This is a genomic window from Lentzea fradiae (assembly GCF_900100955.1).
GTDB classification, from domain to species: Bacteria; Actinomycetota; Actinomycetes; order Mycobacteriales; family Pseudonocardiaceae; genus Lentzea; species Lentzea fradiae.
The window spans coordinates 279,477-333,861 of the sequence record NZ_FNCC01000002.1; the positions used below are offsets into that span (position 1 = coordinate 279,477).

Here is a 54,385-nt window from a genome sequence, read left to right on the forward strand (position 1 = left end):
CTGGGCTTCGGCGGTCTCGTCTACGGCCTCAGCCTGTTCGGCGAGGGCGAGGTCCGGCTCGGCCCCGCCATCGTCGTCGCCGGTGCGCTGACCATCGCGCTCTTCGTGGTCCGCCAGCTCAAGCTGCAACGCGTCGACGCGCCGTTGATGGACCTGCGGACCCTCAAGCACCGCACGTTCACCCTGTCGCTGGCGGTGCTGTGCATCGCGTTCCTGGCGATGATGGGCTCGATGATCCTGCTGCCCCTCTACCTGCAGAACCTGCGGGACCTGACGCCGTTGCAGACCGGCCTGCTGCTGATGCCGGGCGGCCTGGCGATGGGCCTGCTCGGCCCGTCCGTCGGCAGGATCTACGACCGCGTCGGCAGCCGCCCGCTGGTGATCCCCGGCTCGGTCGGCATCGTGGCGTCGCTCGCGGGCTTCACCCAGATCTCGACGTCCATGCCGTACTGGCAGATCCTGGGCCTGCACGCGCTGCTGATGATCAGCCTGGCCGCGACGTTCACCCCGCTCTTCACGCTCGGGATGGGCGCGCTGCCGGCGGACCTGTACCCGCACGGCAGCTCGATCCTCGGCACGCTGCAGCAGGTGGCGGCGGCCCTGGGCACCGCGCTGGTGGTGACGGTGATGTCCACCCGCACCGGCCAGCTGGTCGCGGAGGGCGCGGACAAGGCGGCGGCGCAGCTCAGCGGGATGAGGGTTGCCTTCGTGGTGGCCACGATCCTCGCCGCGGCGACGATCGTGGTGGCGGCACTGCTGCCCAACCGGACCGAGGGCTCGGCGGAGCCCGCGCACTTCTGATCCTTCTCCGACGAGACCCCGGGCCGCTGTGGTCCGGGGTCTCGCGCTGTCAGGCGCCGGTCCGCCAGCCCGCCAGCACCGTGCGGAGCGCCTGCTCGACGAGGTGCCGCGCGCGCTCGTTGCCGATGGTCCCGAGGAACCCGAGCGAGGCGATCCCGTACACGGTTCCCCAGATGATCTCGCAGGCGTCGTCGAAGTCGGCCAGCACGACGTCGTGCGTGCGCGACCAGACGCCGATCAGCTCGCGGAGGAGGTCGATGGCGGGCTGCGCCGCCCGCGTGCGCTCCTCGGCGTCCACCGCGGGGCTGTTCATGATCTGGTAGAGGTGCGGGTGCTCGCCCGCGAACCGCACGCACTCCGACCCGACCTTGACCATCCGCAGCTCGATGTCGGGCTCCTCGGCGGCGTGCCGGGCCGAGTCCAGCATGAGCCGGTACCCGTGCGCGACGAGCTCGACCACGAGCGCGTCCTTGTTCGCGAAGTGCTGGTAGACGATCGGCGCGGTGTACTCGACCTCGGTGGCGATGCGCCGCACCGTGAGCGCCGCCGTTCCCTCCGACTCGAGGACCGTCAGCGCGGCCTCGATGATGCGTTCGCGGATGCTCGCTCGTTCGCGGGCCCGCCTGGTGCTCGTCGCCATGTCAACCACTCGGTTCCGGTGCAGTTCTCCCGACCCTAGCCGCCTACTTGACGGCATCGGCACACGGCCATAGTCTAACAGCGTTAGAAAATCTAACGACGTTAGAAACGAGGGATGACATGATCTTCCACATCAACCGGGCCACCGTGAAGGCGAGCGCGACGCGGGAGCAGATCGAGGAAGTGCTGGAGTCCTGGCGCAACCAGGGCAGGTCGAACCCCGCCGTCAAGTCGTTCGTCGTCGGCCGCGACCACGGCGGCGAGTTCGAGTACAGCGCGGTCTTCGTCCTGGAGGACCTCGACGCCCTCTACGCGTACCTGACGCATCCGACCACCTACGAGACCGATCGCCTCGGCCTCGGCCTCGCGGAGCGCCTGGACATCTTCGACGTGACGGACGACGACGACCCGGAGTTCGGCGCGAAGGTCCAGGAACTGCACCGCCGCCGCAACGAGGACAACCCGGCGATCCTCGAGATGCTTGGCGACATCCCCGCCTTCAACGGCGCCGGCCTCAACTGACCCCGCGTCCTGGGCGCGGCTCATCCCGCGCCCAGGACTCCCTTGCCTGGAAAAGGAAACACGTCATGGCTCAGCACGTCATCATCGGCGCGGGCTCCATCGGCTCGAACGTCGCCCGCCTCCTCGCCGAGCGGGGCGAGACCTCCCTCGTCGTCACGCGCAGCGGTTCCGGCCCGAAGCACGACCTGATCGAACGAGTGGCCGCGGACGCGTCGGACCCCGTCCGCCTGACCGAGCTCTCCCGCGGCGCCAAAGCGATCTACCACTGCGCCAACCCACCGTCGTACACGTCGTGGCCACGCCTCCTACCGCCGTTGCAGAACTCCGTGATCGCGGCGGCCAAGGCCAACGACGCCGTCCTGGCCATCACCGGCAGCCTCTACGCGTACGGCCCGCAGCCCGGCGGCCACATGAACGAGCACACCCCCATGTCCGCCACCACCCGCAAAGGCGTGCTGCGCAGGGAGCTCTGGGAACAGACCCTCGCCTCCGGCGTCCGCACCTTCGAAGCCCGCGGCGCCGACTACATCGGCAAGGACTCCCTCAGCATCTACTCGCAGCTCTTCGAAACGCCGCTGAAGAAGGGCGCCACGGCGTACTTCCCCGGTGACCTCGACGCCCCGCACACCTTCACCTACAACGTCGACATGGCCACCACCCTGGTCACCCTCGCCGCGGACGAACGCGCCTGGGGCCGCGCCTGGCACGTCCCGTCCGCCCCCGCGATCACCGTCCGCGAACTGGTGAAGCGCTACGCCCGCGCCGCCGGCCGCCCGGTGATCAAGCTCGTCGCGTTGCCGCGCTTCGTGATGCGCACGGCGGGCGTGGCCGTCCCGATCGCCCGCGAGATGGCCGAGATGGACTACCAGTGGTACGCACCGTTCCACATGGACTCTTCGGAGACCCAGCGCACGTTCGGCCTTCGCGCCACGGACATCGACGTGGCGATCCGCGAACAGGTGAGCGGCATCAGGCTCGAACCCGCCCACGGCGCGAGGTAGTCGCCCCTGGGGTGAAACTTCCGAGCGGCCCTGGCATCGTCGCGCTCACGCGTGGCAGCAAGGGAAAGCCCCCTCCGTGACCGAGCCGGAGGGGGCGCCACCACTGCTCAGGCCGGCTCCAGCCCCGGCAGGTAGCCACCGGCGGGTCCGCGCACCGCGGCGTCGACGAGCTTCCTGATCTGGTCGGCGGGAACCGTGACGCCGGGGTTGTCGACGAACCAGTGACGGGCCTCCTCCGGCGTGAGGTCCTCGGGTCGTCCCTGGACCAGGTACGGCTGGACGTAGACCGGGTTGTTGGGCTCGCTGCGCCAGCTGTCCGCGAGGGAACCGATGTCCACGGCGTCATAGCCCAGGACGTCGAGCAGCGCGACCACCTCCGCCTTGGCGGTGTCGTCGTCGCCCGCGACGGGCAAGGCGCTGCGCTCGGGATGCCCGGACGGCCGCGCACGGGTGCCGAGGCTGAGGTAGACGATGCTGTTGATCGCCTTGACCACGTGGGAGCCGACCAGGTGCCGCTGCACCAGCTCGCTCGAGGTCAGCTCGTTCGAGTCGAGCTCCGCGATGTTGCCGTCGCGCTGCGGGTAGTAGTTCATCGCGTCGATCACCGTCTTGCCCGCCAACGCCTCCACCGGAAGCGACGGGAAGTGCTTGAGCGGGATGGCGACCACCACGAGATCACCCTCCCGCGCCGCGTCCTCCGCCGTGCCGGCGCGAGCGCGTTCGCCGAGTTCGGCAACGAGGTCCGCGAGGGTCTCGGGGCCTCGCGAGTTGCTCACCACGACGTCCAGCCCAGCGGCAACGGCCAAGCGCGCCAGCGTCGTTCCGATCATGCCCGCCCCGATCAGGCCCAGCGTCTTCGTCATCTGCGTCCTCCAGTCACGTTTGCCTACATCTGTAGGTTAGCCTACAGATGTAGGAAAGCTAGACTGGTCGACATGGCCACGACGAAAAGCGGCGCTCCCGCGGGCGATCGCCGGGTGCGGCGCACCCACGCGGCGTTGCAGTGCGCGCTGATCGACCTCGTCGAGGACCGCGACCTGGCGCAGATCAGCGTCGCCGACGTGGCCGAGCAGGCGGAGGTGAGCCGCTCGACCTTCTACGACCACTACCGCGACGTGCACGAACTGGCCGAGGCCGCCTGCACGGGCATGCTCGACAAGCTGATCGACCTGGTGACGGCCATCGGCAGCAGCCCGGACAACGGCGACCCGGTGGGGTCGCTGCAGACCTTCTTCGCCACCCTCGCCGAACACGCCGGCCTGTACCGCAGCCTGCTGGGGCCTCAGGGCAGCGCCCGCGTCATCGACCACATCCGGCGCCGCATCACAGCCGCCGCGCTCAAGACGTCGACCGGCAAGGCCACCACGACCGCCGACGACCCCGACAACGTGCATGCGGCCTTCGTCGCAGGCGCGCTCGTCGGAGTGGCCGCCGACTGGCTGCAACGCGACTGCGCCCACACGCCGTCGGAGATGGCCGCGCTCACCTGGCCGATCCTCTCCGGCTGTCAGCTCCGCCGCGGGTAGGTCAGTTCCCCCGTGCCTGCCTGAAGATTCCGGCGACCTCGGGTGTCGTCCAGTACCGCGCCCTCTTGCCGTCCGGGTAGTCCCACGACCAGAGCGGGATGCGCCCGAACTCCGTGCACAGCGCTCCAGGCCGCGAGAGAACGCTCTTCGTGCTTTGCCTGCCGTTGGCCAGGCCGAGTTCATGGGCCAGTTCGTCGCCGGTGAACTTCTGGCCGGGGTGGTCGATCAGGATCGAGAACAGCGCCTTGGCCGGCTCGGTGAGCTTTCCCCAGAGCGTCGCGGCGAGCTCGCGGTCCGCCTCGGTCCAGGCGGAGCGGTGGTCGTCCGGGATCTCGCTCATGCACCTTCTCCTGCCGGAAATGCGGGTGGGGCCCCGGACATGTCCAGTCCAGGGCCCCGGTTGGCCGCCCATTTGCGCACACCAGCGACGTTTAAGAGTCGGATCAGTCCTTAGGTCGCCGCGCTCTTCCGTTGAGCTACGGCCGCACGGGCAGAGCGGCCAGCAGGATTCGAACCTGCACCTCGGCGAGTCTTGTCCGGTCTCGGTTGATCTGGCGTTCGGCGGAAAATGCTGAACCTGGAGCGAGAGTCTGAGCTTGATCCCGGCTGCCTCTGCCCTTGGGCTACCCCGGCGTGCTGGTGCCGGGGGAGGGATTCGAACCCCCACTTGTGACCGGGTTGTTCAGGCTGACGTGTTCAGTTTCAGCTTTCGCGTTCCCTGCGAGGGAACGCACCCCCGCGCTCCAGCGGGGGAGTCTGTGACGTTAGCGGAACAGGTAGTCGAAGACGACCTCACCGACACGCTGGTCGGTGACCTCCAGGCCGTTGGCCTCCTCGCGGGCGAACTTCACCGCGTGCTGCAGCTTCTCCACCCGGTCGACCAACTCGTTGACCCGCCGGGCAGGCAGCGCGCCGGAGAACTTCACCGTGCTCCAGTACCCGACCGGGATGTCCTCGTAGTACACCTCGACCTGCGCCGGGTGCTTCTCCGTGGCCTCGGCCTTGACGTGGTTGCGCGGCACCTTCTTGGTGCGGATCGTCCGAACCTGCTCGGTGCGCCAGTAGTCGGCGGACTCGTCGAAGCTCCAGTCCTCGGCCGCGTCCAGCAGGGGCAGCTTCTTCACGAAGGTGTGCAGGTCGGTCAGCTGCTTCTCGAGGAACAGCAGGTACGACACGGGCACGTCACGCAGCAACGTCCGCCCGTCGACCACGACATCGGCCTTCGCGACGCAGTTGGCCCAGTCCTTCGTCGCCGTGACGTCGAAGAGCCGGGTCATCACGGTGGCGGTCTTCCGCAGCACGTCCTCGGCCTTCACCTGGACACGCGTGGACTCCGGCGGCAACACCTCGCCGTCCTCGTCCTTCGGCTGGTACGTCCGCGAGATACCGGCCAACAGCGCGGGCTTCTGCAGCCCGTGGTGCGCATCGGTGAGGTCCCGGAGCGTGCCCCCTTTGACGCTCTTCTCCACCGCGATGATCTGGTTCAGCTTCGTCACGCTGCTACCCCCTTCGGTGCCGCGCAGACTACTTCCCGGAAACCCGTGCGTGCATGCGGTTTTCGGGTTTCCGCCTCGCGCGACTGGCATCGACGTGGCTTCCGGGAGCAGCGAGACAGGCGGCCGGGCTCCACCGGGCCGGGCGCGTTGCCGTCAGCTGGTGCGCGGACGCCCGCAGCACTTCTTGTACTTGGTTCCTGAGCCGCACCAGCAGGGAGCGTTGCGGACCGGAGGCCAGCTGATTCCGCCGCCGCCCGCGAGGATCTCCTCCATGCAGGCCATGCGGGTGGTCTCGTCCGCTGCGTCACCGCCGGTCCTGGCGGAGAACTCGAGGAGCTTCTCCACCGACAACGGGACCATCGTGATCCGGGTCGTGCCTGCGTCCGACAGCTCCCGGTTGGCGGCCTCACGGTCAGCGACGACGGTGTCCACGTCAGCGTGCTGAACCAACTGCGGCCAGGTCTCGTGCGCGCGAGGAATCTCGTCTCGAGGCCAGAACAACACTCGCGCCTCACGGGGCGGCGCCTGCGGGATGAGCGCGCGGTCCAGGTTCTCCGCCTGCGCGGCCGGAGCGCCGACCGACTCGTCCAGCTCGTCCGGTGGGACCCCCAGCGCGTGACGCACGCGTCGCCGGCCGACCACGATGTTGTCGGCATAGGTGAGGAAGCCGAACTCCCCGTTCCTCTGAGCCATCTCCTCGTCGGTCAGCCGGGCGATGGCCATGTTGAACCAGGTCAACGCCTGCTGGAGCTCGCCACGCTCTTCCAGCAGCTCCGCGGCCAGGTGGTACGGAGCCGGGGACGACGGTCGCTCGCGCCGCAGCTCATCCAGCTGCGCGAAGGCGTCTTCGGCTTGATCAAGGTCGAACAGCACCTCGGCCAGTTCCACCCTGGCACAGCCGCCGTCTTCGCCACCCAGAGCAACGGCTTGGTTCAGCAGTTCGATGGCGCGGCCATCGTCACCCGCCTCACGCCACGCGTGGGCTGCCTCGCTGAGGATCTCTCCCCGCTCGTCGGGGTACAGCTCCAGTTCGGCTTCCAGCTCCGCGGCGATGTCCGCAGCAGTCTTCGCCCTCATCCTGCAAAGACTATTCTTTGCCTCAAACGGCCGTACGGCGGAGACCGGTCAAGCTCGAGGTCGTGGCGGAGCCGGAGAGCCTTCGTCCGGTCCTGAGTGACGCTCCCGGCGTCGGATCTCCAGGCTCCGCTCAGCCCTGCGTCAACGCCGGAAGCCGCCGGACTTCGTGGCCGCGAGGAACGCGGCCCACGCCGACGCCTCGACGGCGAAGGTGCCGCCGTTCGGGTCTTTGCTGTCTCGTACGCCGGTCTCGTGCCGGCCAACGGCCAGCTCGACACAGTTGTTGTCAGGTGCGGAGTAGCTGGACTTGCGCCACGTCTTGTCGGAGTTCATCTCGCTGGGATCCTCTTCTTGAAGTTCTCTGCCAGCTCGCGGATGACTTCGAGCGTCTCTTCGGGCGTGAAGGCTTGCTCGTCCGCGATCTCGTGGAACGACTTGCGGAACTTGTCTACGTCAACCTCATCTTCCACCCACTTTCCGCCTGCCCTGGTCTCCAGGTAGACGACGTCCGGGAAGTCCTCATCGTCGAACCCGAGGATCGTCACGCCGTAGATCGCGTAGGCGCCAGCGTCTTCACCGATCACCTGGATCGTGACGTGCGGAAGAGCCGCCACCGCCTGCAGGTGGAGCAGCTGCGCGTACATCACGGCCGGTCCGCCGACTGCGCGTTGAAGAGCGGCGACATCGATCAAGAAGTGCGCGCGGAGAGGATCATCGCCGTGCAGTCGCATCTGACGGCTCTGCCTTGCCGCGACAACACGGCTCGCGGGAATCTTCGGGTTCAGGAACAGGTGGTCTGCCTCGCGGCGAGCAAGCGTGTACTCCGGAACTTGCAGCATCCCGGGAATCAGCGCTGCTTCGACCTGCCTGATCCAAGCAGCGTCAGCCTCTGCGCGGGCGTATGAGCGAGCGACCCGGTTGTACGCGGCTGGATGCTGCACGCGGGTGCTGTCCTGCTTGGCGTCCTCCCAGAACTCCGTTGCCTTGCGGCGCCCGTCCTCGTCCGCTTCGACGAGATCGAGGAACAGTCCGAGGTCGGCCCAACCGAGGAGATTCGTACCGTTGAGGCACTTGGACAGATGTGCCTCGGTCTTCCGCAGTTCACGTGCGAGGAACTCCAAGTCCCTTCCCGCGTCCCTGCGAAGCTGATCAAGCAGGCGGCCCAGCTTGGACTTTCGGTAGGTCTTGTCGCTCGGCACTCAGCCGCCTCCTCGGGTTCCGACATGCGCGATCACCCTAGCTTCACCGCAGGTCAGGGCACATTCACTCGATCCGGGCATCGATCTTGGGTTAATTAATCCTTATCTTAACGTTAGTCGACGGGCCTCTTGGCCCCTCCAAGGGAGACCATCGGACGGGCGTGTCCGTATCGGTCAGCGCGCCACGCCCAGGAGGCCCGTCGGCCCAGCGCCTGCCCGGAAGGAACCGACACATGACACGCGGCGAGAACACCGTGCTGGTCGTCGTGCCCCTGACTCCGACGCAGGCCGCGGTACTGGCCAGAGCGGCCGTGGTGGTCACTTCGGCGCTCGACTGCAAGGACGCCAACGCGGCAGAGCACGGCCTGCTCCTGTTCCGCCAGGAGGTAGCCCGTGCCGTCTCGAACGGCACGGCACACGACGCGCGGAAGCGACCGGAGCCGATCAGCCGTCTCTGCCGCCGAGCCGGTCAGCCATCGGAAGGGTGTGCGTCATGAGCAATCTGGTCCTGTTTTCCGAGCTGCGCCAACGACTTCTCGACCATCTGGACCTCGTGTCACGAATCGCGGTAGACGGCGACGGCACCTCCGCGTTGTCCATGACCAGACAGGAGGTGCCGAGGTTGGTGGCGGCGTTGCGCGTGCTGGTCGACGAACACCAGCCCGACGAGCACGGACACTGCCGCAAATGCCGGCGCGGCCCGCTCTGGCGGAGGGTGTCGTCCCCCTGCCGTCTCCTGCTCAACGTGCACCTCGCCGCAGGAGCGTCCACCTCAACCACACGAGACCGCTTGTGCTGGCGGCCACGACGTCACCGGATCGGAGGGACCTGATGGCTCACCTGCCCCGCGCACTCGACGCTCTGCGCCCAGGAGGACTGGAGTTCAAGCTCCACATCCTGCGCCGTTTGCTCGACAACGACCCAAAACCCCTGTCCGCCAGCCAGATCAGGGAAGAAGGTCCAAACAGGACGGACGCTTCCACCTGGTACGCCTTGAAAGCACTTGAGCGCATCGGCGCCGTCGTCATCGTCCCAAGGACCAATGAGTGCTCCATCGCGCGCTATCGCCTGGCGGACGGTGCTCACGGCGCCGTCAGCAAGTTCCTGGCGGCCCGATCGCTGTGCGAGCCTGCGCCGCCTCTCTCCCCACTACCCGGAAGCCCGCAACACCAACAGGTCCTCACCGTTCTCTGCGCACACCCCGATACGTGGTTCACGGTGAACGACCTGACCACCAAACTCATCCGCCTGCGAAAGTGTGCCCGTCGGCCGACGATGGAGCTGTATGACGCCGGTTACCTGCTCCGCCGCATGTCCTACAGGGCACGACCAGGGCGAACCTCCTACCAGTACCGCCTGAACCCGGACGCCGCGCGGCACGCCCACGCACTGCTCGACACCCCGGCCCGGAGTACTAACTGGTGACGCGCGACGCCCACTCCGGCCAGTAGGACGCAGGAGCAGTTCGAGCAGGCGGCCGACGGGTCCCCCGCCTCATCTGCCCACGGTCATGCGCTGCCCTGCCCTGCCCCGCAACGCGGCTGGCGTCGGACTCAGGACACCTACCTCGCCCGGAAGGCACGGAGGCACTGGAACGGGCCTTCGATGAGCCTGAGCAGGGCCAAGCAGGAGGAATCGGAGTCGCGATTCAGCGAGCGAAGCGCCTCGACGGCGTGTTGGCGATCTTGAAAAGCGAAACCCCCAGGCTGCTGACCTGGGGGTTTGGTGGGCCGCCAGGGACTCGAACCCTGAACCCGAAGAGTAAGAGCCTTCGCTTGGCGTTGTTCGTCGATCTTCCTCGACAGTGCTCACTACCTGCGTGGATGCGCTCTTGATCTGAGCACTGTGGACAGTCGCTTATCGACGTTTATCGACGTTTTACGAGACTAAAGCGCATCATGATCTTGGTCCTTCTGGGCCGTCCACACCCCTGCCATCATCCCGATACTGAGCCTCGAATGCGGCCGGTGGCGCTGGGTCAAGGTACTCGTCCCAGCCTTGACGCGGCGCTGCCGGCCGTTGTCATGCTCGCGGCGTTGGGGTGGCTCGGCCTGGTGCTCGTTGGATGGTCGCGCGGCTTCGTCTGGTGCCTGATCGTTGGCAAGGCGGCGCAGCCGTCGCGGCAGTCGAGCGCCATGACCGGCAAGTCCGCGGTGACCCTGACGGCGCTCGTAGGGAGCTGCTGGCCGACATGGCTGTATGGGGCAGCTCGTCCGCTTGGGCAAGGCCGGAGGACGGCGCGCAGCGCCGCCCGGCCGACCGGCGCAGCGAAGCGGATGCCGGGAGTGCCGGGATGGAAGGTGTTCGCCGTACGCGCGGAGCGTGCCGCCAGCGGCGGCCTTGATCCTGTAGAGCGCAATTCCGCAATCGGACAACTAGGTGATTGCTCGTACGCCATGTTATCGAGTGGCAACGTGAACCCCTCGCAACCTGTGGCATCGAGAGGTTAGGGTGCCACTCCACCTGGCACCAGGATTGTGAGGCGGTCATGCGTGTATCACGCTCCGAGCTTGCGAAGCTGAACCTCGCGGAAGCCGTCCAGAACAGTCTCAAGTACGGGATTGAACACTTCCCTCCTCTGGCATCTGATGAATGTCTTAGCGATGCGATAAGTCTAGTTGCGGAACAACTTCGCGCTCGGCTGGAGCGAAACTATCCGTTGCCAGTCGAGACGATTGGATATCCTCGTAAGTTGTTTGGTATCCGCCCAGTCGCTGTGAGCTCGCTTGGTACGCGCGCGCTCTATAAGGCGTTGGCGGGCAAGATGATTCCCTACCTGCCTGATCCAAGCCGAAGTGATGGAGCATGGCCGGCGCATAAAGAGTTCGGCTTGAAGTCAAAAGCTTCACACGTAGTTGAGTTCGATATCGCATCTTGTTACGAGTATGTGGATCACAACTTGCTATTAGAGGAGCTTGTGGTTCGAACTGGGGATGCCGGGACCCCGCAGCTAATGGCGAGCTTTCTTACCGAGTTGCAAGGTAGGCAGCTTGGTCTGCCTCAGCTTTGGTACGAGAGCGACATTCTTGCTGACACATATCTTGACATCCTCGCAAGGGGTTTGAGCCGAAACATGTTCGCAGTCTCGCGATTTGCGGACGACTTCCGTGTGCTCGCCTCCTCGTTTGAGGAGGCGAGCGCCGTAATCGAGCAAGCTTCTGAACTCGCGAGAAGGATTGGTCTTGTTCTTTCCACTGAGAAGACCAAGATTTACACGCGAAAGACACTGGCGGCTCGTCACGAGACCGACGATGACATTCTGTCGAGATATTTCGCCGATGCAGAAGAAGCGATGGCGCAGGCGCGCGAGTTTATGATGAGCGGATACGACAGCGACGAAGATGATGATGAAGAAGAAATCGAACTCGACTTTGCCGTTTATCATATGATTTTGCAGGACTGGTTCAAGGCCGCCGATCCGGTAGAAGGCGACCCGTTCCTACTTGAAAGACTTCAGGGGCTTATACCCAGGATCCTTGCGGTATTGCGCCATGCGGAAGAGGCGGTAACTCCGGGACAACTTGCTGCGATTGCTAGTGATAACCAAGCGCGCGTCGAAGCCGTGGTGAAGTACATTGCCGCCAGGATGGAGCTAGAACGCGAACGGGTCAATCATGTTTCCTCCAATCCGTTCGCCGACGTAATTGATATTAGCGCTTTCAGTGCCCCACGTGTGTCAGAGAACTACTGGTTCACTATTAAGTCTATTGCCCTGAATAAGCGCCAGAATCCTTGGGTAAAGTTATGGGCAATCTATGCTGCCCGGATTCATGCCTCAGAGCCATTTGATGGCGATGAGTTGGAGGTGATGAAATGGCTTGACGAGCAGATTGATGACAGGCATGAATTGGTGCGTGCGGAAGCTGCATGGGCGCTTGTCAACGAAGGTCGAACCTCTGCGAGTGCAACCAAGATCGTGGAGCTGTATCAACGTGCTACAGATATGACTAGACCGCTCTTGGCTGCGGCTTTATCGAAGGTGAAGAGCTGCCCAGCGGGAGCGCTGAAGGCGGTGCAGAGTGACGGCCCGTTGATGAAGGAAGCCGTAGAATGGGCAAAAAAGAACTAAGTCTTCGTAATACCTCGCTAAGTGCAAATAGAACCTTGACGGACATCGCACGGTTGCAACTGGCGGACGAGGTTCCCGAGCGGACGATAGTCCACCTTGCCACCTTAGGTGAAACTTACATCGCTGAAATGTTGACGTCCCTAATTGCTCTCGAGGATGGCAACAGATCGAAAATGTACGAGGCCCTTCTGGGTGAGGTTCGCGAAGGGATGTTCAACTCTTGGCCTGCGATGTTTGAATGGCTACGCAGAGGGTTTGGTCTTAGCCTTCTCGGCGAGAAAGAGGTGCAGGACTTCACGTGTTGTGTAGACCTGCGAAACTCTATCGTGCACGGAAATAGTCGGCTCACGCGCATGCAGACGAAGCAGTTTGAAAAGTCCATCGACCTTCGCAAGAAGCTGGAAAGGACGATGCACGTGGCGATTCAGGGAAGTCGAATTATGGTCGATCGTGACTCGTCTCAGGCTGGCATAAAGGTATCTCGTTCGTTTATCTTCCGTGTTGACGATCTGATGATTCAGCAGTATCCGAGCCTCCTGGCGAGGTAGGCTCGTTGTGGCCCACTTGGCTATCCTACAACGTCACCGATAGGATCTGCCGCATGGATCTCTGGAGCCGGGCGTTCGAGGTTGCAGGTGTCTGCTTGGCAGACTCTCTGCCAATGCGCTGGAGTCATGTCCAGGGAGTCGCTCGACAGTCGGCGCAAATGTCGGTGATTCTAAGCAAATCTGACTCCGATCTGCTCCGCTCGGCGGCGATTCTTCACGATATTGGCTACAGTTCGACGCTTCGGAAGACTGGTTTTCATCCGCTTGATGGTGCTCGATACCTTGCCGAAATCGGCTTTCCCAATCGTCTGTGTGCCCTCGTCGCGCATCACTCTTGTGCATATAGGGAAGCCGAGTTGCGTGGGTTGTCGGCTGAATTGACAGCGTGGAAAGATGAAGGGACTTCATTGCGGGACGCTTTGTGGTGGGCTGATATGACGACGACGCCGAGTGGTGAGATCACGAATGTGGGTGATCGAATTGAAGAGATTGAGAAGCGCTACGGACCTGAAGATCTGGTCACTTTCTTCATTCGCCAAGCAGAGCCCGAGTTGATCGGCGCTGTTGAGCGCACTGAGGCACGGCTACGCGCGGCGGGAGTCGACTACACCGCGAAGTAGGGCGTCGAGCGGTCTTCGAATCCGTGCTCGATTCGGAGCCTGATGGATGGGTGGATGTTAAGCGCGTCGAGGTCTCCGCGGCTCACCCAGTGAACTTCGCTCGACTCGTTGCTCGTCCGCAACTCCCCGCCAATCAGTCGCGCCCGGAAGCAGATGGAGAACTGCTGCCGCACCTCGCCATCGGTGTAGGCGATGACGTGGGCGGGGTCGGAGTACACGCCGATGATGTCGACGGGTTCGACGTCGACCCCGGTCTCTTCCTTGACCTCGCGGATGACGGTGTGGCCGATGGTCTCGCCGACGTCCTGCGCTCCGCCGGGGATCGAGTACAGGTCGTTGTCGGTCCGCCGGATCATCAGTAGCCGGCCTTGCTCGTCCTGCACGAACGCCGTCACCGCTACGACGATGTTGGTCGCCTTCGGTGCGTTCGGGTCGTTGTAGTGATCAGTGCGAGCCATGTCTACCTGCCTACCACTTCGGCGGCTTCGCGCCATCCCAGACGCCCTGGAAGCTCTCGGCGTACGTCTCGAACAGGTCGCCCCCGGACAACCGCCGTAGGTGCAGGACTGGCGCGTGAGCTGCCATGAAGCCGTGCACGTGCGTGTTCACGAGCATCTCGTCATCGAAGCGGTAGATCGAGTTGTAGAGCGTCGTGCCGTGAAGTCGGATCTCCACGCCGGGCACCTCGGCCAGCGGCTTGTATATGGCCAGGGCGTTCCGGATCTTTGCGCCAAGCGTGGTCTTGCCGATGCCCTCTTCTTCGCTGCGGCGCGCGACCTCTCGGCTTGCCGGGTCTCCGAGCAGCAATCGGATCCGAACGCCATTCTCGGCCTTCTGGCGAAGCGTCTTGATCAGGGCTGGGTTGTCCACCAGGAACATGCCGGCGTAGACCAGGATCGAGATGCTGATCTTCGACTGCTCGATCAGATGCCCCCAGATGTCCTGCGGCACGGCGTGGCGGTGCGCGTACACCTGCACGACCTCGGACTCGTTGATCTCTTTCTTCTTCTCCGGCGCGACCGCGTCCGGCCAGAGGTAGGTCTCGGTCTCGCGGACCATCGCGGCTATGGCGTGCCGGTGGCGTGGGTACGGCGTCCGGTCCTGCGTGATCCACCGTTCGACGGTCTTCGGGTCTACGCCGGTTGCCTTGGCGACTTCATCAAAGCCCAAAGTGTTGCGCAGCAACGCATCCCGCAAGCGTTGGTTCGGCATGGCCCATCCTCCGTACAACTAGGGACGACTTCAATGTAGCCGAGACGTCTGTAGTTGTCCTGATGTGTGGTGTTGACGTCCTGCCGATTCGTCGAAAGTCGTAGGTGTCGAAACGTCGGGGACCAGCCCCGACCGGCACGAACGACAGGAGAACGACGATGGCGATCACAGGTGGGAGCAGGCTCCCGGCGGGTCACGACTTCGTGTTCCCGAGGGGCGCGCTCGTGATGGGCGTCGAGCCGGTGCTTAAGTTCCAGTCGGCGGAGGACCGCGCCAAGGGGCTCCCCGTCGAGCAGGAGGTCGACAAGGACAACGGGCAGCTCGTGTGGTCCGTCCTCGTCATCGACCAGGCGGCGGAGCGCAAGACGGACGCGGCGGTCACGGTCAAGATTTCCGCGTCTCACCGGCCCGTTCCGCCTGAGGCGATTCCCGGTACGGACATCCGTCCCGCCGTGTTCGAGGGGTTGACGGTCACGCCGTGGATCGATGACAAGGGCTGCCGTGGGGGCCACGTCGGTGAGCGTCACCGCTGCCGGGCGAAGCTGGGCTACAGCCTGCGCGCCACCGGCATGAAGGCGGCCGTCGCGTCCAAGCCCGCACCCAAGGCGGCGTGATCCGTGGCCGACTTGATGCGCCTGCACCTGACGGCGAACCTGCCGATCCGGGTGGAACCGCTCGTCTTCGCTGGACGGGTCGAGTTCCGGTTGGGCAACGCGTTTCCGGCCGTCCTGGTGGTTGACGCGGAAGCGCTACCCCGGCTTGCGGAGGCGGTCGCGGAGGGACAGACGGCCCTGGATGCGGCGCGGGGTGGTCAGTGATGGGGTTCAACGCCACCTGTACGCCCGGTCGAGACGCGGGCGCGGCCATGATCCGGATGACGCCCGAGGTCCCGGCGCTGGCCATCTACCTCGACCCGGTCAACATTGCGATCCAGCTCCCGCCCTTTCCCGGCGGGTCGGACGTGCTGATGCGGTTCTGCCAGGAGTTGTCGCGGGAGGCGGCCAAGCTGGCTGACCACCTCGGCAACCAGGAGGGGCGTCACGCGCTCGCGGAGGAGGCTCCCGATGTCCGCGGTTAACGCCATGCACTGGGGCTTGGCGGAACAGGTTCGGACGCTGAGCGAGGCGCACGACGTCTTGAGCAAGCTCCTGCCCAATCCGAAGTCCGCGCCCGAAGTGCTGAGGGACTACTACCTCCGCTCGGCCGCCGTCTACGCCCGCGTCGCTGAGATCGATCGCAGCCACCACCACGAGGCCATGTACTGGGCGAACCGTGAGCGTGAGAAGGGGGAGGCGATCAAGGTCACGAAGACGGCGAAGAAGTAGCGGAAGTCCTCATTGGACATAGCGCGTGACTCTGCTGGGTTATGCGGCGATGCCGCACGTCTTGTTGCGGTGCAAAGAGAACGTGAGACGCAGGAGCGGAAACCGGCTACCAACCTTGCCGCTCCTGCGTTGTCCACCCAACTCGGGAGTGAACAAGATGAGCGTAGAGCCTGAGCGCATTCGTGCGCTAGACCGGGATCAAATGATCTCCACCAGGCGGACCGTTTCCACCTACGCCGTGATGCTTGACGGCGGCTCGCTGGAGACGATGGAACTCACGGCCGCGCAGGCTCGGGGCTTCGAATGCTTCACCTGTCGGGCGCAGCACACCGCCACTTCGGGAGCGTTCCAGCCTGTTGGGCGTATCCCGAGTGTTGGCAGCGTCTTCCAGTGCCTGAAGTGCGCTGGCGGTGCGCGATGAAGGGCAACCGTTGGGTTGATCCCGCGCCGTTCGAGGGTGCGCGTCCACGGGTCCCGTGGTGGGTGTGGCTGCCCGGCTGGATCAAGATTCTGCTTGCGCCGGTCGCCCTGATCTGGCTCGCCGGCCGACTGGCCGTGAAGCTCGTCGTAGTGACGGTCCGGTACCCGGTCGTGGTCACGGCCTGCCTCGGCAGTTACATCGGTTACCGCGAGTTCGGGCTGTCGCCGCTGGTCTTGGCGCTGCTGTCGCTCGTGTGTGCTCTGACGGTCTGGTACGGCCTCGATCGCGGCTCGTTCCTGCGGCACGGCTGGTACCGCGTCCTGACCGAGTGGCGGCGGCTCACGGTCTACGTGCCGCACTGGCGCACCGTGATGCGGCTCGCTGAGCTGGCCAAGGACAGTCGAGGCAGGGAGTACCGGCCGAAGCTGCGTCGCGTCCGGTCGGAGGGCTGGCGGGACAAGGTCCGGGTTCGCATGATCCCGGCCCAGTCTCCGGAGCAGTGGGAAGCGCGGCGCGACAACCTGGCGCACTCCTTCAACGCGCGGTCCTGCCGTGTGCGGGTGCTGTGGCCGAGCGTGCTTGAGCTCGACTTCATCCACTCTGATCCGCTGTCGCGTCCGGTCGCGGTGCCGCAGCTCGCCGCTGTCGGAGACGTCGACCTCAAGCGCGTTGTCGTTGGTCGTACCGAGACTGGTAAGCCCTGGCGGCTGAAGCTGCTCGGCTCTCAGGTGCTCGTGGTCGGGGTGCCCGGCGCTGGCAAGGGCTCGGTGCTCTGGTCGATCGTCTGGCAGCTTGCCCCGGCTATCAAGGCGGGCATGGTGCGGCTCGTCGGCATCGATCCCAAGGGCGGCATGGAGCTGGGGCAGTGTCCGGACGCGTTCGAGAAGGTGATCTACGACAACGGGCCGGAAGCTGTTGCCCTGCTTGAAGAAATCGCCACAGAGGTTAAGGAACGCGCGGCGCGATACCGGGGCATCCGGCGCTTGTGGGCACGCGGTACGGGTGAGCCGTTCACGGTCCTGATCGTGGATGAGCTGGCGGATCTGATCGCCTATCAGCCCGACCGGAATCTCCGCGAACGTGCGACGCGGGCCGTGCAGACGATCACCTCGCAGGGACGTGCTCCGGGCTACGCCGTCGTCGGCCTGGTCCAGGACCCGCGCAAGGAGGTCGTCTCCTTCCGGCACCTGTTCACCACGCGCGTTGCGCTGCGGCTGGATGAGCCGGTCCAGGTCGACATGGTGCTTGGTGACGGCGTTCGGCAACGGGGGGCGGCTGCTCACGAGATCAGCGAGAACACGCCTGGTGTCGCCTGGCTCAAGGAGGACGGACAGCGCGAACCGGAGCGTGCGCGGGCCTTCCACGTCACGGACGCGGACCTCGTTGAGCTGGGCGTTTACCTCGCCCCGGCCACCGTGCACGAGTTCCCGACCAGCGGTGAGGGGAGGGCGGCGGCGTGACCGAGTACCTGACTCGTTCGGAGCGGATGAAGCAGCCGGCCGCGCTCGACATCGCTCGTGCCGTCGCTGAGGAGCACGGCGTCTGCGTCCGGCCGTTGGCCAAGGAACGGATCGACCTCGACACTGGACGCGTCGACATCGTCCCGGTGCCGTGCGGCGCGACGGTCGCGAGTGTGTGTCCCACCTGCGCGGAGAAGAACCGGCGTCTGCGGATGGCGCAGTGCCGCGAGGGATGGCACCTCACCGAAGAGCCAGACTTCACGCCAGACGCTCCGAGCGACGATCAGCGGGAACTGACCGCCTACCGGGCTGATCTCGTGAAGGCCTTCCGTCTGGCCCTCGATGAGGGTGACGAGGTCGGAGCGGAGGAGGTCCGGGAGGAGGTTGCGGAGGTCGATGCCGAACTTCGGCAACTCGGAGTCCGCGGTTCACTTCCCTCCCTGGAAGTGCCGCTCAAGGCAGCTCGTAAGCGGTCCACCAGGCGGCGGCAGGACGCGCCCAACCTGCCTCGGCGGCCGGTCAGCAAGCGCACGGTCGGGAAGGTGTTCGGGGGCAAGTACCAGCCCTCGACGTTCCTCACGCTGACGCTCGACACCTACGGCAAGGTGCGCAGCGACGGCGCGCCCGTTGACCCGGCGACCTACAACTACAGGCGTGCGGCTCGGGACGCGGTGCACTTCGCGGCCCTGCTCGATCGGTTCGTCCAGAACCTTCGGCGCTGTGTCGGCTGGGAGGTCCAGTACTTCTCGACCGTCGAGCCGCAGAGGCGGTTGGCTCCGCACTGGCACGCGGCGGTTCGGGGTTCCATCTCGCGGGCAGAGCTGCGGGCGGTAGCTGAAGCCACCTACCACCAGGTCTGGTGGCCCGAGCACGACGAGATCAAGTACGGCGGCGACAACCTGCCGGTGTGGGACGTCCGGGCCAAGGGCTTCGTTGATCCGCAGACCCGAAAGGCCCTGCCTACCTGGGAAGACGCACTCGACCAGGTGGAGCGGCCCGCCCACGTCGCACGGTTCGGGGTGCAGGTGCACTCCAAGGGCATTCTCGGCGGCACCGAAGAGGCCGGACGGCACATCGGCTACCTGACGAAGTACCTCACCAAGAGCATCAATGAGTGCTTCGAGGCGCAGACCGCACGGCAGGAGGACCACGCCGAACGGCTGTGCGCTGAGCTCGCGGTCACGCCCTGCTCGCCGAACTGCCCGATCTGGCTGCTCTACGGCGTCCAGCCTCGCGGCGCTCGGCTGTCCACGGTGCCTGGCAAGTGCAAGGGGAAGGCACATAAGCGGACCACGCTCGGGGTGGCTGGGCGGCGGGTGCTCGTGTCGCGGAAGTGGTCCGGGAAGTCGCTCGCTGACCACAAGCACGACCGGAAGACGTTCGTTCGGCAACTGCTCGCCGACGTCGGGATCAAGCCCGAAGACCAGCCCCAACGGGTCGTCTGGAACAACGTCGAACCCGGTGACCCGAACGTGCCGCCTCGAGCCCATCTGCTCTTGAGTGCCGTCGCTGAGCGGCGGAGGTGGAAGGCCGAATACACGGCCGCACTGCTCGCATCTGCCGGACCTCCGGGGAGTTCGGCAACTTTGCACGCTGCTTGATCTCAAAGGGGGAACATCATGGAGACACGTCAGTTCGAGCCACTGTGGACAGTCAGCGACGTTGCGGCCTACCTGAACGTCCCGGTCCACACGCTCTACGGTTGGAGGACCAAGAACTACGGGCCGCCTGCTCGACGCATCGGCAAGCACCTGCGGTACCTGCCGTCCGAGGTGCGGAGCTGGTTCGAGCACCTGCTTGAGGAGGCAGCCTGATGGGGCGTCCACCTCTGGACCTCGGCACGTACGGCAAGATTCGTTGCAGTCAAACGGAGTCTGGCTGGGTAGCCGTCGCGAACTACCGAGATTTCGACGGTAAGACACGGCCGGTACTTCGGAGGGGGAAGACCAAGCCTGAGGCTGAGCGGAGGCTCAAGAAGGCGCTCGCTGAGCGCAAAGGCCCGACGGGAGACTCGTTGACGCCAGACAGCCGGTTCAAGGACGCGCTCGAAGCGTGGCAGGTGAAGTTCCAAAAGCTCGTGGACATGGGCAAGCGGTCGCCGAGCAGCCTCGACACCTACCGGAGCATCCTCGGCCGGCATGTCCTCCCGGGCCTCGGTGAGCTGCGGATTCGTGAGATGACGGTCGCCCGGATCGATGCGTTTCTGGGCGCGCTGTGGAGATCGGTCGGGGTCGACAGTGCCAAGACGGCGCGCTCGGTGATCTCGGGTGCTCTGCGGATCGCTGTGCGGGATCGGGCGCTAGACACGAACCCTGTCCGGGACACGGACCCGCTGGAGAGCGGTCGGAAGAAGAGCCCGAGGGCGCTCACGCGGGAGGAGCGTCTGTTGTGGCTGGAGATGCTGGAGTCCGACCCGGCGGCGGTTCGGAAGGACCTGCCTGACCTGTCGCGCTTCATGATGGCCACCGGCGTGCGGATCGGTGAGGCGCTGGCCGTCTACTGGGACGACGTCGACTTCGAGGCCGGAACGGTTGACGTGAATTACACGGTCATCCGGGCTGCTGGCCTCGGGCTGATCAGGAAGTCGACCAAGACGGAGGCGGGAGAGCGGACGCTCCCGCTGCCCAGGTGGGCGCTCGACATGTTGCGGCGGCGACGTGAGGCCACGCTGTTCCCGAACGGGCCGGTCTTCCCGAACAGCCTCGGTGGCCTGCGGGACCCGTCCAACACCCGCAGGGACATCCGGAAGGCTCGGGGAGGAGACGAGTTCGCCTGGGTGACCTCGCACGTCTTCCGCAAGACGGCGGCCACAATCCTCGATGAGGCGGGGCTCTCTGCGCGGGTCGTCGCGGACCAGCTCGGGCACGCCCGGCCGTCCATGACCCAGGACACGTACCTGGCCCGGAAGGCGGTCGATCGGAAGGCGGCTGACGCATTGGAAGGGGCGCTCGACCGGGCTGACCAGGACGAACCCGGAGAGGCCGCAGATTGAGAGTCAGGGAGTAAAGCGCATCAAAGGCGTATCAGCGATCTTCCAAAGCGAAACCCCCAGGCCTGTGACCTGGGGGTTTGGTGGGCCGCCAGGGACTCGAACCCTGAACCCGAAGATTAAAAGTCTCCTGCTCTGCCAATTGAGCTAGCAGCCCGTGCCGACAGCCTACCGATCTCCCTCGGCCGATGTCGTCCGGGTTGGCAACCTCACGCCGCCCGCCCCACGCACTGTGGACGGAGAGGTAGAGCCTGCTCCACCCGCACAACGGAAGCACGCGTGACTGCGCCCCACCCCCTGCAAACGGGAAGCTTTCCCCAGCGAAGAGGGAGGGGCAAAAAGATGAGGAAAACGCTGGTAGGGCTGCTGGCAGCGACCGCGCTGGTCACCGGTGCGACGGGCGTGACGGCGGCACCCGACAAGATCCAGAGCCACGTCGACGGGCTGGTCAAGCAGCACGAGTTCCCGGCGGCGCTCGCGACCGTCACGAACCGCAACGGGCAGACCAGCGCCTACACGGCGGGCACGGCTGACCGGACCAAGCGGACGCCGGTGCCCAAGGACGGGCGGGTGCGGGCCGGGTCCAACACGAAGGCGTTCGTTGCCGCGGTCGTCATGCAGCTGGTCGGGGAGGGGAAGGTCGAGCTCGACAAGCCGATCAACCACTACCTGCCCGGCGCGGTCAAGGACGACCGGATCACCGTGCGGCAGCTGCTCAACCACACCAGCGGTCTCGCCAACTACACCGAGCACCTGGGGCTCGAGAACTTCGAGGAGCTGCGGAACCGCTACTTCGAGCCGCGCGAGTTGCTGGACGTCGGCAACGCGCACGCGGTGACCGGGGAGCCGGGTGAGAAGTTCAAGTACAGCAACACGAACTACGTGCTGCTCGGTCTGCTGACGCAGAAGGTCACCGGGCGGCCGGTGGCCGAGGTGGTCGAGCAGCGGATCGTGCGGAAGCTCGGGCTCAAGGACACCTACTGGCCCGGGGTCGGTGACAAGACGATCCGCGGCAAGCATCCGCGCGGGTATGCCTTGACCGCCGGCGGCGTCGTGGACGTCACCGAGATGGACCCGTCGTGGGGGTGGGCGGCTGGGCAGCTGGTGTCCAGCACCAAGGATCTCAACACCTTCTACCGCGCGTTGTTGAAGGGGGAGGTCGTGAAGAAGCCTCAGCTGGACGAGATGAAGAAGACCGTCCCCACCAAGGGCGAGATGTGGGAGGGGGCCGAGTACGGGCTCGGGATCGTCCGCACGCCGCTCAGCTGTGGTGGCGAGTACTGGGGTCACGGTGGTGACATCCACGGGTTCGAGACGCGCGGCGGGGTCGCGGCGGACGGCAGGGCGTTCTCCGTTGCCGTCACGGCGTTGCCGGGCACGTTCAGCGAGACCGAAGAGGAAGCCGGGAAGGCGCACGAAGCGGTGCTGGCCACTGTGGACGCCGGCCTTTGTGGAGGTACCAAGTGATTGCCGTTGCCGCTCTGACCGCACTGTCGCTGCTGGTGCCGCAGCAGCTCGACCAGATCGTCCGCGACCACACGCCTGGCGTCGAGTTCACCGCCGATGGGCGTGACCAGGCGAGGGGGAACGCTCCGCACAACGGGCAGGTGCGCATCGGCAGCATCACGAAGTCGTTCGTGGCTGTCAGCGCGATGCAGTTGGTCGGGGAGAAGAAGATCGAGCTCGACGGGCCGGTCAACAAGTATGTGCCGCAGATCCAGGACGAGCGCATCACGGTGCGTCAGGTGTTGCAGCACACCAGCGGGTTGTCGGACTACGTGCTGGCGATCGGGGTCAACAAGATCGAGCAGACGCGCAACCGGTTCTTCGCGCCGCACGACCTGCTGGACGTCGCCCTCGCTCAGGAACGGGTCGGGGAGCCCGGCGAGAAGCACGTGTACAGCAACACGAACTACGTCGTCGCCGGGCTGATGATCCAGAAGGTCACCGGGCGGCCGATCGGTGAGGCTGTCCAGAAGGTCGTCGACCAGGCCGGGCTGAGGGACACCTACTGGCCTGGGCAGGGTGAGCAGAAGATCCGCGGCCGGCACGCGAAGGTCTCGGTCAAGGCCGATCTGCTGGACCCGAACTCACCGGTGGTCGACGCGACCGAGTACGACACGTCCGCCGCGTGGGCTTCCGGGGCGATGGTCTCGACGCCGCACGACGTCGCGAAGTTCTTCAAGGCGCTGCTGGACGGGCGGTTGGTGAAGAAGGCGCAGCTCGACGAGATGCGCAAGGCCGTGCAGGTCGACGAGCGCAGCGCCTACGGGCTCGGGATCGAGAGCACGAAGCTCAGCTGCGGCAAGGTCTCCTGGGGCCACGCCGGCACGATCCACGGGTGGGCGTCGTTCGGCGCGGCTACCGACAACGGGAAGTCCGCCGCGATCACGATCACCGCGTTGCCCGGCACGTTCGGCGACGATCCCGGCAAGAAGTTCGAGCAGCTGCTCGGTGTGATGGACACCGCGCTCTGCAAGAAGTGACGGCTAGCGGGCGTACCGGAGCACCCAGAGCATGTCCTGCTCGGTGACCGGTCCGTCCGCCACGCACGCCAGCAGCCAGTCGGTCAGCGACTCCGGCTCGATGCCCGCCCCGATCAGCACCAGCTGAGTCGGGGCGTCGTCGTCGACGGGGGTGAACGAGACGGCCGCGCCGACGGTCTGGAGCATGAACGTGCCGAGCGGGAAGCGCACGAAACCCTTGGCACGGAACAGTCCTTCAGGGCGCGCGGCCAGGAAGTCCATGAATAGCTTGGGGTGGAACGGGTCCGGGCACTCGAACGACACGCTGTCGTAGGACGCGTGGGTGTGCGTCGAGTGGTCTTCCAGGTCGTCGAACGACAGCTGGCGCGGTCCGGTGTCCGGTGGCCGCACCTCGAACAGCAGTGCCGGGTCGATCCGGCCGAACGACACCGGGACCACCGGTGCCGCGCAGGGCAGCGATGGAACAGTGGAGACCCGGTCGACCTTGTTCAGCACCACCAGGTCGGCCAGCGCGAGGTCGCGTTCGAGGTGCGGCACGGCGTCGAGCTCCACCGCGTCGACCACGTAGATCAGCCCGCCGTAGGAGACGCCCGGCGACTGGAGCACCAGCCGGACGAGGGCCGACGGCTCGGCGAGGCCGGACGCCTCGATCACGATCACGTCGAGGTCGGCACCCGCCAGCTTGGCCAGCATCTCGTCCAGCTCGGTGCCGTCGACGGCGCAGCACAGGCAGCCGTTGGACAGCGACACCATCGAGTCGACCTGCGCCGACACCGCGAACGCGTCGATGTTGATCCGGCCGAAGTCGTTCACCACGACGCCGATCCGCGTGCCGCCGGACGTGCGCAGCAGGTGGTTGAGCAGGGTGGTCTTGCCGGAACCGAGGAAGCCGGCGAGCACGACGACGGGGGTCACGGCCTCCGAGGCTAGCCAACCAGCTCCGCGTTGCGCTCCAGCACCTCCTCGACACTCCCGCCGAGCCTCGGCGGGTAGATCACCAGCTCGTCGACGCCGAGGTCCTCGTACTCGCGCACGAGCGCGGGTGTGAGCGGTGCGTTCGCCGACACGCTGATCCGGAAGCCGTCCGGGCGTTCGGGGAACTTGGCGAGGTGGCCGCGGATCTCGGCGGGCGTGCCGATGCCGAACCAGCCCTGCGCACGGGTCACCGCACGCCGGAACGCCGCGCGGCTGTGCCCGCCGACGACCACCCGCACGTTGGACGGGCGGGGATGGGCGTCGATGCCGGAGAACGACACGAACTTCCCGTCGAACGACGGCGACGGCGCGTGCCACAGCTGGTCCATCGCGTCCAGGTACTCGTCGGTGCGGGCGCCGCGGTCGTCGAACGACACCCCGACCGCCGTCATCTCCTGCTCCAGATACCCGGCGCCGACGCCCAGCGTGAAACGGCCGCCGCTCAGCAGGTCCAGCGACGCCACCTGCTTCGCCAGCACGAGCGGGTTGCGCTGGGGCAGGATCACGATGCCGGTCGCGAGCTGTAGCCGGCTCGTCACCGCCGCGACGAACGCCAGATGGGTCAACGGGTCCGCGATCACAGTGTCCGGTTCGGACGGTGAGGGGTCGACGCGCGGTGACGGCAACACCACGTGGTCGGACGCCCACCACGAGTGATAGCCGAGTGCTTCCGCCAGCGCGGCCAGCCGCTTCGTCTCGTCGGGCGAGGCCGCGTCTCCGATGTTCAAGCCCTGCACAGCGATGTCCATGACCACCCAAACCATCGATTTGCATCGATCATTCCCGAAAGTGCAACGGAATAGGCCGCCAATGCATCAGAGTGTGCGAAGGGAGGCGATGATGTCCGAGTTCCTCGCCGCCGCGGTGGCGTTCCCGACCGTGGTGTTCAGCGTGCTGGTGCTCGTCGTGCTGGCGTACTGGCTCACGGTCGCGTTGGTGGGACTCGACTTCGACGCCCCCGTCCTTCCGCTCTCCCTCTCGGTGTTCGTGCTGGTGACCTGGTTCGCCGCGCTGGCGGGCACCGTGCTGACGCCGGAGGGCAACCTCCGCCACGCCGTCCTGATCGGGGCGCTGCTCGTCGGCGGCCTGGTGACGAGGATCGTCATGATCCCGGTCAGGAACTGGGCGAGGCCGGAGAAACCCGCTTCCCGCACCGACTTCGTGGGCCGCACCGCGATCGTCAGGACGGCGCGGGTCACCGAGACCTACGGGCAGGCCGAGGTCACCGCCGACGACGGCGGGACGGCGGTCGTGCAGGTGCGCGCGGCGACGAGCACCGAACTGAAAGCGGGTCAGACCGCGCTGATCTTCGACTACGACGCCGAGGGCGAGTTCTTCTGGGTCGTGGACCTCACCACAGGGGGCTGACATGGGTGCGATCTCTACGGGACTGGTCGTGCTGATCGCCGTGATCGTCGTTGTTGTGATCTTGGCGTTGATCACGCTGAGCAGGTTGTTCAAGAAGTGCGAGCAGGGCAAGGCGCTCATCGTCTCGAAGATGCGCAAGGTCGACGTCACCTTCACGGGCACGGTCGTCCTCCCGGTGCTGCACCGGTGCGAGACGATGGACATCTCGGTGAAGACCATCGAGATCCGCAGGGCCGGCAACGAGGGCCTGATCTGCAAGGACAACATCCGCGCCGACATCCGCATCACGTTCTTCGTGCGGGTCAACAAGACCGTCGAGGACGTCATCAAGGTCGCGCAGGCGATCGGCACCGAGCGCGCGAGCCACGAGGCCACGCTGCAGGAGCTGTTCAACGCCAAGTTCTCCGAGGCGCTCAAGACCGTCGGCAAGCAGCTCGACTTCGTCGACCTCTACACGCACCGCGACGAGTTCCGCGACCGCATCGTGCAGGTCATCGGCACCGACCTCAACGGCTACAGCCTCGAGGACGCGGCCATCGACTACCTGGAGCAGACGCCGCTCACGCAGCTCGACCCGGCGAACATCCTCGACGCGCAGGGCATCCGCAAGATCACCGAGCTGACCGCGATCGAGCACGTCAAGACGAACGAGTTCACCCGCCACGAGGAGAAGGAGATCACGCGCCAGAACGTCAGCGCGCGTGAGGCGATCCTGGAGCTCGAACGGCGCCAGGCGGACGCGGAGATCAAGCAGCGGCGCGAGATCGAGACCGCCCGCGCCCAGCAGGAGGCCGAGACGCAGCGGGTGCAGGCCGAGGAGCGCCTCAAGGCCAGCACGGCGTTCATCCGCACCGAAGAGCAGATCGGCATCCAGAACGAGAACAAGGCCCGCGAGATCGCCGTGGCGGAGAAGAACCGCGAGCGCGTGATCGCCGTCGAGACCGAGCGCATCGAGAAGGACCGGATGCTGGAGGTCATCGCCCGTGAACGCGAGACCGCGCTGCGCGACATCGAGAAGGAGAAGGAGCTCGAGCACGAGCGCCGCGCCATCGCCGACCTGGTGCGCGAGCGGGTCGCCGTCGAGAAGACCGTGGCCGAGCAGGAGGAGAACATCAAGCGGCTGCGCGCGGTCGAGGAGGCCGAGCGCGAGCGCCAGCAGATCGTGATCCGCGCCGAGGCCGAGGCGCAGGAGTCGCTCGTCAAGGACATCAAGGCCGCGGAGGCCGCCGAGCAGGCCGCGCAGCACAAGGCCCGCGAGGCCGTCGTGCTCGCCGAGTCGCGCCAGCAGGCCGCCGACCTGGAGGCCCGCGCCAAGATCCGGCTCGCCGAGGGCATCCAGGCCGAGTCGGCCGCCGCCGGTCTCGCGAGCGTCCTGGTCAAGGAACGGGACGCGGAGGCGATCGAGAAGGTCGGCCGCGCCGAGGCCGTGGTGGACCGCGAGAAGGCGCTCGCCGACGCCGAGGGCATCAAGGAACGCCTGAAGGGCGAGGCGGAGGGCCTGTCGCACAAGGCGGAGGCCATGGCCGCGCTCGACACCGCCACCCGCGAGCACGAGGAGTACCGCCTGCGGCTGGAGGCGGAGAAGGAGATCCGGCTCAAGGGCATCGACGTGCAGCGCCAGGTCGCCGAGGCCCAGGCGATGGTGCTCGCGGCCGGTCTGGAGAAGGCCGACATCGACATCGTCGGCGGCGACACGATGTTCTTCGACAGGATCGCGAGCTCGATCACCGCGGGCAAGCAGGTCGACAGCTTCGTCGGCAACTCCGACGTCGTGCAGGCGCTGGGCGCCAAGTGGATGGACGGGTCGGCGAGCTTCCCCGAGGACCTGACCAAGATCCTCAGCTCGTTCACCACCGGTGACGCGCAGAACATCGCGGCGGCGATCGCCCTGACCCAGATGGCCAAGAACAACGGTCAGCCCGCATGACGGTGGCCGACGCCGCCGGACTGGACGCCGGCACGTACGAGGTGCTGCGGGCGAGGCTGGCCGACCAGGCCGCCGCGCTCGCCCGCGGCACCGAGGCGCTGAACGCCCAGCGCGTCGAGACGTTCGGCAGCACGGCTCTCGAACTGGTCGCCACCGAGCGCATCCGCACCGAGAACAACTGCGTGCCGCGCGACATCGTGGCGCTCGGCGACGTGATGTTGTTCGGCTACAACGTCTTCATGGGCCTCAAGCCCGAGACTGCGGTCAGCGACGTCTTCGCGGTGCACGGCAGGGACTTCGGCGCGGCCGAGGCCGAGTTCCTGAACGACCCGAGGTTCCGCGACGACTTCGCCGAGCTCTACCGGTACTACCGGGAGACCCGGCTGTTGCAGCTGCGGGTCGTCGAGCAGCGGCTGCTCGCGGTGTTCCAGACCGGTGCGCGGATCGAGGACATCCGCGTGCTGCGCTGGGACATCGCGGTCGACGGCACGGTCACCTACGTCGACAACCGCGGCGACCGCGACCACGTCTTCCCGCCCTCGCACGACTTCGAGTGGGTCGAGACGACCCGCGAGCAGCACGTGCTGGGCAGGCACCCGCACATCGCGATCGACAACGAGGTCTTCGTCGAGACGGTCGGCGGCACGCTGACCGTCAAGATCGAGAACAACACGGAGACCGGCGAGGGCATCTACTCCGAGCCCGTCGACGAGCCGTTGCAGAGCCTCGCGGACGCCGACGTGCAGTACGCCCGCGTCGGCCCGCTGATCCTGCTGCGCATCCTCCCGTACAAGGAGACGGTGCGGCGGCACCTGGTGTTCAACACCCGCACCAAGGTCGTCACCCGGCTCGACGGCATCGGCCAGGCGTGCCAGCGGCTGCCGGAGGACCAGGGGATCATCTTCCCCGGCGGCTACTACCTCGTCACCGGCGCGGACAAGACGTTCGACGTCGACGTGGACGACCTGGAGTTCGAGCGCGTCGTCCGGTCCGCCAACGGCGAGGACGTCCTCTACGTCTTCCACGCGCGCCGTGAGGGCCGCAGCCTTCTGCTGCCCTACAACGTGATCCGCAAGGAGGTCGCGACCCCGCTGGTGTGCCACGGCTACTCGCTCTTCGCCGACGGCACGCTGGTGATCTTCCGCGAGACCGGCTCCGAACCGGTGCGCGTGCACCCGATGCAGGTCTGGCGCACGCCGTTCGTGCAGGACGAGGTGCTGCCCGACCAGGCGGGACCGCTCGCCCGCATCGGCAACGCCGAGCTCGTCCGCGGCATCTCGGACTGCCTGTCCATCACCAGGATGAGCGCCGAGATGACGCCGAGCGCGCCGGTGTTCGAGGGCCTGATCGCCCTGTGCACCAGGGTGGTCGACGGCGTCCACTGGCTCGACGAGCTGGGGCTCAAGCAGGACGTGCTGGCCGTGCGCGCCACCGCCGAGCAGGTGCTCGACGAGTTCGAGGCCGTCCGCACGCTCACCGAGCACGCCGCCGAGCAGCTCCACGCCGCCGCCGAGAAGCTCGCGAGCCTCGTCCGGCTCTCGCGGTCGGCCGCGCCCCGCAGCGCCGACGAGTGGGTGCGGCTGCTGGCCGACCTGCGCTCGGCCCAGGGGCGCCTGATCACGCTGAAGGACCTGAAGTACGTCGACCTCGACGAGATCGACCGCCGCGAGGCCGAACTGGTCGAGGAGCTCGGCGCGGCGGCACGCAGGGCCGTCGCGTTCCTCAGCGGTGAAGGCGCTTTCGACCAATACCACGAGGAGATCGCGCAGATCGCCGACGCCGAGCTGCGGACGGCGGCCGAGGCGACGCCGTTGCGCGAACGGCTCGCGCAGCAGCAGGCGGGGCTGGAGGTGCTGACCGAGGTCGTCAGCACGCTCGACGCCGCCGATACCACCACACGCACGCAGATCCTCGCGAGCATCGGCGAGGTGCTGGCCGCCGTCAACCGCGCACGGGCCACTGTGGACGGACGGCGGGCACGGCTCGCCAACGCCGAGGGCAGGGCCGAGTTCGCCGCGGAGTTCGCGTTGCTCGGCCAGGCCATCACCGGCGCGCTGTCGGTCGCCGACACGCCGCAGCGCTGCGACGACCAGCTCGGCAGGTTGTTGCTGCAGCTGGAGAACCTGGAGTCGCGGTTCGGCGAGTTCGACGACTTCCTGACCCAGATCGGCGCCAAGCGCACGGACGTCTACGAGGCGTTCTCCGCGCGCAAGCAGACCCTGCTCGACGACCGCGCGCGCAAGGCCGACCGGCTCGTGCAGTCCGCGGAACGGGTGCTCGGCACGGTCCGCAGGCGCGTCGGCAAGCTGACGTCGACGGACGAGATCAACACCTACTTCGCGGGCGACCCGATGGTCGCCAAGGTCCGCGCGGTCGCCGACCAGCTGCGTGAACTGGGCGACGTGCGGGCCGACGAGCTCGACGCCGGTCTGCGCGACGCCCGGCAGGAGGGCGGCCGGGCGCTACGGGACAGGGCCGACCTGTACGACGGCGCGTCGATCGTCCTCGGCCGGCACCGCTTCCCGGTGACGACCGAGCCGATGAACCTCACGCTGGTCCCCCGCGACGGCAGGCTGTTCTACGCGATCACCGGCACCGACTACCGCAGTGAGGTCACCGACGCCTCCTTCGCCGCCACCAGGCCGTTCTGGGACCAGCTGCTGGTCTCCGAGACCCAGGACGTCTACCGGTCCGAGCACCTGGCGGGCTGCCTGCTCGCCGAAGGCCGCACGGACGTCGTGAACGCCGCCGCGGAACGCTACGACGAGGGCTACGAGAAGGGCGTCCACGACCACGACGCCGAGAAGATCCTCGCTGTCCTGCAACGGCTTCACGCCGGTGCCGGGCTGCTGAGGTACCCGCCCGCCACCCGTGCCGCGGCCCAGGTCTTCTGGGCGGGGCAGCCGGAGGAGCAGCGCGCGGTGTGGGCCCGCAAGGCCGAGTCGCTCGCCCGCGCCCGCACGATCTTCGGTGGCACGCACGGGATTCCCGAGCTGTGCGCGCAGTTCGGGCTCGACGAGCTGGCGTCCGAGTACCTGTTCGAGGAGCTGGCCTGCGAGCCCAGGGGGTTCGTCACCAGCAAGGCCGCCCGCACCGTGATCGACAGGTTCCGCGCGGCCGTCGACGAGGACCTGCACGACCGCGACCTGATCGAGGCGTGGCTGCGCGCGTTCCTCGGCGACGAGGACTGCCCGGAGTTCCCCGAGGTCGTCGCCGTGCTGCTCACCGACCTGCCGCGGTACGACTCCAGCGCCGCGCTGTCCGAGACCGTCACCGGCCTGCTCGGCACGCACCCGCGGATCGCCGACCAGGCGATGGAGGTCCGCCTGGACGAGACGCTGACCAGGCTCAGGACGTTCCGCGCCGAGCAGGTGCCCGCGTTCCGCGCCTACCAGCGGCAGCGCGACGAGCTGCTGGCGGAGGAACGCCGCCGGCTCCGCCTGGACGACTACCGGCCCGCGGTGCTGAACTCGTTCGTGCGCAACAGGTTGCTGAACGAGGTGTACCTGCCGCTGATCGGCGACAACCTCTCCAAGCAGCTGAACGACGGCACCGGCCTGCTGATGCTGATCTCCCCGCCCGGCTACGGCAAGACGACGCTGGTGGAGTACGTCGCGAACCGGCTCGGCATGGTGTTCGTCAAGGTCAACGGCCCCGCGCTGGGCACGGGCGTCACGTCGCTCGACCCCGAGGACGCGCCGGACGCCACGGCCCGCCAGGAGGTCGAGCGGATCAACTTCGCCTTCGCCTTGGGCAGCAACGTCCTGCTGCACATCGACGACATCCAGCACACGTCACCCGAGCTGTTGCAGAAGTTCATCTCGCTGTGCGACGCGCAACGACGGGTCGACGGCGTCTGGGACGGTGAGGCACGCACGTTCGACCTGCGGGGCAAGCGCTTCGCGGTGTCGATGGCGGGCAACCCGTACACCGAGACCGGCCGCGCCTTCCGGGTGCCGGACATGCTCGCCAACCGCGCGGACGTGTGGAACCTCGGCGACGTGCTGTCCGGCCGGGAGACCCAGTTCGCGTTGAGCTACCTGGAGAACGCGTCCGGCTCGAACCCGACGCTCAACGGCGTCGACGTGGAACCGCTGGTGCGCCTGCTGAACGGCGAGAGCGTCAGCCACGACCACGAGACCGTCGAGCTGGAGCGGATGCTGTCGGTGCTGCGGAAGCTGCAACGGGTCCAGCAGGTCGTGCTGCGGGTGAACCAGGCGTACATCGCGTCCGCGGCGGACCCCGGCGGCGAGCCGTTCCTGTTGCAGGGCAGCTACCGCAACATGAACCGGATGGCGGCGCGGATCGTCCCGGCGATGAACGACGCCGAGGTCGAGGCGTTGATCGACGACCACTACCTGGGCGAGGCGCAGCTGCTCGGGTCGCGCGCCGAGTCGAACCTGGCCCGGCTGCGCGAACTCAAGAACGCGGTTTGACGCGCTTCCGCGAGCGCTGTCCGTAACACCCCGTCCCGCTAACAACGCACTTTCGTGTTTCCCGCCGGGTACGCGGGGGCCCCGCGTGTCCGTGGACAGTACGCGGGGCCCCCGCGTACCAAAGCGGCGTCACGTAGAGGAGGCGGCGACACCCTGGCGGATGACACGCGGGCGGGTGGGAGGGGAAGGGCGGGGAGGGAAGGGCGGGACAGAACCTCTCGCGCGGCGCTCAGCCCCTGTCGCAGCCCAGGCCGAGCGGGTCGTCGTCCTTCGGCCCGCGCGGGTCGCCGGGCCGGAACGGGGGCGGCAGCAGGTCGCAGAGCTCACCGGTCACGAGCGGCCGGTCCAGGCAGCGGTCGAACGTCTCGCCGGGCAGGAGCTTCGCGTCGCAGCGCAGCAGGTCGAACACGGTCGGCGGCTTCGGCTTGTCCGGGTGCGCCGGGGGTGGCGGCTCCGGGGCGGGCGGGGGCTGCCGCACGGGAGCCTCGGTCTGCACCGTCGTCAGCGGGGACGGCGGCGGCGCGGGCGTGTTCGGCTTCACGACACCGACGGCGGGGACGGTGGTCGTGGCGGTCGCGGTGACGACCTCGGGCGACGGGGGCGGTGGTGCGACGAGCCGGACGTCCACGGGCTTCTCCGGCGGGGCCGCGAACAGGGCGGCGACCACGGCAGCGCCCGTCAACCCCGCCACGACCACCAGATGGCCGCGGCGTCTGACACCAGTCATCGCTCCCGCTCCCCAGGTTCCGCACGGTAGCCGCCGTCCCCGTGGAATCGCACCGGCGGCTGACCGCGTTACGGCCCTGGCGTCAGCCGGTCTTGTCGGGTCCCGCGCCGGTCAGTGCGATGCGCAGCACGACGCGCTGCTCGCGTTCCATGGCGGCGCGGTAGTCGTCCCAGTCGGGGTGCTCGCCGGAGACCGTCCGGTAGTACCGGACGAGCAGGTCCATCGCCTCCGGCAGCGGCACGACCGTCGCCGTCCCGGTGAGCTGGATCCAGCGGCCGAAGAAGCTGTCCGGCAGCACGCACAGCCAGACGTTCGGGTCGCGGCGCACCTGTTTCGTCTTGTAGGCCGTCTCCCGCGTGGAGACGAGCACGTCACCGTTGTCGTCCAAGGCGACGAGCACCGGCGACATGGCCGGGGTCCCGTCCGACTTCATCGCGCAGAACACCGCGCGGTGCTGGCTGCGGAGCACGTCCCGTGCCTGGTCGAGATCCATGGTCTTCATCTTCGCGAGGCGCGACGATGTCCGCATGCCCGATCCGAACTCCGTGAGCTGGCAGATGCACGCCGACCCGACGATGTGGATCGCCGGGATAGCGAGCCTCTACCTCCAGGCGCTGCACCCGATGGCCGTCGCCGGCGTGGTGCAGAACTCGAACTTCCAGGCGGACCCGCTCGGCAGGCTGAAGCGGACGGCCGACTTCGTCGGGCTCGGCGTCTACGGCACCGACGAGCAGATCGCCGCCGCGGCGGCACGGGTGCGGGCGACGCACCGGAGCCTGCGCGGCGTCGTGGACGGCCGGACGTTCCGGATCGACGAGCCCGAACTGCTCCTGTGGGTGCATTGCTCGGAGGTCTACTGCTTCCAAACGGTCCTCGACCGCGCGGGCTACGGCCTGACCGACCGGCAGAAGGACCTTTACTACGCCGAGCAGAGATTCGCAGCAAGTTTGGTCGGATTACACCCGGATGAAGTACCAGGATCGCGTCGCGAGATGGCCGACTACTTCGATCGGATGCGCCCGAAGCTCCGCCGGACGCCCGATTCCGATGTGATCTACACCTTCCTGCACGGCCCTCCCGTCCGGGGATTCGTCAGGCACGGACTCCCCGTCTACCGCGTCCTGGTAGGCCACTTGGCCTACTCCGTGCTGCCTGACTGGGCTGTCGAGCTGCACGGTCGCGCACCGTACGAACATGCTGATCTCTGGCTCAAAATGATGCGCCGAGCTGGGCTTTTGGTGCCGGGCAAGATCAGGAGGATGGCCCCTCCCGGGCACCTGAGGCACGCCATCGAGCGGCTCGGCAAGGATGTGACGCCGAGCAGGCGCAAACTTCCGTAGTTGTCACACGTCACAGTTGATCATCGGCGCAGGTACGTAGCATTGCCCACGACTCCACACCCCTGCTCGGAAGGTTCGTCGTGATCCGTCGTGCCGCGCTCCTGATTGCCGTTGCGGTGCTCGCCACCGCCTGTGGAAGCGGAGACTCCAGCACAGTCATCGGACGTGCTGGCTCCGGGAAGCTGACCATCGGCATCCGCTACGACCAGCCGGGTCTGAGCGAGAGGCGCCTCGACGGCAAGTTCGTGGGCTTCGACGTGGACGTCGCCAAGTACGTCGCGAACGAGCTGGGCGTGAAGGAAAGCGGCATCACGTTCAAGGAGGCCCGCGGCGCCGCCCGCGAGTCGATGCTCGAGACCGGTGAGGCCGACCTGATCGTCGCCTCCTACTCGATCACCGACGCCCGCAAGGAGAAGGTGTCGTTCGCCGGCCCGTACTTCGAGACCGGTCAGGGCATGCTCGTCCGCTACACCGAGACCGAGATCCAGGGGCCGGAGACCATGAACGGCCGCAAGCTGTGCTCGGTCAAGGGGTCCACGTCCGCCCAGAAGGTGACGACGGACTTCTCACAGAACGTGCAGATCGTCGAGTACGGCCAGTACTCCGACTGCGTGGTCGCCCTGATGGCGGGCAACGTCGACGCCGTCACGACCGACGAGGTCATCCTGGCCGGCTTCGCCGCGGAGAACCCCGAGCTGCTCAAGCTCGTCGGCAACACGTTCTCCACCGAGCGGTACGGCATCGGCGTGCCGAAGGGCGACGAGAAGTCGCGCGCCGCCGTGAACGACGCCATCGCGAAGATGATCACCAGCGGGGAGTGGAAGCGGGCCCTCGAACGCAACGTCGGCCCGTCGGGTTACGAGATCCCGCAACCACCCCGCATCACCGAGAAGGACTAGGACGCCACCGCGGACTTCGACGTCCACTCGGCCCAGTCGAACACCCAGTCGTAGTAGTCGCCGTCCGACGCCTGCATCGGGACCGACGACCCGACGACCTCGACCGGGTCACCGATCATCGTGAGGTCGTAGAAGATCTTCGCGTTGGCGCCGGACAGGTTCGCGCAGCCGTGGGAGACGTTCTCCTTGCCCTGCGACGGGATCGTGCCGTTGTTCTCGTGCACGAACTCGCCGTTCTGCGAGATCAGCACCGCCCACGTGACGGGGATGTCCTTGTAGCCGAAGACGGCGTTGGTCATCGTCCGCGCGGCTTCCTTCTGCTGCACCACGTGGATGCCGTTGCGGGTCTCGGCGCGCTTGTCGCTCTCCATCCCGTACGACGCCGGGAAGTCGTGCAGCAGCGTGCCGTCGCGGTAGATCTCGAACCGATGGGTCTGCGTGTTCGCCTTCGCCACCAACGCCCGGTCGGCGATCTTGAACTGCGCGTGCACGTCCTCGGCGCCATAGGCACCGCCCCCGAACGGCACCCCGTACACGTCGATGTCGACCTTCACCTCGGTGTTCGGCTTGAAGTACTCACGCGGCCGCCAGTGCGCCTCCCGGTCCGACAGCCAGGCCCAGGCCCCCTCGGTCGGCACCGACGTCGTCACGGTCATGGCCTTCTGCACCGCCGCCTTGTCCTGCACCGGCGCGCTGAACGACACCTTGACCGGCATCGCGATGCCGTACGTCTGGTGGTCGCCGACGTTCAGCGACGCCTTGGTCAGCCGCTGCGGCTTGACCGTGCGGAACGACCCGGTGACCGGCACGTCCGCGCCGTCCCGGCCCTTGGCAGAACCGGACCACGTGTACGACTTGTCGTACCCGAGGTCCTCCGTCGCGACCCACCTGTCACCGGTCAGCTCCCCCTCGACCACCCGGCCGTCGGCACCCGTGAGCGCGACCGACGTCAGCTCGCCGCCAGTCACGCCGACCTGGAATGGTCCAGCCGGACTGACGTCCTCACCCGACGCGGGCGTCACCGCGACCGCCGCCTTCGCCTTCTCCTCCTGCACGACCGGAGCAACCTCGGACGGTGCTCCGGGTGCGCCGCCGCAGGCGCCCAAACCCAGCAGTGCAACCAAAATCAGTGGCCGGAACACGTGCTCTCCCCAAGATCCCCTCGTAGCTGCTGAGAGGACGCACGGACCCCGGGGGACGTTGCGCAGCGAATTGCGCTCACCCGCTCGGACCAGCGGCTTTCGCCCTGTTGAAGCAATCAACCGGCCAGTAATGACCGTAGTGCTATGACCAATCACACGTTAGGCTGACCCGCGCAGGCCGTGGTTTCTGTGTTCGTGCTTCACACGCTCGCGGAACGACACGCGGGCGTGCTGTGCGCTCTCACCGAGCGAGCTGAACGCCCCCGGGACGGCCGGGGTTGCACGGTGCAGCCCCAAGCTTTCCTGCGATGGAGGCAGGTACATGGCACAGGGCACTGTCAAGTGGTTCAACTCCGAGAAGGGCTTCGGCTTCATCGCCCAGGACAACGGCGGCGCAGACGTCTTCGTCCACTACTCGGAGATCCAGGGTCAGGGTTTCCGGACCCTGGAGGAGAACCAGCGCGTGGAGTTCGAGGTGGGCCAGGGCACCAAGGGTCCGCAGGCGCAGAACGTCCGCGCGATCTGATCGATTCGCCGCAACACGGGCCGTACGTGAGAAGGACCCTCCGCCGGGCTCGGCGGAGGGTCCTTCCTCGTTGAGGGCGGCTAGTGGCCGCGCTGACGCGCTTCCCACTCCAGCCGCTGCATGACCCACTCCGTGGCCAGGGCCTGCGGTGAGGTCTGCCGTTCGGCGGCGAGCTCCTTGAGCTGCTCGTTCGCCATGAGCTGCAGCCGCAGCTGGTACACCTGCGAGCTGCCGAAGCCCGACGCGGTGGTCTCGTTGTCCGAGTCGGGGGCCAGTGCGGCCAGGTAGGAGGTCAGCTCCTCGTCGGGCACCGACTCCTGCTCCGGTGCGTCCGCGGGGCGGTGGCGGCCGGACTTGGAACGGCCGAGGGATCCGATAGGCACCGGAACACGATAACGGCTCGGTCACGCAACCCAAACCCCTGTGACCCGCCTCACCGCAACGTGTCACTGGCACCCACGCAGAGTGGCCTGGTCAGCGCCCCGCAAGGACGGACGTGTGGCGCACCGGGTGAGCGGTACGGCAGAGGGAGGTCGGCAGGGGGGAGGTCGGCAGGGGGAGGTCGGCAGGGGGAGGTCGGCCGAAGGAGAGCCAGTGGAGGGGGCGGCTGGGCGGCGGGTGCCTGGCGACGGGGGGCGGAGGTGTGGGACTGGGGGCTTGCGCCGAGGGGTCTCTCGCATCGGGGGCACTGGTGGCGGGGAATTTCGCGAAACGCAAGCACCTCCGCACGGCTAGGCGCGAAGCGCGAGCAGCCCCCCGCACGGACAGGCGCGGAGCGCGAGCAGCCCCCGCACGGAGACGGGCCCGGGACACCTACGCCCCCACTGCCGCCGCACCACACCAGGCTGGTCAACCTACCGGGGGGTCCGGGGGGCGAAGCCCCGCCGGCTGGGGGTCTGGGGGCTCGGCCCCCAGAAGACGCTCCGAACTCCTGAAGGCGGCGAAGGGCGAAGCCCGAGCAGCCTCCAGGAGAAGGAGGAGGCCCCCGCGCCAGGGGGAGGAACGCGGGGGCCGGAGGGGATCTCCACAGGCGCTGACCGGGGGTGTGTCAGCTTTTGGATTGTTGCACGCGCACGTTGCCGTTGGGGAGTGTTCGTGCCGAAGATTCTCATCCTGCAGAAGGTCGGAATCCGCGCAGTCGCAAGCTGTTGCTGACCACGAACACGCTGCTGAACGCCATCGCGGCGCCGGCGATCATGGGGTTGAGCAGTCCGAGTGCCGCTAGTGGAAGTCCAGCGACGTTGTAGGCGAACGCCCAGAAAAGGTTGCCCTTGATGATGCCCAACGTCTTGCGGGACAACCGGATGGCGTCGGCCGCGGCGCGGAGGTCGCCTCGGACCAGGGTGAGGTCGCTTGCTTCGATGGCGGCGTCGGTACCGGTTCCGACGGCCAGGCCGAGGTCTGCGGCTGCCAGGGCCGGTGCGTCGTTGACGCCGTCGCCGATCATGGCGACGACGCGGCCTCGGGCCTGGAGGCGTTGTACGGCAGCGACCTTCTGGCCTGGCAGTACTTCGGCGATGACCTCGTCGATGCCCACTTCGGCGGCGACGTCGACGGCCACCTGCCTGGTGTCGCCGGTCAGGAGCACGGGGTGCAGGCCGAGGGCGCGTAGTTCCCGCACTGCTCGGGCGGAGGTGGGTTTGACGACGTCCGCTACGACGATGAGGCCGACAACCTTGTCATCGAAGGAAACGGCGACGGCGGTCCGGTTGGGGTGGGCGGCCAGTTTTTCGGCCAATTCCGCAGGAACGGAAACCTCGCGCAGCCGGCCCACCGCGACGCGTCGTCCTTCGACCACTCCGCTGACACCGATGCCATCGGTGGAAACGAACTGAGAAACGGGAAGCACTTCGTCGGCTTCGCGCACGATCGCGGTGGCGACGGGGTGTTCCGAGGCGTTTTCGACGGCCGCGGCGAAACGCAGTACTTCGGCGCGGGGGACTTCGCCGGTGGGGATCACGTCGACCAGGGTGAGGCGGCCGGTGGTGACCGTGCCGGTCTTGTCCAGCACCACGGTGTCCACGCGGCGGGTCGACTCCAGGACCTCGGGGCCCTTCACCAGGATGCCCAGCTGGGCGCCTCGGCCGGTGCCCACGAGCAGGGCGGTGGGGGTCGCGAGGCCCAGTGCGCACGGGCAGGCGATGACGAGGACCGCCACCGCCGTCGTCACGGCGAACTCGAGCGGGCGGCCCGCGAGCAGCCAGCCGCCGAACGCCAGCAGCGCGATCACCACGACGACGGGGACGAACACGGCGGACACGCGGTCGGCCAGTCGTTGCACTCGCGCCTTGCCGGCCTGGGCCTGCTCGACCATCCTGGCCATCCGCGCGAGCTGGGTGTCCGCGCCGACGCTGGTCGCCTCGACGACGAGCCTGCCGCCCGCGTTGACGGTGCCGCCGACCACCGCGTCGCCCACGCCGACCTCGACCGGCACGGACTCGCCGGTGACCATCGAGCTGTCCACGGCCGAGCTGCCCTCGACGACCGCACCGTCCGTGGCGATCCGTTCACCTGGACGGACGACGAACCGTTCGCCGACACGGAGCTGTGCGATCGGGACGCGGGACTCCACGCCGTCGCGCAGCACGGCCACGTCCTTGGCGCCGAGAGCGAACAACGACCTCATCGCGGCGCCCGCGCTGCGCTTGGACCTCGCCTCCAGCCAGCGGCCGAGCAGCAGGAACACGGTCACGCCGACCGCGACCTCGAGGTAGATGTCACCGGAGGCCGACATCGCCGCGGGGCGGAAGAAGCTGAACTCGTGCCGCATGCCGATGGTCCCGGCCTCGCCGAAGACCAGGGCGTAGAGCGACCACAGGTAGGAGACAGTGACACCCATCGACACGAGGGTGTCCATCGTGCTGGCACCGTGCCGGGCGTTCACCGCGGCCGCGCGGTGGAACGGCCAGCCGCACACCCACACGACGACGCTCGCCAGGGCGAGCGCCGTCCACTGCCAGACGGGGAACTGCAGGGCCGGAACCATCGACACGACGATCACCGGCACACCGAGCACCGCGGCCAGCGCGAACCTGAGCCCCAGCTCACCGGACTCGTCCGGCGTCTCGGGGCGCGGTTCCTCGGCGTCGTACCCGGCCGCGCGCACCGTCGACACCAGGTCGTCGACGCGCAGGCTGCCGGGGAACTGGACGCTGGCCTTCTCCGTCGCGTAGTTCACGGTGGCGGAGACGCCGTCGAGCTTGTTCAGCTTGCGTTCCACGCGCCTCGCGCAGGAGGCGCACGTCATGCCGCTGATCGACAGCTCGACGTGGCGGGGCTCGGTCGTGGTCATCAGGCGACCTGGTAGCCGGCCTCGGTCACGGCGGCGACGACCTCGGAGCGGTCGAGCTCGCGGTCGCTCGTCACGGTGACCGCGCCGGTCTCCAGGACGACGTCGACGCCCGTGACGCCGGGGACCTCGGTCAGCTCCTCCGTGACGGAGCTGACGCAGTGGCCGCAGGTCATGCCGGTGACGGTGTACGTGGCGGTGACGGACATCGGAGCCCTTCCTCTCTACGGGGCTCCGAGTCTATACCCCCCTGGGGTACGACGTTCTACTGAGGACCGCCGGTTTCCCGCTCGTCCGCGGCAGTCTCGGCCTGCTCGTCCGCCGGGGTCTCGGTCTGGGCCTCGCCCTGGTTGTCGAGCTTCTGGATGTTCTTCTCGATCTGGTCGACCAGGTCGTCCAGTCCGGCGAGCATCTTGTCGAGCTCGGCCATGCGGGAACCGAATGCCGACTCGATGTCGTTGTCGATGGTGTCGAGGTCGATTCCGCTGATCGCCTTGAAGACCTCCTGGGGGTCCACCTCAGGGGGTGACTGGGACGCGTTTGGGCCCTCCGCTGCGGGGGAAGGCTCCGGCGTGGGGTCGGTCATGGGGTCCATCATCCCCTGGCTCGCTCTCCACCAGGCAGGCGCCGCACCAGTACGGAAAGTAACGCTGGGTGTCGGTGGAATCACTCTGCGGGGGGCTGCGGCTGTTGTCCCAGGTCGCTTAGCCTCTCGCCACACCTCAAGTCGGGGAGGGTGCCATGAGCGGGTCACTGGAAGTGCGGAAGTTCCTGTTCGCGCAGGACGAGAGCATGTCGCGGCAGGGCGGGCCGAGTGTGCCGGCCCAGCGCAGCGGAGAACCCTCGCGGATCTCCGACGAACAGGTCCACCGGGCGCGGCTCTCCGTCGCGCGAAGCGCCCTGGGCGCGGAGGACTGCCGGATGCTGCTCGACATGCTGGGCCTGTCACCGGGCGAGGACGGCGGTGCGCCTCCCGTGCAGCGGTGAGGCGGCCGCGAACGCGGAAACGGCCCTGTCGCGAGACGCGCACCCCCCGGAGCGCGTCTCCCGGACCAGGGCCGCATCCCGAAACATACCCACGGGTCTCTTTCGCGGCAACGGCTAACCTGAACCCATGCCCCAGCAGGACCGGGCGTACGCGACCCGGGAGGCGATCCTCCACGCCGCAGCGGAGGAGTTCGACCGTCTCGGCTACGACCGCACGTCGCTGACGGCCGTGCTCGCGCGCGCCGGGCTCACCAAGGGCGCCTTCTACTTCCACTTCCCCTCCAAGGAAGCGGTCGCGAACGCGCTCGTCGAGCGGCAGGACGAGGTGTGGTCGCAGGTGCGCGAGTCGTGGCGCGGCCGCGGCCTCGACCCGTTGACCACCTTGCGCGGCCTGTTCACCGAGTCCGCCGAACGGATGTCGGCCGACGTCGTGCTGCGCGCGGGCGTGCGCTTGAACGCCGAACGGGAGATCGGCTATCCGGGGGTCCCGAGCGCGCACGTGCTGTGGGAGAAGCTGATCGGCGCCTACCTCGCCGAGGCGGCCGAAGGCGGGCACCTGCGCACCGGCGTCGACCCGGAGGCCGTCGCGCGCACGTTGTGCGGAGCCGCCATCGGTGCCCGGCTGATCTCGTCGGCGACGACGTCCTGCGGTGATTTGCCGGCGCGGATGCGCGAGCTGCTCGACCACGTTCTGGCGGGCGTCGCGACCTCCGCCGGGAAGTTGTCTGGATCACAAAGTGCGTCCGAACGGGCCTCCGGGCCGTGAACAGGCGTTTGTTGATCGGGACGATGGTGCCGGGAGGCGGGTTTGAGCAGGTCAGCGCATAAGTGGGCCCCCCGTTTTGGAGGTGCGTGGACCTATGGCATATGCTTACGATGCTTCCAGAGACCAGCTAGTCCCCATCATCTAGCGGCCTAGGATCCCGCCCTTTCAAGGCGGTCGCGCGGGTTCGAATCCCGTTGGGGGCACGCAGTAAAAAGCAGTAGATGCAGTACGGTAGGATAAGTTCACAGCAAGGCCCAGTGGCGCAGTTGGTTAGCGCGTCGCCCTGTCACGGCGAAGGTCGCGGGTTCGAGTCCCGTCTGGGTCGCTTCATTCAGTTTCATGGCCAGGTAGCTCAGTTGGTACGAGCGACCGCCTGAAAAGCGGTAGGTCGGCGGTTCGACCCCGCCCCTGGCCATACCTTCTTGGCAAGACATGCGGAAGACCCCCGGTTCGCCGGGGGTCTTCCGCATTTGCGGGCTCTTTCGGATTTTCGCTTCAGCGCCGGCCACGCGGATAATCGCGGAGATGAAGCTGCTCACCGTCACCCCGTCCGGCGCGCAGGTCGCTTTTCTCGACGTCGGCGCCCGTGACGCACCCGCGTTCGTCTACCTCGGTGGTCTCGGCCTGGCGAGCTCCGTCACGTTCGCGCCGGTGATCGGCCATCCCGCGGTGGCGGGCCGGGGCCGGCACGTGGTGGTCGACCTGCTCGGCAGCGGCTGGAGCGACCACGACGACGCGTTCACGCACACGATCGAAGACCACGCGTCGGTCGCGGCGGCGGTGATCGACGCCCTGGGGCTGCGCGGGGTCACGCTGGTCGGGCACTCACTGGGCGGGTCGATCGCGATCAGCCTGGCGACGCAACGCGCGGACCTCGTCGGCGAGCTGGTGGTGGCGGAGCCGAACCTCGATCCCGGCGTCGGCACGATGTCGGCCCGGATCGCGAGCTACGACGAGGACGCCTTCGCCGCGGGCGGCGTGCGGGACCTGGTCGAGCCGGGCGACACGTCGATGGGCGCGCGCACGTTGCGCCGCTGGTCACCGCGCGGCCTGCACCGCACGGCGGTGTCGCTGCTGGCCGAACGGCCGGTCACCTTCCGCGCGCAGCTCACCGCGCTGTCCGTGCCGAAGCGGTACATCTCCGGTGAGCTGTCCGGTGAGGACCTGGACGCCTTGCGCGCCACCGGTTGTGCGGTGCGGGTCGTGCCTCGCGCCGGGCACCTGATGATGGACGACAACCTGGACGGGTTCGCGGAGGCGCTGACCGTCAGGTCGTGAGCCGGACGATCGCCTGGTCGTCGTAGGTCTTGTGGCGGGGCCACCGGCGGTGGTCCGCGTCAGCGCGCTCGGCCTCCCGGACGCGGTCGAGCACGTCGTCGAGCGGCAGCTCCGCCAGGTCCTCCCACGAGAAGAGCCCGTACTCCAGCACGCCGCACGAGACACCGTCGGTGAGGACGACGACCTTGTCCACCTCGGCTCGGGACCAGCTCGCCGTCACGGCCTGGTGCCCGGCCTCGGGGTCGGCCTCCGCGACCCACCACCCGCCCGGTTTGTTCTTCCACGCCAGGATGTCCGGCTGCGCGCGCAGGTCCGCGAGCCGGGTGTCCTCCAGCACGTGGGTCGACTGTCCAAACGCGACCACCGGGGTGTCGCAGAGCACGAGCGCCTCGATGCGCTCGTCGTTCCACCGCACGATCGACGCGGTCGCGGACGGGGAGTCGCCCGGGACAAGTCCGTGGCGCACAGCCAAGTTCTCGATGGCTTGCGCCAGAACGACCGTCAGCGGTCCTGAGTCGACCAGCCGGACGAGCTCGTCGGCGAGCTGGGTCGCGTACCAGCCGCCGTTGCGCTCGGGCGGGCGACGGGAGGTGACGCCGTCCAGGACGACGACGGCGTTGGCCGTGACCCGGACGCGGTCCTCGGAGAGTCGTCCCGGAGCAGGGCGCTCAGCGGTCTCGATCTTCACCTCGCCACCGTACGTGTCAACTTGGGTTGACGAACTCGCGTTGTCAACGTAGGTTGACATCATGACTGAGGCAACGGATCTCGCCACGGCGGCGGGGGACCGGGACCCGAAGGTGGGGTTGCGGGCCGTCAGCGCCCTGAGGCGACTTTTGGAACACCTGGAAGCGGTCCAGGTCCGCAGCGCGCGGGCCCAGGGCTGGTCGTGGCAGGACATCGCGGCGGAGCTGGGCGTCTCCCGCCAGGCGGTGCACAAGAAGCACGGGGGGCGAGGATGATCGCGGAACGGTTCACCAGAGAGGCCCGCGAGGCGGTCAAGGCCGCGGTGCGGGAGGCGGAGGAGACGCACGCCGCCGAGGTCGGCGTGGAGCACCTGCTGCTGGCGTTGCTCGACGCGCCGGTGCTCGCGGGGTTCGACCTGCCGCGTGACGAGCTGGTCGCGGCGTTCCGCGACTACCGGCGCAAGGGCGGGCTCACCAAGGCCGACGCGGAAGCGTTGCGGGGCTTGGGGATCGACGTCGACCAGGTGATCGACTCGGTCGAGCAGTCGCTCGGGGCCGGTGTGCTGCGGCCGGGTCCGCGCCGGCGGTGGTTCGGGATGCCGCTGGAACCGGCCTCCAAGAAGGCGCTGGAGAGGTCGTTGCGCGAGGCGCGGGACCTCCGCCACAACTACCTGGGCACCGAGCACATCCTGATGGCTCTGTTGCAGGGCAGCGGGATCGTGGCGGAGGTGCTGACCGAACGCGGCGTCACGTACGAGGAGATTCGCAAACGGGCCGCGAGCGCTCGCGCCACGTGAGCGCGGGCAGGAACAGCTGCGAGAGCGGGCCGATGCCGAGCGCGTAGAGGACCGTGCCGATGCCGATCGTGCCGCCGAGCAGCCAGCCGGTGCCCAGCACGACCACCTCGACCGCGGTCCGCGTGAGCCGCAGGGACACGCCGGTGCGGCGGCAGAACCCGGTCACCATGCCGTCGCGCGGGCCCGTTCCGAGGCGTGACCCGACGTACGCGGCGAACGCCACGGCGTTGAGCACGATGCCCAGCGTCATGAGGGTGATCCTGGCGAGGAGCCCTTCGGGGGCGGGCAGCAGCGCGAGCGTCACGTCGACGCTGACCGCGATGAGCACGACGTTGCCCACGGTGCCGATGCCGGGCTTCTGCTTCAGCGGGATCCACGTCAGCAGCACCAGGACGCCGGTGATCGCGGTGATCACGCCGAAGCTCAGCCCGGTGTGCTTTTCGAGTCCCTCGTGCAGCACGTCCCACGGGTTGAGGCCGAGGGTCGCGCGGATCTGCATGGCCATGCTCGCGCCGTAGAGCCACAGTCCCGCGACGAGCTGGGGGACGCGGCGGGCGGGGGCGACGCGGACGGAGACCTGGTCGAGTGCGGTCAAGGTGGCCATGCGGCCATCCTGCGCTTCGATTGGCCTGGTAATCCATAGCCACTTCGGGATAATTGGCCTCATGCTCCCACCAGGTGGACGTATCTCCGGTGCCCGGCTCGCGAAGCTGCTCGGCTCGTGGCACCGAGGGGTGCCCCGGCAGTGCTCGGCGGATCTCGTGACGGCGATGAAACTGCTGGTCGCGGACGGGCGGCTGCCGGTCGGCACCCGGCTGCCGTCCGAACGCGAGCTCACCGAGGTGCTGCCTGTGAGCCGCACCACCATCACCGCCGCGCTCGACCAGCTCCGGGCCGAGGGGGTGGTGGAGTCGCGGCGCGGGGCCGGGTCGTGGGTCAGCGGGCCAGTCGGCGCGGGCGGGGGGATCACCGTCGCCGACGACACGCTGATCGACCTGTCCCGCGCCGCGCCCGCCGCGCTGCCGTCGGTCCGGCACGCGATGGAGGTCGCGATGGCCGCGATGCCGGAGCACCTCACGTCGCACGGGTACGACGAACGGGGGCTGCCGCTGCTCCGGCAGCGGATCGCCGACCGGTACACGGCCCGCGGGCTGCCGACCTCGCCGGAGCAGATCGTGGTGACCTCGGGTGCGCAGCACGCCTGGGCGCTCGTGCTGCGGCTCTTCGTCGGCCCCGGCGACCGGGTGCTCGTGGAGCAGCCGGGCTACCCCAACGCGCTGGAGGCGGTGCGGGCGTCGTTCGGCGTCCCCGTCCCGGTGCCGATGCTCGGTGACGGCTGGGACGTCGACGGGTTCGAGGCGGCGCTGCGGCAGGCGGGCCCCCGGCTGGCCTACCTGATCCCGGACTTCCAGAACCCGACGGGGCTGCTCATGTCGTCCGGGACGCGGGAGGCGCTCGCCGCCGTCCTGCGCAAGGCCCGCACCCCGCTGGTCGTCGACGAGACCCTGGCCGAGCTGTCCCTGGACGACTCGCCGCCACCGTTGCCGATGGCCGCGTTCGGCGGCGACTCGGTGGTGACGCTCGGGTCGGCGAGCAAGTCGCACTGGGGCGGCCTGCGGATCGGCTGGATCAGGGCGTCGGCCGAGATCGTGCACCGGTTGCTCACCACGCGGGCGGCCATCGACCTGGGCACGCCGGTGTTCGAGCAGCTCGTGCTGGCCGCGCTGCTGGAGTCGCCGGAAAGCGCGCTCCGGCAGCGGCGCGAGGAGGCGCGGATGCGCCGCGACGTGGCGGTCGAGGCGCTGCGCGAGCACTGTCCACAGTGGAGTTTCACGGTGCCGGCGGGCGGTCTCGGCGTGTGGTGCGTCCTCGACGCCCCGGTCAGCACGCGGATCGCCGTCGTCGCGCGGAACCACGGCCTGCGGCTCGTGCCGGGACCCCGGTTCGCGGTGCACGGAGGGTGCGAGCAGATGCTCCGAGTGCCGTACACGCAGTCGCCCGAAGTGCTCCGCGAGGCGATCGGCCGTTTGGGCGTGGTCGCCGCATCCGTTGTGGGTACTGGGTTTTCGGCCGAAGCCGACCTGGCGTCGCCGGTCGCCTGACATGCGTCGGCCCGGTCTCCCGCAGCGGTGGAGACCGGGCCGACGAACTTGCCAACGAGAGCCCTGCGGCGGGGAACGTCCCAGGGATTGACGTCCCCCGTCCGCAGGTTTCCCGTGTGGTCCGAGGCTGCGGGGGCAGCGCGGCACTCGGACCAGCCCCGACCTGCCAGGGCGCGGTTGGCAGGTCGGGAAGACTGGGGGTTCCTTGCGTACAACGGGAAATGTGGTGCGGAGTTACTGGTGCGACGGCACGAGACGGTCACGAATCGCGCAGAGGACAGACTTGTCCTGTCGAACTCAGTCGGGTGACGTTGCGGGAAGACCGGGAATGCTGCCCGGCACAGTGCCGTCGCGCCGCTCCTCGACCGACCACGTGGTGGCGGGGAAGAGCGAGTTCTGCGACGTCAGGACGGCGAGCACGCCGCGCGTGCCGCCGGAGTTGTCCGTGTGACCGGACGGCGCGGAAGCCGTCGCGGTGACGGGTGCCTGCTGCGGCACGGGAAGCGGGGCAGCGGGCCGCGGGGTGGACCAGGTGAGGTCGCTCGCCGGCGCGGGCTCGGCCCGCACGGGTGCGGGCGGCGGAGTGAACGTGACGGACGGCGGCGCGACGACCCGCTCGACCGCCGTGGCGGCCGGCGCGGGCGGAGGCGGAGGGGGCGGCGGCTGGGCGAGGGCGAGCTTCGCGGCCTTCCTGGCGGCGCGGAGCTGGGCCTTGGCCTGGACCACCTCGGGCGGCGCCTGGTTGGAGACGCTGCCGGAGCGCGAGTTGCCCAGCGTGCCACCGCTGAAGTCGAGGGCGGGACCCTCGTCGTACGGGCCGGTTTCGGGACGGCTGACGGCCGGCGGCACCACCACGGGCGGCACGACCGCCGGGACGACCACCACGACGGGCGGGGTGAGCCTCGCCGGTGCGGTCTGGGCGGCGACGTCGGCGGAGAGGGCGGTGGCCCAGCCGGCGGGGTCGTCGAGGAGCGACGGCGCCGCGGCGGGGACGTCCGGGACGGGGATCTGGATCGCGTCGGTGCCGACGGGGGCGGTGTCCGCGCTGCCGGTCTCGGCGAGGGGTGTGGTCTCCGCCGGTGCCGCGTTGTCCGTGGTCGTCCCGCCAGCCGAAGGCCCGGCACTCGAGGTCACGGCAGTGGAAGGCCCGGCGGTGAAAGGCCCAGAGGTCGAGGGCCCGGCGGTGGAGGGCAGGGCGGACAGGCCCGGGACGGCCACCGCGGTGTTCCCGGCGGGCGTGTCCTGGGGGCTCTGCGCGGTGGTGCTCCCGGCGACCACCTCGGCGGCCGGTGGCACCTCGCCGGGGCTCGCGGACGCGCCGGTCCCGGTCAGCAGCCAGGCCGCGGCGGTGAACCCGCCGAGGGCAGCGACCCGCAGCAACAGTGCACGAGCTCCACCGCGCGCCACAGGATCACCCCCCGTCCACCGTTCAGGTCACCGCCAACGCACAGCGTCGTCGGAGGTCGACGTCGAGCTATGTCTAGCACTGGTTGGTGGCTTTGCGAACCACCTCGGCGCGAAACACTCGGAAGGGCGGTCTCGTGCGGCTGTCCGTGTCGCCCTGATCAGGTGCGAACACCGTCTGTGTCGTCATCGGATCGAGTGACTTTGCGGTCCGGTCCGCTGTGGACCGTGTCGCGGCGCGGGATGGTGTCCGATGTGGACGCGCCCCAACAGGTCAACAGCCTTTCTGAGCTGGCCGATCACGCCGCCCGAGCGCTCGGCCCGGTACACGTGCACGATCGCGCGGGACCGAACGAGTGCCTGCTCCGTTCGGGGGAGCTGATCGTGCTCCCGGCGGAGGCACCCACTGTGCGCAAACGCTTGCGAGGCGTCTACTCGCACGAGGAGGTCGTCGCAGGTGCGATCCGGATGTTCCTCAAACCCCCCGAACGGGTAAGGGTCGTGGACATCGCCAGGGAGGTCGGCGCGACGCCGAACCACGTCCACCTCAGCTGCCCGATCATGATCGGCACCTCCCGCCCGGTCGTCGGCGAACGGCTGCCGGACCTGCTCGGTGAGGGCACCGTCGCGTTGCTGGACACCTGCCTCGACGCCGCGCACGGCTCGCTGGTCGCGGGCGTGCTCCGGCACCACGGCGCCACGGTCCGGCCGTTCCCGGTCCTGACGCCGTCCGGCTTCGGCGACGACCTGACCCTGGCGTCCGCCCTGCGCGCCACCCGCGACCTGCCGGTCGTGCTGGTCTCCTCCGGCACCTACTCCTACGACGACCGGTGCCCGCCGGTCCTCGCGTCGGCCGGGGGCAACGTCGTCGCGGCGGCGGGCAACGGTGCCTCGTCCCGGCCGTGGTGGCCCGCCGCCCTTCCCGCCGTGACGGCCGTGGGCGCCACCGCGCCGTTCTCGAACCACGGGCCGTGGGTGGACGTGGTCGCCGACGGGGTCGACGTGCCGGCGTCGGTCGGGGCGGACCAGCTGCTGTGCACCGGGACGTCGTTCGCGGCCGCGCTGCACGCCGCGACCCTGGTCCCGGTGCCGTAGCAGCTGAAGCCGAGGTGGGCGACGGCCCGTGCGGCCTCGGCGGGGTGGTCCAGCAGCCGGTGGACCTCGGCCATCGCCGGTCCGGCCAGTGCGTCCGGCACCGGCAGGACGCCCGCGATCACGGTCCGGCTGCCCGCGTCGAGGAACGCCCTGGCGAGCCCCGACTCGCACGCCGACAGCACGACGACCTCGGGCGGGTTTTTGATCCGCGCGATGTCGTAGCCGTAGAGCGGGCCGTCCCGGAGTTCGAGGTGCGAGAACAGCGGGTTGCCGGGGTGGACGTGCCCGTGCGCGGCGATGTGGGCGATCCCGGCGCCCTCGAGCCCGCGCAGGGTCGACTCCACGGTGGGAACGAGGACGTCTCCGCCGTGCTCGCGGCGCAGCGCGGTCACCTCCTCGTGCCGCAGGCGCGGACCCGTGACCCACACCCGCCTGCCGCCGCGGCTCGACGGCCGCCAGTGCCGCAGTGACGGCAGGACGTGGACGCGTCCGAAGGCCGCCCACGGCATGGCGTGCAGCACGCCGTCCGGGATCACGACGACCTCGTCCGCCTCCGGCAGGAGGTCGGTGGTGACGGGTCGCCCGGCCCGCAACGCCAGCCGCGCGGTGCGGACGAGCTCGGCCGGGTCGGGAACGACGCGCAGCCGGGCGCGTCCGCCGACCAGCGTCACGGCCGTCATCCGTCCTTCGTGGACGATGAAGCTGACGAGCGGAAGTTCCGGCGGCACCGGCGTTTCCGGAGTTGTCCGGTGCCGGGCGAGCGTGAGTCTGCGGACGTCGCGCTCCAGCGCTTCCAAGGGCAGGCCGAACGCCCGTGCTCGCCGCAGTTCCGCGAGGGCTCGTGCCAACGCGGGATCGTCGGGTGGCAGGGGCGTCGACGTCCGGTGCTGTTCCGACCAGTGCAGCACCTCGCGCGCGGTCCGTGCCAGGCCCAGCGCGTGCGCGGTGAGCTCCCGGCGCGGCCAGTCGCCGTGGTGCTCGTCGAGCAGGCGGAGTCCGGCGCGGCACGCCGCCAGCGCACCCCGCCGGTCCGACCGCCGCGCCTGCGCGAGCCAGCCGAGCGCCCGCGTGCGCACGGGACCGCGGAACCGGTGTGCCGCAACGGCGTCGAGCTTTCCGGCGGCCAGCATGAACTCCACGTCCTCGCCGCCCAGCCGCAGCGCGGGTCCCGGATCGCCGTCGCGCAACGCGCACCGCGCGTTCAACGCCGCCAGTCCGGGCACGTGCCGGTTGCAGCGGCGCAGCAGTTGCTCCGCGGGCGCCAGCACCCGCCGCGCCTCCGCGGTGAGCCCGGCCGCGAGCAACGCCTCCGCCCGGTCGACGAGCGCCTCCGGTTTGCTCGCCGAGTCGAGCCCGGCCTTCGCCGCGTCCTCGTACCGGCGCAGCGCCAGGGACAGGTCGCCCGCGAGCATCGCGACGAACCCCCTGTTGTGCAGGCACATCGCCGCACGTCCGTGCTCACCGATGGCCTGCGACAGGGTCTGCGCCGCCGCGAAGTCCCGTTCGGCGGCGTCGAGCCTGGTCACGGCGCACCGCGCGATCCCGCGCCCGACCAGCGCGTTGGCCAGCCAGCGCTGGTCGCCGTAGCGCTTCAGGTCCCTGATCACGGCGGTCAGCTCGGCGATCGCGAGCAGCGGCGACTGGCACAGGTGCAGCCCGCGCAGGCAGCGCGCCCGCGCGAGCTCCGGCCCGCGCAGGTGTGGCGCGGCGAGGTCGAGGTGCCGCAGGCTCTGCTCGCGCCGCCCCCGGTCCAGCTCGATCCACGCGAGGGTGAGGTGGAACCGCGCCTGGCCGGTGAGCCGCAGCCCGCGCCGCGCGAACCGGGCGGCGACGTCGAGGTGGCCCAGTTCGGCGTGGGCGACGCCGAGGTCGTGGAGGGCGTCCGCGCGTTGCGCCTTCGTGCCCCTGACCTCGGTCGACGCGATGGTGGCCCGGGGATCGGCCGTGGCGCTCACGCGACGAACCAGCCGGTGGTCAGGCCCAGCCCGGGCACGGTCACGCACGCCGGTCCTGCCGGAACGTCGGCGCGGAACCAGCCTTCGGCGTCCGGTCGCAGCACCTCGACGGAGTGCGGCGTGCGGACCTCGACGGACCCGCTCGCCTCGTCCAGCACCCCGGTCAGGCGGCCGGGGTCGAGCTGCAGGTACAGCCGGCCACCGCCCGCGTGGAACACGAGCTGCCGCGACGGCCCGCGCACAGGTTCTTGGACCGGCTCCATGGGGATGAGCCCGGTGGGCCGCGGCACGAACACCGGCGGCGGGGCGTCGGTGCGGAACAGGTCGGCCAGCTCGTCGAGCAACGGGTCCCTCACCGCAGCGCCTCCAGCTTCCGCCGCAGCTCGGCGAGGCAGCGGCTGCGCGTGGAACCAACGCTCCCCACCTTTATCCCCAGGGCGTCGGCAACCTGTGCATAACTCAGCTCCGGGCTGTGGGCAGCTATCCGCAGGAGCTGTTGACACCGCTCGCTCAAGGTCATCAGCGCGCCCCAGAGCCGACGCTGCCGGTCGTGCGTGACCGCCACCTCGTCGGGTGCGGGGAGGACCGACTCCGGCTCCCACAGGTCGAACGGCACCTCTCGCCCGCGCGTCCGCAGCACGGTGATCGACTGCCGGGTGGCGGTACGGACCAGCCAGACGCCCAACGCCTCGGGCTGACGCAGCCTGGTGAGGTGTTCGGCCAGGCAGAGCCATGTGCACTGGTACACGTCAGCCGCGTCGGCGTGGCTCAGCCGGAACGATCTGGGCACCGACCAGACGAGGCGCGAGTAGCGTTCGACGAGCGCGTCCCAGCCGCACGAGCCGGACCGCCAGCCGACGAGGACCTCCGTGTTCGATTCCATGCCAGTGGGAGTCGAACTTGACCTTGGAGGCTCCCCAACTCACCCGAAAGTGAATTGTCCACAGGTGTGGAGAAACTCATCCACACCTGTGGACAACCCAGGGCTTGTGGACAACTACAGCTTGTGGAGACGCTCCACGGCCTCGTCGATCACCGCGTCCTGCTTGCAGAACGCGAACCGGATGAGGTGCTTCCAGTCGTCCGGGTGGTCGGTGAACACCTGCACCGGCACCGCCGCGACCCCGATCTTCGCGGGCAGGTCCCGGCACAGCGCCAGCCCGTCGCTGTACCCCAACGGCCGGACATCGGCGCAGATGAAGTACGTGCCCTCCGACGACCGCACCTCGAACCCGGCCGCACGCAGCCCCTCGGCCAGACGCGCGCGCTTCGACGCCAGCGAGTCCCGCAACGACGTCACCCAGTCCAGCTCGGCCGTCAGCGCGTGCGCGACCGCGGGCTGGAACGGCGCCCCGCCCACGAACGTCATGAACTGCTTGGCCGCCCTGATGGCCCCGATCAGCTCGGCGGGCCCGCACGCCCAGCCGATCTTCCAGCCGGTGCAGTTGAACGTCTTGCCCGCGCCCGAGATCGACAGCGTCCGCTGCGCCATCCCCGGCAGCGAGGCGAGCGGGATGTGGACGAGACCGTCGAACACCAGGTGCTCGTACACCTCGTCGGTGATCGCCAGCAGGTCGTGCTCGACGCACAGCGCCGCGATCGCTTGCAGCTCCTCCAAGCGGAACACGGTGCCGGTCGGGTTGTGCGGCGTGTTGACGAGAACCGCCTTGGTCCGCGGCGTCACGGCCGCCCGCAGCGCGTCGACGTCCAGCGCCAGCCGCCCCGACTCGTCCTCCCGCAGCCCCACCGTCACCCGCGTCGCACCGGCCATCGCGACCGACGCGGCGTAGGAGTCGTAGTACGGCTCGATGAGGATCACCTCGTCACCGGCCTCGACCAGCGCCAGCAACGAGGCCGCGATCGCCTCCGTCGCCCCGACCGTCACGAGGACCTCGGTGTCCGGGTCGTAGGTGAGCCCGTACCGGGCCCGGTGCGCGGCGACGGCCCTGCGCAACACCGGCATGCCGGGGCCGGGCGGGTACTGGTTCACCCCCGACGCGATGGCCGACTGGGCGGCCGCGAGCATCGACTCCGGACCATCGGTGTCGGGGAAGCCCTGACCGAGGTTGACGGCGTCGTGCTGCACGGCCAGCGCCGTCATCTCCGCGAAGATGGTCGACGTGAACGGCTGCAACCGGGGAACTAGCGCTGGTACCCGCACAACGCAGGATCTTCACGGACAATGGACCTGTGGAGCAACTGACCGCCGCTGACCAGCAGAAGCGCACCGACCTGCGCAAGATGAAGCTCGTCGCCACGAGCTTCCTCGCCGGCGCGACGGTGATCTTCTTCGCCACCCACCTCTTCGAGGGCGCCTGGGTCGGCTACGTCCGGGCCGCCGCGGAGGCGGGCATGGTGGGCGCGCTCGCCGACTGGTTTGCCGTCACGGCCCTGTTCCGCAGGCCGCTGGGGCTGCCGATCCCGCACACCGCGATCATCCCCGAGCGCAAGAACATGTTCGGGCAGACGCTCGGTGACTTCGTGGGCGTCAACTTCCTCAGTCCCGAGGTGGTCCAGGACAAGCTGCGGCGGGCGGGCATCGCCGAGCGGGCCGGGGCGTGGCTCAAGCAGCCGGAGAACGCCGAGCGGATCACGAACGAGCTGGCGAACGTGCTCAAGGGTGCGATCACGGTGCTCAAGGACGACGTGGTCCAGGCGGTGGTGGAGCAGGCGGTCGTCAAGCGGGTCACGGAGCAGCCGTGGGGACCGCCGCTGGGCAAGCTGCTGGGGCAGGTGCTGACCGACGGCGCGCACCACAAGCTGGTCGACCTGATGTGCGACCGGGCCTACGAGTGGGTGCGGGACAACCACGACAAGGTCAGCCTGATCGTCTCGGACCGCGCGCCGACGTGGTCGCCCAAGTTCGTGGACGCGATGCTGGGCGACAAGGTGTACACGGAGCTGGTCAACTTCGCGTGGGCGGTGAAGACGGACGTCAACCACCCGATGCGGCTCGCCGTCGACCAGTTCCTGCTGGAGTTCTCCGCGGACATGCAGAGCGACCCGGCGACCATGCAGCGCGCCGAGCAGGTCAAGCACCAGGTGATCAACCACCCGGACGTGCAGAAGCTGATCAGCAGCGCGTGGGGCACGGCCAAGAAGATGCTGATCGAGGCAGCCGAGGACCCGTCCAGCGAGCTGCGCCGGCGGGTGACGCAGGGGCTCGTCACACTTGGCACGAACCTCACCGACGACCCGCGGCTGCGCGCCAAGGTCGACGGCTGGCTGGAGCAGGCCGCCGGGTACGTCGTGAGCAACTACCGGGCGGAGATCACCACGCTGATCACGGACACGG

58 protein-coding genes and 4 tRNA genes (2 of these 62 only partly in view) are annotated in these 54,385 nt (G+C 68.3%); 36 read left to right on the plus strand and 26 right to left on the minus strand.

All coding sequences use genetic code 11. The annotated features are described in order from the left end of the window. Positions 1–801 carry the 3' portion of an MDR family MFS transporter gene (locus tag BLT23_RS05315; protein ID WP_090046198.1) on the plus strand. 639 nt of this gene lie to the left of the window's left edge, so 801 of the gene's 1,440 nt are visible here — the last part of the coding sequence; its start codon lies beyond the left edge, outside the window; the stop codon is at positions 799–801. A gap of 49 nt (positions 802–850) precedes the next feature. Here the strand turns inward: BLT23_RS05315 and BLT23_RS05320 are convergent, their stop codons facing one another. Continuing rightward, positions 851–1,441 (minus strand): TetR/AcrR family transcriptional regulator, encoded by a 591-nt coding sequence (locus BLT23_RS05320; protein WP_090046200.1) that lies wholly within the window; start codon positions 1,439–1,441, stop codon positions 851–853. Positions 1,442–1,560: 119 nt separating this feature from the next. Here BLT23_RS05320 and BLT23_RS05325 point away from each other — a divergent pair, with 119 nt between their 5' ends. Together BLT23_RS05325 and BLT23_RS05330 are read left to right on the plus strand one after the other, a co-directional pair. Beyond that, positions 1,561–1,962, plus strand: a complete 402-nt coding sequence (locus BLT23_RS05325) for a Dabb family protein (RefSeq protein ID WP_090046201.1) — start codon at positions 1,561–1,563, stop codon at positions 1,960–1,962. A gap of 65 nt (positions 1,963–2,027) precedes the next feature. After that, a complete protein-coding gene (locus BLT23_RS05330; protein WP_090046204.1) occupies positions 2,028–2,963 on the plus strand; it encodes an NAD-dependent epimerase/dehydratase family protein in 936 nt (311 codons plus the stop codon). Between the two features lie 107 nt (positions 2,964–3,070). On the opposite strand, the gene BLT23_RS05335 is transcribed toward BLT23_RS05330, so the two are convergent. After that, complete coding sequence (locus BLT23_RS05335; RefSeq protein WP_090046205.1) at positions 3,071–3,826, minus strand: NADPH-dependent F420 reductase; 756 nt, start codon at positions 3,824–3,826, stop codon at positions 3,071–3,073. Between the two features lie 72 nt (positions 3,827–3,898). Between BLT23_RS05335 and BLT23_RS05340 the strand changes: the two genes are divergently transcribed. After that, positions 3,899–4,489: a TetR/AcrR family transcriptional regulator gene (locus tag BLT23_RS05340; RefSeq protein ID WP_090046207.1), complete on the plus strand. Its 591-nt coding sequence runs from the start codon at positions 3,899–3,901 to the stop codon at positions 4,487–4,489. Position 4,490: 1 nt separating this feature from the next. On the opposite strand, the gene BLT23_RS05345 is transcribed toward BLT23_RS05340, so the two are convergent. From BLT23_RS05345 to BLT23_RS05365, 5 genes are all read right to left on the minus strand, one after another. Then, positions 4,491–4,829: a DUF6416 domain-containing protein gene (locus BLT23_RS05345; protein ID WP_090046209.1), complete on the minus strand. Its 339-nt coding sequence runs from the start codon at positions 4,827–4,829 to the stop codon at positions 4,491–4,493. Positions 4,830–5,253: 424 nt separating this feature from the next. Further along, positions 5,254–5,985: a DUF7873 family protein gene (locus tag BLT23_RS05350; protein ID WP_090046210.1), complete on the minus strand. Its 732-nt coding sequence runs from the start codon at positions 5,983–5,985 to the stop codon at positions 5,254–5,256. Positions 5,986–6,138: 153 nt separating this feature from the next. Continuing rightward, positions 6,139–7,062: an SEC-C metal-binding domain-containing protein gene (locus tag BLT23_RS05355; protein WP_090046212.1), complete on the minus strand. Its 924-nt coding sequence runs from the start codon at positions 7,060–7,062 to the stop codon at positions 6,139–6,141. Between the two features lie 141 nt (positions 7,063–7,203). Beyond that, complete coding sequence (locus BLT23_RS05360) at positions 7,204–7,395, minus strand: DUF397 domain-containing protein (RefSeq protein WP_090046213.1); 192 nt, start codon at positions 7,393–7,395, stop codon at positions 7,204–7,206. Further along, positions 7,392–8,261, minus strand: coding sequence for a helix-turn-helix domain-containing protein (locus BLT23_RS05365; protein ID WP_090046215.1), 870 nt, complete (start codon positions 8,259–8,261; stop codon positions 7,392–7,394). The genes BLT23_RS05360 and BLT23_RS05365 overlap by 4 nt, the downstream gene beginning before the upstream one ends. A 233-nt stretch (positions 8,262–8,494) precedes the next feature. Here BLT23_RS05365 and BLT23_RS05370 point away from each other — a divergent pair, with 233 nt between their 5' ends. The 6 genes from BLT23_RS05370 (at position 8,495) to BLT23_RS05390 (ending at position 13,498) form a co-directional block, all read left to right on the plus strand. After that, positions 8,495–8,758, plus strand: coding sequence for a hypothetical protein (locus BLT23_RS05370; RefSeq protein ID WP_090046217.1), 264 nt, complete (start codon positions 8,495–8,497; stop codon positions 8,756–8,758). Further along, on the plus strand, positions 8,755–9,093 hold the full coding sequence (locus tag BLT23_RS39865; protein ID WP_143035825.1) for a hypothetical protein: 339 nt from the start codon (positions 8,755–8,757) through the stop codon (positions 9,091–9,093). Before BLT23_RS05370 ends, BLT23_RS39865 begins: the two co-directional genes overlap by 4 nt. After that, a complete protein-coding gene (locus BLT23_RS05375; RefSeq protein WP_143035826.1) occupies positions 9,093–9,686 on the plus strand; it encodes a hypothetical protein in 594 nt (197 codons plus the stop codon). The genes BLT23_RS39865 and BLT23_RS05375 overlap by 1 nt, the downstream gene beginning before the upstream one ends. Positions 9,687–10,749: 1,063 nt before the next feature. Beyond that, on the plus strand, positions 10,750–12,330 hold the full coding sequence (locus tag BLT23_RS05380) for a reverse transcriptase domain-containing protein (protein ID WP_090046220.1): 1,581 nt from the start codon (positions 10,750–10,752) through the stop codon (positions 12,328–12,330). After that, complete coding sequence (locus tag BLT23_RS05385; RefSeq protein WP_143035827.1) at positions 12,312–12,878, plus strand: hypothetical protein; 567 nt, start codon at positions 12,312–12,314, stop codon at positions 12,876–12,878. The genes BLT23_RS05380 and BLT23_RS05385 overlap by 19 nt, the downstream gene beginning before the upstream one ends. 53 nt (positions 12,879–12,931) lie before the next feature. After that, on the plus strand, positions 12,932–13,498 hold the full coding sequence (locus BLT23_RS05390; RefSeq protein ID WP_090046223.1) for an HD domain-containing protein: 567 nt from the start codon (positions 12,932–12,934) through the stop codon (positions 13,496–13,498). Here the strand turns inward: BLT23_RS05390 and BLT23_RS05395 are convergent. Both BLT23_RS05395 and BLT23_RS05400 read right to left on the minus strand, forming a co-directional pair. Beyond that, positions 13,483–13,956: an NUDIX hydrolase gene (locus BLT23_RS05395; RefSeq protein WP_090046224.1), complete on the minus strand. Its 474-nt coding sequence runs from the start codon at positions 13,954–13,956 to the stop codon at positions 13,483–13,485. The two genes, BLT23_RS05390 and BLT23_RS05395, sit on opposite strands and share 16 nt — an antisense overlap. A 10-nt stretch (positions 13,957–13,966) precedes the next feature. Further along, positions 13,967–14,710 carry a DUF5919 domain-containing protein gene (locus BLT23_RS05400; protein ID WP_090046226.1) on the minus strand — a complete coding sequence of 248 codons (744 nt, stop codon included), beginning with the start codon at positions 14,708–14,710 and terminating at the stop codon, positions 13,967–13,969. 158 nt (positions 14,711–14,868) lie between these two features. Between BLT23_RS05400 and BLT23_RS05405 the strand changes: the two genes are divergently transcribed. The 8 genes from BLT23_RS05405 (at position 14,869) to BLT23_RS05445 (ending at position 20,908) form a co-directional block, all read left to right on the plus strand. Continuing rightward, on the plus strand, positions 14,869–15,324 hold the full coding sequence (locus BLT23_RS05405; protein WP_090046228.1) for a hypothetical protein: 456 nt from the start codon (positions 14,869–14,871) through the stop codon (positions 15,322–15,324). A gap of 3 nt (positions 15,325–15,327) precedes the next feature. Further along, positions 15,328–15,528 (plus strand): hypothetical protein, encoded by a 201-nt coding sequence (locus tag BLT23_RS05410; RefSeq protein ID WP_065915786.1) that lies wholly within the window; start codon positions 15,328–15,330, stop codon positions 15,526–15,528. Further along, a complete protein-coding gene (locus tag BLT23_RS05415; protein ID WP_143035828.1) occupies positions 15,528–15,788 on the plus strand; it encodes a hypothetical protein in 261 nt (86 codons plus the stop codon). Before BLT23_RS05410 ends, BLT23_RS05415 begins: the two co-directional genes overlap by 1 nt. Further along, on the plus strand, positions 15,775–16,035 hold the full coding sequence (locus tag BLT23_RS05420) for an AMED_5909 family protein (protein WP_245743650.1): 261 nt from the start codon (positions 15,775–15,777) through the stop codon (positions 16,033–16,035). The genes BLT23_RS05415 and BLT23_RS05420 overlap by 14 nt, the downstream gene beginning before the upstream one ends. A 390-nt stretch (positions 16,036–16,425) precedes the next feature. After that, positions 16,426–17,916 (plus strand): FtsK/SpoIIIE domain-containing protein, encoded by a 1,491-nt coding sequence (locus BLT23_RS05430; protein ID WP_342713638.1) that lies wholly within the window; start codon positions 16,426–16,428, stop codon positions 17,914–17,916. A 26-nt stretch (positions 17,917–17,942) separates the two neighbouring features. Continuing rightward, positions 17,943–19,517, plus strand: coding sequence for a replication initiator (locus tag BLT23_RS05435; RefSeq protein ID WP_090046877.1), 1,575 nt, complete (start codon positions 17,943–17,945; stop codon positions 19,515–19,517). Between the two features lie 18 nt (positions 19,518–19,535). After that, complete coding sequence (locus BLT23_RS05440) at positions 19,536–19,730, plus strand: helix-turn-helix domain-containing protein (protein ID WP_090046234.1); 195 nt, start codon at positions 19,536–19,538, stop codon at positions 19,728–19,730. Then, positions 19,730–20,908: a site-specific integrase gene (locus tag BLT23_RS05445; protein ID WP_090046236.1), complete on the plus strand. Its 1,179-nt coding sequence runs from the start codon at positions 19,730–19,732 to the stop codon at positions 20,906–20,908. Before BLT23_RS05440 ends, BLT23_RS05445 begins: the two co-directional genes overlap by 1 nt. A 78-nt stretch (positions 20,909–20,986) precedes the next feature. Here BLT23_RS05445 and BLT23_RS05450 read toward each other — a convergent pair. Then, positions 20,987–21,062: transfer RNA gene (locus BLT23_RS05450), tRNA-Lys, on the minus strand. A 185-nt stretch (positions 21,063–21,247) separates the two neighbouring features. Here BLT23_RS05450 and BLT23_RS05455 point away from each other — a divergent pair. Together BLT23_RS05455 and BLT23_RS05460 are read left to right on the plus strand one after the other, a co-directional pair. Beyond that, the gene (locus BLT23_RS05455) at positions 21,248–22,372 is read left to right on the plus strand and encodes a serine hydrolase domain-containing protein (RefSeq protein ID WP_090046238.1); all 1,125 of its coding nucleotides are present in this window, start codon (positions 21,248–21,250) and stop codon (positions 22,370–22,372) included. Then, entirely contained in the window at positions 22,369–23,391 is a 1,023-nt protein-coding gene (locus tag BLT23_RS05460) for a serine hydrolase domain-containing protein (protein WP_176946614.1), read from the plus strand. The genes BLT23_RS05455 and BLT23_RS05460 overlap by 4 nt, the downstream gene beginning before the upstream one ends. Positions 23,392–23,394: 3 nt before the next feature. Here the strand turns inward: BLT23_RS05460 and BLT23_RS05465 are convergent, their stop codons facing one another. Together BLT23_RS05465 and BLT23_RS05470 are read right to left on the minus strand one after the other, a co-directional pair. After that, positions 23,395–24,306 carry a CobW family GTP-binding protein gene (locus BLT23_RS05465; protein WP_090046241.1) on the minus strand — a complete coding sequence of 304 codons (912 nt, stop codon included), beginning with the start codon at positions 24,304–24,306 and terminating at the stop codon, positions 23,395–23,397. Between the two features lie 11 nt (positions 24,307–24,317). Next, positions 24,318–25,115, minus strand: coding sequence for an LLM class F420-dependent oxidoreductase (locus BLT23_RS05470; RefSeq protein ID WP_090046879.1), 798 nt, complete (start codon positions 25,113–25,115; stop codon positions 24,318–24,320). A 91-nt stretch (positions 25,116–25,206) separates the two neighbouring features. Between BLT23_RS05470 and BLT23_RS05475 the strand changes: the two genes are divergently transcribed. Genes BLT23_RS05475 through BLT23_RS05485 form a run of 3 tightly spaced genes read left to right on the plus strand, consistent with a single transcriptional unit; the run spans position 25,207 to position 32,097 of the window. Then, a complete protein-coding gene (locus BLT23_RS05475) occupies positions 25,207–25,734 on the plus strand; it encodes a hypothetical protein (protein WP_090046882.1) in 528 nt (175 codons plus the stop codon). Position 25,735: 1 nt separating this feature from the next. Continuing rightward, positions 25,736–27,661: a flotillin family protein gene (locus tag BLT23_RS05480; protein WP_143035829.1), complete on the plus strand. Its 1,926-nt coding sequence runs from the start codon at positions 25,736–25,738 to the stop codon at positions 27,659–27,661. Next, a complete protein-coding gene (locus tag BLT23_RS05485) occupies positions 27,658–32,097 on the plus strand; it encodes a DNA repair ATPase (protein ID WP_090046243.1) in 4,440 nt (1,479 codons plus the stop codon). Before BLT23_RS05480 ends, BLT23_RS05485 begins: the two co-directional genes overlap by 4 nt. A gap of 229 nt (positions 32,098–32,326) precedes the next feature. On the opposite strand, the gene BLT23_RS05490 is transcribed toward BLT23_RS05485, so the two are convergent. Then, positions 32,327–32,824 (minus strand): hypothetical protein, encoded by a 498-nt coding sequence (locus BLT23_RS05490; protein WP_143035830.1) that lies wholly within the window; start codon positions 32,822–32,824, stop codon positions 32,327–32,329. Positions 32,825–32,906: 82 nt separating this feature from the next. Then, positions 32,907–33,317 carry a PPOX class F420-dependent oxidoreductase gene (locus BLT23_RS05495; RefSeq protein ID WP_090046246.1) on the minus strand — a complete coding sequence of 137 codons (411 nt, stop codon included), beginning with the start codon at positions 33,315–33,317 and terminating at the stop codon, positions 32,907–32,909. A gap of 34 nt (positions 33,318–33,351) precedes the next feature. Between BLT23_RS05495 and BLT23_RS05500 the strand changes: the two genes are divergently transcribed. Together BLT23_RS05500 and BLT23_RS05505 are read left to right on the plus strand one after the other, a co-directional pair. Then, positions 33,352–34,164, plus strand: a complete 813-nt coding sequence (locus tag BLT23_RS05500; protein WP_245743653.1) for an oxygenase MpaB family protein — start codon at positions 33,352–33,354, stop codon at positions 34,162–34,164. An 83-nt stretch (positions 34,165–34,247) separates the two neighbouring features. Continuing rightward, on the plus strand, positions 34,248–35,063 hold the full coding sequence (locus BLT23_RS05505; protein WP_090046883.1) for a glutamate ABC transporter substrate-binding protein: 816 nt from the start codon (positions 34,248–34,250) through the stop codon (positions 35,061–35,063). Here the strand turns inward: BLT23_RS05505 and BLT23_RS05510 are convergent. Beyond that, on the minus strand, positions 35,060–36,118 hold the full coding sequence (locus BLT23_RS05510; protein WP_245743663.1) for a L,D-transpeptidase: 1,059 nt from the start codon (positions 36,116–36,118) through the stop codon (positions 35,060–35,062). The genes BLT23_RS05505 and BLT23_RS05510 overlap by 4 nt on opposite strands. Positions 36,119–36,527: 409 nt before the next feature. Here BLT23_RS05510 and BLT23_RS05515 point away from each other — a divergent pair, with 409 nt between their 5' ends. After that, on the plus strand, positions 36,528–36,731 hold the full coding sequence (locus BLT23_RS05515) for a cold-shock protein (RefSeq protein ID WP_030473173.1): 204 nt from the start codon (positions 36,528–36,530) through the stop codon (positions 36,729–36,731). An 80-nt stretch (positions 36,732–36,811) separates the two neighbouring features. On the opposite strand, the gene BLT23_RS05520 is transcribed toward BLT23_RS05515, so the two are convergent. The 4 genes from BLT23_RS05520 to BLT23_RS05535 all read right to left on the minus strand — a co-directional run bounded on the left by BLT23_RS05520 (position 36,812) and on the right by BLT23_RS05535 (position 40,606). Beyond that, positions 36,812–37,114 (minus strand): hypothetical protein, encoded by a 303-nt coding sequence (locus BLT23_RS05520; RefSeq protein ID WP_090046252.1) that lies wholly within the window; start codon positions 37,112–37,114, stop codon positions 36,812–36,814. Between the two features lie 725 nt (positions 37,115–37,839). Beyond that, on the minus strand, positions 37,840–40,023 hold the full coding sequence (locus tag BLT23_RS05525) for a heavy metal translocating P-type ATPase (RefSeq protein ID WP_090046254.1): 2,184 nt from the start codon (positions 40,021–40,023) through the stop codon (positions 37,840–37,842). Beyond that, on the minus strand, positions 40,023–40,229 hold the full coding sequence (locus tag BLT23_RS05530; protein WP_090046255.1) for a heavy-metal-associated domain-containing protein: 207 nt from the start codon (positions 40,227–40,229) through the stop codon (positions 40,023–40,025). The genes BLT23_RS05525 and BLT23_RS05530 overlap by 1 nt, the downstream gene beginning before the upstream one ends. 56 nt (positions 40,230–40,285) lie before the next feature. Further along, positions 40,286–40,606, minus strand: a complete 321-nt coding sequence (locus tag BLT23_RS05535) for a hypothetical protein (protein WP_143035831.1) — start codon at positions 40,604–40,606, stop codon at positions 40,286–40,288. Between the two features lie 155 nt (positions 40,607–40,761). Here BLT23_RS05535 and BLT23_RS05540 point away from each other — a divergent pair, with 155 nt between their 5' ends. From BLT23_RS05540 to BLT23_RS05565, 6 genes are all read left to right on the plus strand, one after another. Then, positions 40,762–41,007 (plus strand): hypothetical protein, encoded by a 246-nt coding sequence (locus BLT23_RS05540; RefSeq protein ID WP_090046258.1) that lies wholly within the window; start codon positions 40,762–40,764, stop codon positions 41,005–41,007. Positions 41,008–41,134: 127 nt separating this feature from the next. Then, complete coding sequence (locus BLT23_RS05545) at positions 41,135–41,773, plus strand: ScbR family autoregulator-binding transcription factor (RefSeq protein ID WP_090046260.1); 639 nt, start codon at positions 41,135–41,137, stop codon at positions 41,771–41,773. A 130-nt stretch (positions 41,774–41,903) separates the two neighbouring features. Further along, positions 41,904–41,976, plus strand: a tRNA-Glu gene (locus tag BLT23_RS05550). Positions 41,977–42,024: 48 nt separating this feature from the next. Next, positions 42,025–42,098: transfer RNA gene (locus tag BLT23_RS05555), tRNA-Asp, on the plus strand. A 16-nt stretch (positions 42,099–42,114) separates the two neighbouring features. Beyond that, a tRNA-Phe gene (locus tag BLT23_RS05560) sits at positions 42,115–42,188 on the plus strand. Positions 42,189–42,298: 110 nt separating this feature from the next. Then, complete coding sequence (locus BLT23_RS05565; RefSeq protein ID WP_176946615.1) at positions 42,299–43,051, plus strand: alpha/beta fold hydrolase; 753 nt, start codon at positions 42,299–42,301, stop codon at positions 43,049–43,051. On the opposite strand, the gene BLT23_RS05570 is transcribed toward BLT23_RS05565, so the two are convergent. Next, the gene (locus BLT23_RS05570) at positions 43,041–43,739 is read right to left on the minus strand and encodes a protein phosphatase 2C domain-containing protein (RefSeq protein WP_090046263.1); all 699 of its coding nucleotides are present in this window, start codon (positions 43,737–43,739) and stop codon (positions 43,041–43,043) included. The two genes, BLT23_RS05565 and BLT23_RS05570, sit on opposite strands and share 11 nt — an antisense overlap. Before the next feature lie 61 nt (positions 43,740–43,800). Here BLT23_RS05570 and BLT23_RS05575 point away from each other — a divergent pair, with 61 nt between their 5' ends. Next, entirely contained in the window at positions 43,801–44,013 is a 213-nt protein-coding gene (locus BLT23_RS05575) for a helix-turn-helix domain-containing protein (protein ID WP_090046264.1), read from the plus strand. Then, positions 44,010–44,534: a Clp protease N-terminal domain-containing protein gene (locus BLT23_RS05580; protein WP_090046266.1), complete on the plus strand. Its 525-nt coding sequence runs from the start codon at positions 44,010–44,012 to the stop codon at positions 44,532–44,534. Before BLT23_RS05575 ends, BLT23_RS05580 begins: the two co-directional genes overlap by 4 nt. Here BLT23_RS05580 and yczE read toward each other — a convergent pair. Next, positions 44,485–45,138 carry a membrane protein YczE gene (gene yczE, locus BLT23_RS40565; protein ID WP_176946616.1) on the minus strand — a complete coding sequence of 218 codons (654 nt, stop codon included), beginning with the start codon at positions 45,136–45,138 and terminating at the stop codon, positions 44,485–44,487. The two genes, BLT23_RS05580 and yczE, sit on opposite strands and share 50 nt — an antisense overlap. A gap of 61 nt (positions 45,139–45,199) precedes the next feature. Here yczE and yczR point away from each other — a divergent pair, with 61 nt between their 5' ends. Further along, a complete protein-coding gene (yczR, locus tag BLT23_RS05590; RefSeq protein ID WP_090046267.1) occupies positions 45,200–46,636 on the plus strand; it encodes a MocR-like transcription factor YczR in 1,437 nt (478 codons plus the stop codon). Positions 46,637–46,933: 297 nt separating this feature from the next. On the opposite strand, the gene BLT23_RS05595 is transcribed toward yczR, so the two are convergent. The 5 genes from BLT23_RS05595 to BLT23_RS05615 all read right to left on the minus strand — a co-directional run bounded on the left by BLT23_RS05595 (position 46,934) and on the right by BLT23_RS05615 (position 53,251). Further along, the gene (locus tag BLT23_RS05595) at positions 46,934–48,016 is read right to left on the minus strand and encodes a hypothetical protein (RefSeq protein WP_090046269.1); all 1,083 of its coding nucleotides are present in this window, start codon (positions 48,014–48,016) and stop codon (positions 46,934–46,936) included. 842 nt (positions 48,017–48,858) lie between these two features. Then, positions 48,859–51,090: a CHAT domain-containing protein gene (locus BLT23_RS05600; protein WP_090046271.1), complete on the minus strand. Its 2,232-nt coding sequence runs from the start codon at positions 51,088–51,090 to the stop codon at positions 48,859–48,861. Beyond that, a complete protein-coding gene (locus BLT23_RS05605; RefSeq protein ID WP_090046272.1) occupies positions 51,087–51,446 on the minus strand; it encodes a hypothetical protein in 360 nt (119 codons plus the stop codon). The genes BLT23_RS05600 and BLT23_RS05605 overlap by 4 nt, the downstream gene beginning before the upstream one ends. After that, positions 51,443–51,973: an RNA polymerase sigma factor gene (locus BLT23_RS05610; protein WP_090046274.1), complete on the minus strand. Its 531-nt coding sequence runs from the start codon at positions 51,971–51,973 to the stop codon at positions 51,443–51,445. The genes BLT23_RS05605 and BLT23_RS05610 overlap by 4 nt, the downstream gene beginning before the upstream one ends. A gap of 114 nt (positions 51,974–52,087) precedes the next feature. Continuing rightward, a complete protein-coding gene (locus tag BLT23_RS05615; protein WP_090046276.1) occupies positions 52,088–53,251 on the minus strand; it encodes a pyridoxal phosphate-dependent aminotransferase in 1,164 nt (387 codons plus the stop codon). An 80-nt stretch (positions 53,252–53,331) separates the two neighbouring features. On the opposite strand from BLT23_RS05615, the gene BLT23_RS05620 reads away from it, so the two are divergent. Beyond that, positions 53,332–54,385 carry the 5' portion of a DUF445 domain-containing protein gene (locus tag BLT23_RS05620; protein ID WP_090046884.1) on the plus strand. It continues 143 nt past the right edge of the window, so only the first 1,054 of its 1,197 coding nucleotides appear in the window; it begins with the start codon at positions 53,332–53,334; the stop codon falls past the right edge of the window.

Coding starts and splice junctions, on each gene's coding strand:
- BLT23_RS05320 (WP_090046200.1), bottom strand. CDS start 1,441: ATGGCGACGAGCACCAGGCGGGCCCGCGAACGAGCGAGCATCCGCGAA.
- BLT23_RS05325 (WP_090046201.1), top strand. CDS start 1,561: ATGATCTTCCACATCAACCGGGCCACCGTGAAGGCGAGCGCGACGCGG.
- BLT23_RS05330 (WP_090046204.1), top strand. CDS start 2,028: ATGGCTCAGCACGTCATCATCGGCGCGGGCTCCATCGGCTCGAACGTC.
- BLT23_RS05335 (WP_090046205.1), bottom strand. CDS start 3,826: ATGACGAAGACGCTGGGCCTGATCGGGGCGGGCATGATCGGAACGACG.
- BLT23_RS05340 (WP_090046207.1), top strand. CDS start 3,899: ATGGCCACGACGAAAAGCGGCGCTCCCGCGGGCGATCGCCGGGTGCGG.
- BLT23_RS05345 (WP_090046209.1), bottom strand. CDS start 4,829: ATGAGCGAGATCCCGGACGACCACCGCTCCGCCTGGACCGAGGCGGAC.
- BLT23_RS05355 (WP_090046212.1), bottom strand. CDS start 7,062: ATGAGGGCGAAGACTGCTGCGGACATCGCCGCGGAGCTGGAAGCCGAA.
- BLT23_RS05360 (WP_090046213.1), bottom strand. CDS start 7,395: ATGAACTCCGACAAGACGTGGCGCAAGTCCAGCTACTCCGCACCTGAC.
- BLT23_RS05370 (WP_090046217.1), top strand. CDS start 8,495: ATGACACGCGGCGAGAACACCGTGCTGGTCGTCGTGCCCCTGACTCCG.
- BLT23_RS39865 (WP_143035825.1), top strand. CDS start 8,755: ATGAGCAATCTGGTCCTGTTTTCCGAGCTGCGCCAACGACTTCTCGAC.
- BLT23_RS05375 (WP_143035826.1), top strand. CDS start 9,093: ATGGCTCACCTGCCCCGCGCACTCGACGCTCTGCGCCCAGGAGGACTG.
- BLT23_RS05380 (WP_090046220.1), top strand. CDS start 10,750: ATGCGTGTATCACGCTCCGAGCTTGCGAAGCTGAACCTCGCGGAAGCC.
- BLT23_RS05385 (WP_143035827.1), top strand. CDS start 12,312: ATGGGCAAAAAAGAACTAAGTCTTCGTAATACCTCGCTAAGTGCAAAT.
- BLT23_RS05390 (WP_090046223.1), top strand. CDS start 12,932: ATGGATCTCTGGAGCCGGGCGTTCGAGGTTGCAGGTGTCTGCTTGGCA.
- BLT23_RS05395 (WP_090046224.1), bottom strand. CDS start 13,956: ATGGCTCGCACTGATCACTACAACGACCCGAACGCACCGAAGGCGACC.
- BLT23_RS05400 (WP_090046226.1), bottom strand. CDS start 14,710: ATGCCGAACCAACGCTTGCGGGATGCGTTGCTGCGCAACACTTTGGGC.
- BLT23_RS05405 (WP_090046228.1), top strand. CDS start 14,869: ATGGCGATCACAGGTGGGAGCAGGCTCCCGGCGGGTCACGACTTCGTG.
- BLT23_RS05415 (WP_143035828.1), top strand. CDS start 15,528: ATGGGGTTCAACGCCACCTGTACGCCCGGTCGAGACGCGGGCGCGGCC.
- BLT23_RS05420 (WP_245743650.1), top strand. CDS start 15,775: ATGTCCGCGGTTAACGCCATGCACTGGGGCTTGGCGGAACAGGTTCGG.
- BLT23_RS05435 (WP_090046877.1), top strand. CDS start 17,943: ATGAAGCAGCCGGCCGCGCTCGACATCGCTCGTGCCGTCGCTGAGGAG.
- BLT23_RS05440 (WP_090046234.1), top strand. CDS start 19,536: ATGGAGACACGTCAGTTCGAGCCACTGTGGACAGTCAGCGACGTTGCG.
- BLT23_RS05445 (WP_090046236.1), top strand. CDS start 19,730: ATGGGGCGTCCACCTCTGGACCTCGGCACGTACGGCAAGATTCGTTGC.
- BLT23_RS05455 (WP_090046238.1), top strand. CDS start 21,248: ATGAGGAAAACGCTGGTAGGGCTGCTGGCAGCGACCGCGCTGGTCACC.
- BLT23_RS05470 (WP_090046879.1), bottom strand. CDS start 25,115: ATGGACATCGCTGTGCAGGGCTTGAACATCGGAGACGCGGCCTCGCCC.
- BLT23_RS05475 (WP_090046882.1), top strand. CDS start 25,207: ATGTCCGAGTTCCTCGCCGCCGCGGTGGCGTTCCCGACCGTGGTGTTC.
- BLT23_RS05480 (WP_143035829.1), top strand. CDS start 25,736: ATGGGTGCGATCTCTACGGGACTGGTCGTGCTGATCGCCGTGATCGTC.
- BLT23_RS05485 (WP_090046243.1), top strand. CDS start 27,658: ATGACGGTGGCCGACGCCGCCGGACTGGACGCCGGCACGTACGAGGTG.
- BLT23_RS05490 (WP_143035830.1), bottom strand. CDS start 32,824: ATGACTGGTGTCAGACGCCGCGGCCATCTGGTGGTCGTGGCGGGGTTG.
- BLT23_RS05495 (WP_090046246.1), bottom strand. CDS start 33,317: ATGGATCTCGACCAGGCACGGGACGTGCTCCGCAGCCAGCACCGCGCG.
- BLT23_RS05500 (WP_245743653.1), top strand. CDS start 33,352: ATGCCCGATCCGAACTCCGTGAGCTGGCAGATGCACGCCGACCCGACG.
- BLT23_RS05515 (WP_030473173.1), top strand. CDS start 36,528: ATGGCACAGGGCACTGTCAAGTGGTTCAACTCCGAGAAGGGCTTCGGC.
- BLT23_RS05525 (WP_090046254.1), bottom strand. CDS start 40,023: ATGACCACGACCGAGCCCCGCCACGTCGAGCTGTCGATCAGCGGCATG.
- BLT23_RS05530 (WP_090046255.1), bottom strand. CDS start 40,229: ATGTCCGTCACCGCCACGTACACCGTCACCGGCATGACCTGCGGCCAC.
- BLT23_RS05535 (WP_143035831.1), bottom strand. CDS start 40,606: ATGACCGACCCCACGCCGGAGCCTTCCCCCGCAGCGGAGGGCCCAAAC.
- BLT23_RS05540 (WP_090046258.1), top strand. CDS start 40,762: ATGAGCGGGTCACTGGAAGTGCGGAAGTTCCTGTTCGCGCAGGACGAG.
- BLT23_RS05545 (WP_090046260.1), top strand. CDS start 41,135: ATGCCCCAGCAGGACCGGGCGTACGCGACCCGGGAGGCGATCCTCCAC.
- BLT23_RS05565 (WP_176946615.1), top strand. CDS start 42,299: ATGAAGCTGCTCACCGTCACCCCGTCCGGCGCGCAGGTCGCTTTTCTC.
- BLT23_RS05575 (WP_090046264.1), top strand. CDS start 43,801: ATGACTGAGGCAACGGATCTCGCCACGGCGGCGGGGGACCGGGACCCG.
- BLT23_RS05580 (WP_090046266.1), top strand. CDS start 44,010: ATGATCGCGGAACGGTTCACCAGAGAGGCCCGCGAGGCGGTCAAGGCC.
- yczE (WP_176946616.1), bottom strand. CDS start 45,138: ATGGCCACCTTGACCGCACTCGACCAGGTCTCCGTCCGCGTCGCCCCC.
- yczR (WP_090046267.1), top strand. CDS start 45,200: ATGCTCCCACCAGGTGGACGTATCTCCGGTGCCCGGCTCGCGAAGCTG.
- BLT23_RS05610 (WP_090046274.1), bottom strand. CDS start 51,973: ATGGAATCGAACACGGAGGTCCTCGTCGGCTGGCGGTCCGGCTCGTGC.